This is a genomic window from Stenotrophomonas sp. 2201_Sma, from assembly GCF_056486685.1.
In genome coordinates, this window is sequence record NZ_CM151329.1 from 3,668,697 (window position 1) to 3,726,367 (window position 57,671).

Here is a 57,671-nt window from a genome sequence, read left to right on the forward strand (position 1 = left end):
CCGGGCCGGCGATCAATCCGCTGATCAAGATCATCAACATCGTGGCGCTGCTGCTGGTGCCGCTGCTGTAGCGGATCGGTGGAGCCGGGCGTGGGCCCGGCTCCATCCCCTCACGCGGACTCAGCGATTCCAGCGACGCCCACAGCGGCGCGGATCGCCGACATCGCCACGTTCGACACTCTGGGGCGGCTCCAACCGTGGCGCCGGCCGGCTGAGCACATAGCCGGCGCTGACCGCGAAGAACAGGCCCACGCCCAGCAGCAGCCGCCAGGAAGGGTGTGCGCCCCAGCAGAGCAAGGCGAACCCCACCGCCATGCCAGCGCTGGCCAATGCCTTGCCCCGGCGCGACACGGCGCCCTGTTCCCGCCACAGTCGCAGCGGCGGGCCGTAGCGCGGATGTGCCAGCAGCCGTTGCTCGAACCGTGGCGAACTGCGCGCGAAGCAGCCCAGCGCCAGGATCAGGAAAATGGTGGTGGGCATCACCGGCAGCAACGCGCCGATCACCCCCAGCCCGACCATCATCCAGCCCAGCGCGAACCACAGCCAGCGCATCAGCGCATCGCCCGCAGGCAGAGTCCGGGCATCAGCCGAACTCGATTTCAACGTGGCCATGCACGCTGCGGAACGCGGCATCGGCGGCATCGATCACCTGCTGTTCCTGCGCGGCGCTCAGGGGCACCGCATCCAACGCGGCGGTGAATTCCCGCCAGTGGCGGGCCGCGCCATCCGGGTGCGCAGCCAGGTGGCGGGCACCGAACCCTTGGTCCAGGCCAAGCCGCGCGGCCATCTTGTACAGCACCGTGCCCCCCAGGTTGGAGCCTTCGGCCACGTACAGCCACCCCAGCGCCACCGGCAACGGCAGGTCACCTGCCAACGGCGCCATGTCCGCGCCAGGGAGATCCTGCCCCAGGTCGTGCAGATCAGCTGCCACCTGCTGCAGACGCCGACGCCCGGCCAGCCCCGGCAGCAATGCCTCCAGCGCCGGGCTGGCGTACAGCCGGTCGATGCTGCGATGGAAGCGGTACTGCACGCGCAGGAAGCGGGCGAAGCTGCCGAGATCGGCAAAGATGTCACCGGCCATGATGCGCTTGTCCAGTGCGCCGTGGCTGTCGCGTGTGGCGGCCTTGAGGCGCAGGCTGCGGCTGTCTTCAGGAGCGATATGTGCGTTCATGGAGGGTACCTGGGAGAGAGGTCCTGCTGTAGACGTGCGGCGCAGGGCTTTCCCCAAGCCCGCTTGCGTCGATAATGCCCCTCCCTCTTTCCCGCCGGGAACCGATGATGATCACCACCGAACCGCGCATGACCAACCTGTTCCTGCAGCTGGGCCTGGATGCCAGCGCCGAGGGCATCGCCCGCTTCATCCGCGACCACCAGCTGGCTACCGGCGTGGCGGTGGCCGACGCGCCCTACTGGAACGATGGCCAGCGGCAGTTCCTGGCCGAATCGCTGCAGGCCGATGCGGCCTGGAGCACGGTGGTCGATGAACTGAACGAGTCGCTGCACGAAGATGCGGTGAAGGCAGCGACCGGGCTGTAAGCCCGCGGTCGCGGCAAGGCGGTGCGGACCAAGGTCCGCACCCACCGAAGGCGCTCTGCGCAGGTAATCAGTACCTCCAGGTGAACGCAAGGCGCGCGGTACGGCCCGGGGCGGGCATCACGCCCAGGGCGAGCGGATCGAGATAGTAACGATCCGTCACGTTGTCCACGTTCGCCTCCACCGACAGCTGGTCGCTGAAGCGCCAGCTGGCGAACAGATCCACCAGGGTGGTGGGCCGGTACAGCTGCTGGATCGCCGACAGGCCGACATTCCAGTCCTTGTCCAGTCTGCTGATCGGGCCGGCGTTGTGGATCACCCGGGTGCCGAAGGTCAGGCGCTCGTCGAACAGGCGCGATCCAGCCGTCAGGTTCACCATGTAGCGAGGCGGGTTCTGCGTATTGGTGTAGGAACCCTCGAAGCCACCGTCCACGCAGTTGGGCGTACTGGCCAGTTCATCGTTGTTGCGCTGTGCACCGTACGCCCGGCGCTCGGCGGCGATGTCCGGGGCGCAGGTCTTGGCCTTGAAGTAGTAATGCGCGGACAGGTCGGCAAATACCTTGCCGCTGTCATAGCTGGACTGGAACTCCATGCCTGATACCTTGAACTGGTCGACGTTGCGGATCAGGCCAGCCGACAGCGTGCGGTAGTCACGCGTGATCAGGTCATCAATGCGCGTATCGAAGTACGCCAGCTTCAGCGCCAGGCGATCGCCGGCGGTGAACAGGTCATGGTGGACGGTGCTGGCACCGATTTCCCAACTGCGCGCGCGCTCCGGCTTCAGCTCTCCGACGGGTTTGGCGGCGGTGAACAGGCCCAGTGTCGTCTCGAACAGGCTCGGAAGCTTGGTGCCCTCGGCGTACTTCACGTAGACCATCGTGTCCTCGCTGAAGCGATAGGCCACGCTGGCGGTGGGTGAGAAGGCACTGTCGCGGCGACGGATCGGCTGCGACCAGGTCCAGCTGACCGGCACCTCCAGGTCTTCCGGTGCGTCAGCGTCGTAGAAGTTCCAGCCACCGATGTCAGCCACTGTGCCTTTCTTGTACGGCGAGGCCAACAGCGAGGCCTGGGTGAACGCACCCTCGGCGTCCGGATACCAGTTCAGCAGCGCGATGCGCTTGGCGCGCCAGGAGGGCAGTGCCGGGTTGCCATCCAGCAGCTCGGTGTAGCGGTACTGTCCCTGCACTTCATAGGCATCGGGTGTGGCCAGACGATTGCGGTCATGCACGTCCACCCGGTTCCAGCGGCCACCGGCCATCAACTCCCAGTGTTCGTCGGGCTGCCACTTCAGCGACGCCACCGCACTGTATTCCTTGCGTTCAGCGTTGCGCAGGAAACGGTTGTTGACCAGATCATCCTGCTTGATCGGTGCGGAGCTGCCCGGTGCGATGTCCTCGTCGCTGTAGGACAGGCCGTAGTCGAGGGTGAACACGCCTGCACGGGTGTCGAAGATCGAGGTGTTGCTGGCATCCAGGCCGAAGCGCTTCTGTCGCAGCGGATTGCGGTAGGCATCCTTGTAGCCCGGATCGCCGCTGAAACTCGGCGCGTCGTACCACTCGGTACGGCGGTCGAAGTACCACGGCGTGATGCCGGTCAGGCTGTTGTACATCACGCTGTCAGCATCGGTGTACCAGGCGTTGACGCGCAGATCGATCCGTTCGCTGTCTGGATCGAAGCGATAGCGCAGGCTGTAGCTGTCCATGTCGACGTGGCCGGGATCCCACTGTGGGATGCGATCCCGCTCAACGCGGATGATCTGCGAGGCCATGATCTCGCCGGCGCGGCCTTCATAGCGGCGATAGCCGGCTTCGAGGGTCTGCGCATCGTCGATGCGCCAGGTGCCTTTGAGCAGGGCCGACGTCGAGCGCGAGGAGGTGTTGAACACTTCGGTACGCGGCGGATTCAACGGTGCCAGCGTGCGCCGCGTCTGCGGAAAGTCATCGTATCCGTGTCTGCCGGAAAAATAGTTGCCGTTGTCGCGGTGGGCGTACGCCGCGACCAGGTCGAAGCGGTCCCACTGCCCAGCGGCGGCAACGTTGAAGAACTGGCTTCCGGTAGCACTGCGGTCCGTGCGGGGTACGGCGCTGTATGCCGGCACGTTGTTGGCACTGGCGTTGGCCAGACCACCGCGTACGCGGACACCGACGTCGCGGCCCTCGCGCAGGATGTCGCCGACGGTCAGCGTCTCCATCTCCACCACACCGCCGATGCCGCCGGACGCGTTGGCCTGCAGGCTGGGGCCCTTGGTGATGGTCAGGCGTGAGATCAGGTCCGGATCAAGATAGCTGCGCTGTGACTGGCCGGCGTAGCCTCGGTAGGTGTCCATGCTGGACTGCCCGCCATCGATGATGACGGGCACGCGGCTCTGGCCCTGGATGCCGCGGATGTTCACGTCGAAACCGTTGCCCACGCGCGGATCACCGGCGGTGACCCCGGCCACGCCCTTGACGATGTCGCCGTTGGATGTGCCACGGAAGCGCTCCAGCGTTGTGCGATCCAGCGTGGTGGTCGAGCCGACGCTGCGATAGGTGTCGAGCAGGCGCGCCTCGTCGCTGCCGATGCCTTCAGCGACGCGATCGCCGGCCACACGCAGCGGGCCGGTGATGGTCGGCGATTGCGCCTGCAGGGCGCCGGCCGCTGCCAGTGTCACTGCACCGTCGCCGACACGGCGCACGCCCATGCCACTGCCCTGCAACAGCCGCGCCAGCGCCTCGTCTGCGGTGAGCGGGCCGCTGACCGCCTGCGACGTGACGCCGCTGGCCAACGCAGCCGGATAGACCACCTGTACGCCGGACTGCCGCATGTAGCTGCGCAACGCGCTGTCGAGCGGCTGCGCGGGAATGTCGAAGCGCTGCGCGGCTGCCTGCGGGTTGGCAGTATCCTGGGCCAGCGCGGGCGGTACTGCGCCGGCAATACCGGCGGCGAGCAGTGCGACACACAGGCGGGACGGGCGCGGAGTGCGGCCCGGACGTGGGGAATCGAACATGGAGAAACCTGTCAGGAAAGCGGAGCCGCAGGCGCGGCGTCATCCACGGCACGCGTGGACACGGCGACGTACGTGGCGGCTGCGGGTACGTTCGTGGAGTAAGACGAACGGCAGCGCCACAGCCCCAAGGGGGATCACTGCAGACCACGTCTCCACGCGTGACGCGGCGTCATCTGTGAACGATGACCACACCCATCGGCAGGCGGGTGATCCTCAGCCCCGTCGTCTCCGCGAGTGCATCCAGGGCCTGTTCGGGGCGGTCGATACGCAGCGCGGCGCTCACGGCCGGCAAGGTCGAAAGGTCGCCCTGCACGAAGGTCAGACCAGCACGATAGCGGCCGAGCAGATGCACTGCATCGGCGACACTGGCCTGCTCAAGCAGCAGTTCGCCCTGGCGCCACGCACCCACGCTGTCGGCAGCGACATCGCTAAGGCGGACGACGCCGGACGCGGAACCGTACTGCGCACGCTGCCCCGCCTGCAGATAGGTCCAGCCACTGTCGGCCGGGGCGGCCACGCGCACCCTGCCCTGCCCGACCTGGGTTTCAACCGCTTCCTCGACCCGCGACACGGAGAATGCCGTGGAGATGTCTTGAACCACGCCGGTGCCTGCGGCCACGCTGAAGCGCCGCTGCGGATCGGCGACCACCTCGAACCAGGCGCGGCCACGCAGCAGATCGACGCGCCGAGTGCCCGCATCGAAGTGCACGGCGATCGCGCTGTCCGCGTCGAGCACCGCACGGCTGCCGTCGGGCAACTGCACATGCTGGACGCTCTGGCGGCTGCGGTGGTCCGCCTGCAGGCGCAGGGACGCCTCGGGCCAGACCATCAGCATCGCCAGGGCGGCAGCGGCAGCCGTCATCCAGCGCAGCCGCTGACGCCGGCGCCGCACCGCAGACGCGACAGCCGGCCGGGGGCCGAGGCTGCGCCACAGCGTGCGCTGCTGCTCGAAGGCGTGGCGATGGCCCGGTTGCGCCAGCCACTCTTCGAATTCGCACATGCCAGCATCGGTGATGTCGCCCGATGCCAGCCATGCGATCCAGCGCATGGCCTGTTCGGCCACGACGTCTTCGCAGGCGGCGGGAGAAGAAGTGTTCGGCGGGCTCATTGGCTGGCGGACAGGAATATTCACGCGCGGGGAGAGGGAACTGGACCGCAGGTACAGTCCAGCCATCAAGACGTTTGAGCCAGCCCCATCCCCAAGCGCGTCCGCTCAGCGGCCGCTGCGGGCCCAGGCCAGGCGCTGCAACGCGGCGCGGATGTGGTTCTCCACGGTGGTGACCGACACGCCAAGGCGACGCGCGATCTCGGCCTGGGTCAGGCCCTGCAGCCGATTGAGCCGGAAGATGGCGCGGGTCGGCTCCGGCAGGTGGCTGGCCGCATCGAGGACACGCTGCAACTCATCCTGCGCCATCACCTGCTCTTCGGTGGACGTGGACGTAGCCTCGTCCGGTCCCCACAGGTAGTGATCGGCCAACAGGCGGTTGCGGCGCGTCGACTCGCGCCCGTGATCGGTCGCCAGGTTGGCTGCCAGGCGGTACAGATAGGCCCTGGGATTGTCGATCAACGGGGCGTTGCCCACCCCGCGGGCCTTGAACCAGACAGCCTGGATCACGTCCTCCGCACCCGGGTCGCCCCCCAGGATGCGCTGCACCCGGCGCAGCAGCGCCGGCCGCTCTCGGATCAGCAGTTCGGTGAGGGTGGCGGCATTGGATGGCATGCGCGGAGCCGGTACGACGGGAGGGCGCCGCGCATGCTACACCGTCAATGCGAATCAGTCACGTTCTCATTTGAGAGGATCACAGGCAACCGATCAGCCCCTCGTGAATCGAAATGCGGCTGCCTGGCGGCGTGACATGGATCGCACGGACGGGCGCGGCCTGCTCCAGCGCACGGAGGAAGTCCTCAAGCCGTGTTCCCGTCGCCACGGGCAGTGGACAGGCGAAACTGCGCAGGTCGACATCGATCCGTCCATCATCAGCCACCGCGGTGGCGCTGCCGGCGAAGGTCCAGATGCAGCTCTGGATGGCGCCGCTCGCCGCATGCACCGAGCAGCGCAACCGCATCGGCAGCAGATTGCTGTATTCGCCTTCGCAGAAGGTGTCACCGCAGACGTGGTCAAAGCTCTGCCGCAGCGACCGTTCGACCGCCAGGAAGCGTTGCCACCCAGCCGCCTGGTTGGGGAACAGGCGTGCATGCATCCACATAGGCCGGCGCAGCGTGTGCCGCGCCGGCCAGGCCCATCAGGCCTGCAAGAACAACCCTCCTCAGCGCGCGCATCAGGCGGCCCTCCCGGCATTGCCCGGCCGCCCCAGGCAGGTCGGCAGTGTGTCGAAGAGCGTCACATCGGTTCCGGGGAAGGGCTCGAACGCGCCCTCCTCCTGCTCCAGCGTCGCGTGGAACACCTCCACCGGAATCCCCTCCCCAAGGGTGACGGGGCAGATCCAGCGCGCATTGTCCACCTGCACTTCGCCGCGGACCGGTTCGACCTGCAGCTCGCTGGCCACGATGCCCCAGGCGCAGTGGCGTACGGTGCCGGCGTCGACCTGCACGGCACAGCGGAACGTCAGTACCCGGTAGTTGCTGTACTCACCTTCGCAGAAGGTGTCGGCGCAGATGCCGTCGAACTCGCGCACCAGCGACGCCTGCAACCGGTGGAAGCGGTGCCAATTGGCCTGGGGCGAGGGGTAGTCGACAAGGTCGACATGGCTGGCATGTGCCAGCGCCGGCAGGGTTGCGAACAACAGGAACGTGCCGCAGCAGCGGGTTGTCCAGGACATGGCGGATATCTCCCAGGGAACGAGCCAGCAGCCTGCGCCGGCCGGCCTTCCGGGCCCATCGGGCAAGGCGGGCGCCGCAGGTCGTCCGCCTGCGCAGCGGCCTGTAGGGGTCGCCCCACCTGCACAGCGGCCTGCAAAGGCATAAAATGGAGGGCTATCCGCCTACATCCCCACCTGGAGCACGACCATGGGTCTGGAACTCGTCTCGCCCGGCAAGAACCCGCCGGAAGAAATCAACGTCATCATCGAGATCCCGAAGGACTCGGAGCCGGTGAAGTACGAAGTGGACAAGGAAACCGGCGCGATCTTCGTCGACCGCATCCTGTCGACCCCGATGCGCTACCCGTGCAACTACGGCTACGTGCCCAGCACCCTGTGCGGCGACGGTGATCCGGCCGACGTGCTGGTGGTGCTGCCGCTGCCGCTGGTGCCGGGCTCGGTGGTGCGCTGCCGCCCGGTCGGCGTGCTGAAGATGAGCGATGAGGCCGGCAGCGACGAGAAGATCCTGGCCGTGCCGGTCGCCAAGATCTTCAGCGGCTATGCCCACGTGGAGGACATCGAGCAGGTCTCCAGCCACTGGCTGGAGCGCATCGGCCACTTCTTCGAGCACTACAAGGACCTCGAAAAGGGCAAGTGGGTCAAGCTCGACGGCTGGGGCGGTGCGGCGGAAGCCAAGCAGATCCTGGTCGAAGCGCACGCGCGCTACCTGGAAGGCAGCAAGGCCTGATCCTGAACCGCGTCGCTCCGGTGTGTCCTGCCGGAGCGATGCGGGTCACGTTTCAACACCACGGCACAGCACTCCGGGTGCTGTATTAGGTAAATTGCGTCACTTCACACGTCGTCGACATCCAGCGTCGAGACAGCCAGGGGATTGTGTCGTGCGTATTCTGCTTGTTGGAGATGCAGCCAGCCTGCCGGCCGAGCTGACCGAATTCATTGCCGATCTTGGGGAAGACTGGCAGCCGTTGACCGCCGCCGACGGCCACACCGCGATGACGGCAGTGGCGACGCAGGGCGTGGACGCGGTGATCGTCTGCCCGCAGCTGCCGGACCTCAATGCCACCACCTTGCTGGGGCAGATCCGGACACTGCGCCCGGAAACCATCCGTATCGCCCTGGTCGATGCCCAGCACGGCAACCGGCCACCACCGGCGCGCCTGATCGGCGTTGCCCACCGCTTCCTGCCGCTGCCACTGGCGCCGGAAGTGCTGCTGGAGGCCTTGACCAGCCTGGAAGAGCTGCGCGAGGTGCTGGACAGCCCGCGCCTGCGTGATGCCATCGGCCGCATCGAGAAGCTGCCTTCGCCGCCGCACCTGTACCTGAGCCTGACCCAGGCCCTGGAACACGATGACGATACCGACAGCGCCGATGTGGCCAAACTGGTCGCCGCCGATCCTGCCATCGCCGCGAAAGTCCTGCAGCTGTCCAACTCGGCCTTCTTCAGCCAGGGCCGCACCATCGCCGATCTGCGCACGGCGGTCACCCGACTGGGCCTGTCCACCCTGCGCGACCTGGTCCTGGCAAGCGAGGTGTTCTCGGCACCGACGCTGTCTGCGGCCGAACGCAACTCGCTGCAGCAGCGCGCCCTGCTCGCCTCGCGCCTGGCCGCCCGCCTGCTGCCCGATTCCAGTGCGGAACTGGGTGCCACCGCGGCGCTGCTGGCTGACATCGGCCTGCTGCTGCCGGGCGTCCGCAACGAGCGCAGCGAGCCTGCGCTGGCCGGCGACCTCCGTCCCGGGCACGCCGAAGCCGGCGCCTACCTGCTGGGGCTGTGGGGCCTGCCGATGCCGATCATCGAAGCGGTGGCGTTCCACCTGCAGCCGCAACGTGCCACGACCCGCAGCTTCTGGGTGACCGGGGCGGTGCACGTGGCACTGGCGCTGGTCAACGGCGATCCCGTTGACGAGGACTACCTGCAGCGCGCGGGCGTGCTCAATCGACTGCCGCAGTGGCGTGAGCATGCCAATGCACTGATGGGGCTGACACCCACTGACGCCTGAGCAGCACGCAGGCGACTGCCGTCACCTCGCATGAGGGCGCGTCCAACGGACGCGCCCTTTTTTCTCTCTCAGCGCTGCGGACAGGCGTCCAGCACGCACAGACGCCATTGACGCTCGCACAGGGCCGGGGCGTTGCCCTTGGCCAGGCACTCCAGCCGGAGTTGCTCGCAGTACACACCGCCGCCGCAGACGATGATGTTCTGTGCGGACAGCGAGCCCACCAGCGTTGCATAGATCAGGACGGCGGCCGATACCTGGCGGAAAAGCGTGCGCTTCATATCCATCTCCCAGTGTCCGGTATTGGACGCACCTACTGTGCTGAATGCGACAAGAGCAGACAGTGACCGCACTCACTTTCCCGACCTGATCAGAATTCCCTTACAGAAACGAAAAGGGCGGACCTTGCGGTCCGCCCTCCTCGTTCTGCTATCGCACTTCGATGGATCAGAAGCGCTGGGTGTACTTCATGTACAGGAAGCGACCCACGTCGAAGCCGCCGTAGTAGGCGAAGCTCGAGTTCGGCTGGGTGAACATGATCGGACCCTTGTGGTCGAACACGTTGTTGGCGCCCAGCGCGATGGTGGCATCCCACGGTGCCTTCCAGCTGACCTGCAGGTCGTGGAAGGTGTTGGAGCCGGTCTTGCGCAGCGGCGACTTCTCACCGTTCTGGTAGCGGTCGGCGTCGTCGCACGGACGGTTGGCCACGCAGGCTTCGTTCATGCCCGAGTAGTAACGCGCGGTGTACGCCACGCCGAAGTCACCCTTCGACCAGGTCAGGCCCAGGTTCGAACGCACGCGGAACAGGCCCGGCTCACCGACACGGCCGATGGTGATGTTGTCACCGTCAGCGTTCTGGCCCTGCTCGTCGTACTTGGCCAGGTAGCTCGTCTGCCAGTCGATCGCGAACTGGCCGATGGCCAGCTCCGGCAGGCGGTACTTGATGCCCAGGTCGTAGCCCTGGGTTTCCATCTGGCCGAGGTTGGCCAGGCCGTAGGTCATGCCGTTGATGTGGCCATCGCCTGCACGGGTGTGCGCGGCGCAACGCGAAGCATCGCCCAGCACGTAGCAGTCACGCAGGATGCGGTCGACGCTGTCAGCGATGATCATGTCGCTGATTTCGTACTTGTACCAGTCCAGCGAGATGTCCAGGCCCTGCACCCAGCGCGGGCTCCAGACCAGGCCAACGGTGGTGCTCTTGGAGGTTTCCGGGGTCAGGTTCGGGTTGGCACCCGAGATGAACTGGTCCGGCGTCGCACACGGGGTCGAGGTGCACGGAATCAGGCCCTGGCCCAGCTGGGTGTAACCGACCGGGACGCCCGCCGCCGAGCAGGCCGCGTTGCCGTTGACCGAACCCGGCGCGGTGATGCCGCACGGATCGGTGTACGACTCGAAGCTGCTGCTCAGGCCACCGTACAGGTTGTCGATGGTCGGAGCACGGAAGCCCTCAGCCCAGGTACCACGAACCAGCAGCTCGTCCAGCGGACGCCAGGTGAAGCCGAACTTCGAGTTCAGGGTGTCGCCGAAGTTGCTGTAATCCGAGTAACGGGTCGCAGCATTCAGGGTCAGTTCCTTGGCAAACGGCATGTCCGCCAGGACCGGCACGTTCAGTTCCAGGTAGACCTCGTCCAGCGAGTACTCACCCTGGGTGGTCTGCGCGCCCAGGCCGGTGGACTGGCCCGACTGTGCGAAGGCGTCCGGCGAGAAGCGGCCTTCTTCCTTGCGGTGCTCGACGCCCACGGCGAAGCCCAGGTCACCGGCCGGCAGGGTCACGATCGAACCCGACAGGTTGGCGGTGAAGCTGGTGGTCTTGGTCAGACCGGTATCGGTGAAGTACGGGAACAGGAAGTCCTGGGTGGCCTGGTCGGCCAGCGAACCGGCACCGGCAACGCCGAACGGCAGCAGCGGGTTCCACGGACGGCAGCCGCTGGTGGCGAGCGGATCGGACATGCTGGTGCCGCAGCGGGCGACGCCATCAGCACCGATGAACGAAGCGCCCAGCGCCTGTTCCGATGCGATCAGGCTCATGTCGCCGTGACCACGCTTGGTGGTTTCGTTGCGGTTCCACAGCGCGCCGACGTCCCAGTCGAAGGTCTTGCCGGCGAAGTCGAAGAAGCCGCTGATGCTCGGGGCGAAGCGCAGGGTCTTGACCTGGCTTTCGGTGGTGCGCGGCACTTCCCACAGACGGCGGCGGAAGGTCAGGTCTTCACCGGTCGGGTTGAACGCGCTGTCGGCCGACAGCGGGGTGTCGAAGGATGCCGACTGGTACGGATAGCCTGCGATCTGCTGGGTGGTGTTGCGCTCGTTGTAGAGCACGTCAGCGTTGAACGAGATCGCGTCGGTGAAGTCGTAGTTGCCGTTGACGTACAGCGACTTACGCTCGATACCGGTCTGCACCATCATCTGCTGGTTGGCATTGACGGCGTCAGCGGAGGTTTCCAGACGGTAGTCGGCGCGGTTGGCCGGGTTGCCGCCATCACGCAGGGTGTACCAGCGCTGGTCGCTCGGGCCGACATAGCCCGGCTCGCCCTGCTTCAGGTTCGGGGTGACGCACGGGTCGCAGAAGCCACCCTTCTGGTTGATCGGGCTTGCACCCGAACCCGGGTAGTTCGGGCCGGCGTTGCCGTCACGGCTGAACCAACGGTCCTTCGCCCACACCGGATCCTGCTTGGAGTACTCGGCGGACATGGTGACACCGCCGCGCTCGCCCATGCTGCCGAGGGTGAACGAATAGGTTTCGGTGTCGCCGTCGCCCTTGCCGTACTGACCGACATAGACGCTGGCTTCAGCGCCGTCGAAGCGCTTGCGGGTGATCACGTTGACCACGGCCGCGATGGCGTCCGAACCGTAGATGGCCGAGGCGCCGTCCTTCAGGATCTCGATGCGCTCGATGGCGGCCATCGGGATCTGGCTCAGATCCTGGTAGCCGGCGGTGGTCGCGCCCAGGCGCTTGCCGTTCATCAGCACCAGGGTGCGCTGCGCGCCCAGGTTGCGGATGTCGACGTAGTAGCCACCGACGTTTTCGCCCGAAGCCAGCGACTCCGAACGGGAGATGGCCGGGGAGCCGGCCGAGGTCAGGTTCTGCAGGACGTCGGCAACCGAGGTGTAGCCCTGCTTTTCCAGGTTCTCACGGCTCAGGGTGACGATCGGCTGCTGGGTTTCAACGGCAGCGCCGCGGATGCGCGAGCCGGTGACCGAAATGCGGTCCAGGTCGGTGGTGCCCTTTGCTTCCGGTGCTTCCTGTGCGGAAGCGAAGGCGGGCGCCAGCGCCAGCGCAATGCCGGCCGGCAGCAGGCCGAACCGCACTGCGGGGTTACGAACGTTCATCAATCTCTCCAAGGTACGTGTTAGCAGCGTGTTAAAACACCCCAGCACGTTACGATTGCGTTGCAGCGCTGTATTTGCGCGAACCAACCAGAGACTTTGCGGATTGTGGCGGGAGCAAGCCGCCGTTTTCCCTGAAGCGCGAAGCGGACTGCCCGTAGCGGGCGCGGAACGCCCGGGCGAAGCTGCAGCAGTTGTCGAAACCACTGGCCGCGGCGACCTCTCCCACCATCATGTCGGTGTCGCGCAGCAGGTCGGCGGCGCGCTCCAGGCGCAGCCGTGCCGAAAGCGACTGCGGGCTTTCTTCATACAGGCTCTGGAACGTCTTGGAGAGATACCAGCTGGAGAAGTTGGTCAGCTCGGCCAGTTCGCCGATGCGTACGACGCGGTGGCTGTTGCCTTCCAGATAGAGGCGGGCGCGCTGCATGCGACCGAACACCTGGCGCTTGCGGCTGCGCGAACGGCCAGGGCAGCGCTGCACGTTGTCGGCCAATCCACGCTGCAGGCCGGCCAGATGCAGCAGCAGCGGGCGCAGGTGCTGCGCCGGGTGGCCACTGGCCAAGGCATCACGCCACAGGCGCAGCGCGACACGAGCGTCACTGCGGCCCATCCGGCCGCGGCCCGCGTACAGGCCGCAGTCGGCCATCTCCGCCAGCACACGCAGCGCTTCCACGTTCAGGTTCAGGCCGATGCACAGCCCGTTGCGCCCTGCCTGCACCAGCGGGCGCGATTCCTTCTCGAACGCGATCCATTCGCCGTGGCGCAGGCGGAAGCGCCCCTCCTTGGCCTCCACCCAGGAGCTGCCGCGCACCTGCATCCACACGGTGAAGCTGCTGCCCGCGGTCTGCAGGCTGCCGAGCCGGGCCACGCCCAGACAGGTCGGCACGACGTCATCGAGTGCCTTGTCCAGGGAGACGGATTGGCCACGATCGGCCAGTGAGAGTTGACGCATGGTGCACCACGGATTTGCCAAGTACAGGCCTCCGTTTTGCCCAATCAGGCGGCACCGCGTCAGGAAAGACCGACGAGATCGCCACGAATTCGCGGCGAGATCCCGACGAAAAATTTACGAAGGCCCATTTCCCTTGAACATCAACAGCTTGGAGAAGGCCGGGAACAGTGTGGGCGCCTTTTCGGGCAGCCGCATCACGCCGATGTCGGCGCCATCACTGACTGCCAGAGCGACAAACAGGGCCGTCCCGTCTGCGCTGGCACTGAGTCCGTTGCTCGCGCTCAAGCGCTGCGCGTCCAGGCAGCGCCCGGCATCCTCCTGCCCGGCGGCGATGCGGACGAGGATGGTGCTGCAGCGGGTGGAACTGCCGAGATAGCCGATGCTGTCGTGGCCGGCAACCGTCCACGAGCGGTAGCGCCAGCGGCTGGGCTTGTCCTCGCTGATCTGCCGCACGCTGTCCGGGGACAGCACCACGTCCGCCGACCACAACCCCTCCGCCGCCAGGCGGGTGAACAGCACCCGGCGGCCTGCGCGGTCGAAGCGGACCTGCGAGACGCCGTCGATGCTCGCCAGCCGCCGCCAGGGTTGGGTGCTGCGATCGAACAGACTGAGCCGCGTACGCTGGTCGGCATCACGTTCGACCACCAGCAGCTGCTCGGGCGTGGCGCCATACAGCGCCTGCAGCGGCTGTTCGGCGGGCACGGGCAACGGTTGCAGACGCTCGTCGCGGGGTGCGATCTCGTAGACCACCGCGCGACCGTGTGCATCGCGCCCAACCACCAGAAGTTGCCGGCTGTCGGCCGACCAATCGGGGGCCTGCCGTGCTTCCGGGCGCAGGCCCTCGATCGGCCGCAGCGAATCGGGGCGTTGCATGTCCGCCCACCAGAGAGCGAAGCTGCCCGAGCGGTCAGAGGTGAATACCAGCTGGCGACCGTCCGGTGCTGCCATCGGTTGACCGTCGCGGCCGCTGGACGCAAACAGGCGCTCCGGTTCACCGCCCTGCATCGGCACCTTGAACACGCCGAACTGTGCACGGCGATGGACGAAGGCCAGCATGCCGCCATGCCGCGATACCGCCGGCCACTGCGCGTCGTCCAGTCCGGCATCACGCAGCGTGCGCCGCTCGATGTCGAGGTAATAGAGCCGCACCTCGCTGTCGACCCGGCGGCCGAACACGATGGTGCGGCCGTCGCCAAGCCAGGCCCATCCGCGCAGCTCGGCCGACTCGCTGGTCAGCTGCTCCGGCGTGCCACCCGCGGCAGGAACCCGCCACAGGTCGCCCATCTGCGGGTTGCGCACGAACACCAGCCATTTGCCGTCCGGCGAATAGCGCGGCGCGTAATCGAAATCGTCCTGATCGACGGCGTACTGCAGCGGCTGCCACTGTCCGCTGGCCAGATCGAGTACTCGGATACCGCGGTGGGCATAGCGGCCCACCATGCTGCCGAATACCAGGCCGCGCCCGTCGGGTGTCCAGTCGAAGCTGAGCAGCTCGGTGCCATCGCAGCGCGTGGCCTGGCGCAACGCGCCGCCGGTCGCACTGGCGATCAGCACCTGACAACCCCCATCGGCGGAGAAGCGGGCAAAGGCGATGTCGCGTCCATCCGGCGACCAGTTCGGGAAGCGATCAACCGCACCCTCAGGAGGAACAAGCAGCTGCCGCGCCGGCGCGTTGCCGGACGTCTGTACCTTGATCGCACCGCCACCCAGGCCATCCTCGCTGGCACCTTCGTAGGCCACCTGCGAACCATCCGGCGACAGCGTGGGATAGGTTTCGAAGCCTGCGGTGGCGGTGATCAGCCGATAGGGCCGCTGCGGGCTGCCGATCACCCGCGTGCCGTTCTCCACCGCCGCCTCCACCGGAGAGCTGGCCGGCGCACGGCGCAGCAGCAGGACCGTCATCACCAGCAGTGCGGCCAGCATCAACAGGCCCAGCACCAGCAACAATCGACGTCGCAGGTAGCGCCAGCGACGGCGTCGCATGTCCTCCGGGGCTGGCGTGTGCACTTCCACGACCGCGTTGGAATCGCCAGCCGCGCCTTCGGCCTCGACCGCCAGTTCCGCTTCGGGCTCGGGCATGGCCTGCACCGGCACGCGCAGGCGGTAGCCGGTCTTGGCGATCGTCTCGATATACGCCTGGCCGTTGTCATCGTCGTTGGCGAAGGCTTTGCGCAGCTGGGTGACCGCCTGCGTCAGCACATCGTTGGTGGGCAGCGTATCGGGCCACACCTCGGCGAACAGTTCTTCGCGGGTGACCACGCGCCCGGGTTGCCGCAGCAGCACACGCAGCACGCCCAGCGCCTTCGGCGTCAGCCGGCGCGGGCGACGCGCGCCGGCAACTTCGACCTCTCGCGAGGACAAAGTGACGACACATTCGCCAATCCGGATCCGATCAGAATCGGTGGGCTGGATTTCGCTGCGGTTCATTTTTTGCTAAACAGTAGAGACAGTTTCCGGGCAGTGTTCGCCTTCGATACCGTCCCCAACGGGGAACAGCGAAAAGCCAGACTCCGCACAAAGCATCGGCGCATACCGCAAAAACAATGGAGCGCGCGAATACTAGCCTATGCCGGTTACCTCGCCTATCGCGTGGTCGACATCAGGCTCTCTCTCGCCGACGCATTCACATAACTTCGCACCATCATTCGCGCCCTTTCGGGCGCGAAATTTTTATCTGCCATTCATTTTCAGAAACGCCGCAGCATGGTCAATCCGACCAGCCGCGAAACCACCAAAGCCACGTACATCACGCCTGAGAACTGCTCCAGCATGACCAGTGCGCGTGCCTGCGGATGCAGCGGCACGACATCGCTCAGGCCGACCCCGGACAGCAAGCTGAAGCTCAGATAAAGCAGCTCCATCCAGCTTCGCTGAGGTCCCTCGCTGCTGCCCTGGAAGCTGCCCGGATACCACTGCTGGCACACCCCAAATGCGAAGGCGAATGCCCACGCGAGCAAGGTGAAGGTGGCGCCGGCCGCGAACAGCTCGTCGCGGGTGACTTTGTGGTCCTGCAGCATGTAGGCGATCAGGGCGCCGGCCGTATAGAAGTAGAGCAGGCTCTCCAGCAGCTGCGCGGTGGTCACCAGCGCGGCGCGGTCCAGCAGCGCGCCGGCGATGGAGAACACCACCGCCGGAATCGCCAGCAGCAGTGCCAGCCATGTACCCAACGGGCTGCGCTGGACCACCCACAACGCCAGGCCCAGCACCGCCATTCCAAACATGCCCAATGCGGCGCGGCCGGCGGCCGTGTCGTCCAGCGCGGGATACAGCATCACCGCCAGCAGCTGCGCGCCCAGCAGCCACGCGGACGGATGGCGGCGGGCGATGGCCAGCCAGCGGGTGGTCACGGCAACAGGCATGGCGTCCCTTCCCCGGAAAGATGGGCGGAGGATAACGGGATGCGCGTGAGGCGCGCGATGCAGCGCCGCCGGAGCACGCCCGGCGACGCCAGTCCGATCAGCCCTGCTGGTAGACCTCCGCGCCCGCAGCGCGGAACTGCTCGGACTTCTCCTTCATTCCGGCCTCGGCGTACTCGCGCACGTCCTGGGTGATCTTCATCGAGCAGAAGTGCGGCCCGCACATCGAGCAGAAGTGCGCCAGCTTGTGCGCGTCCTTGGGCAGCGTCTCGTCATGGAATTCCTTTGCCTTCTCCGGGTCCAGCCCGAGGTGGAACTGGTCTTCCCAACGGAACTCGAAGCGCGCCTTGCTCAATGCGTTGTCGCGGACCTGCGCGCCCGGATGCCCCTTGGCCAGGTCGGCCGCATGTGCGGCGATGCGATAGGCCATGATGCCGTCGCGCACATCCTGGCGGTTGGGCAGGCCAAGGTGTTCCTTCGGCGTCACGTAGCAGAGCATCGCGGTGCCGAACCAACCGATCATCGCTGCGCCGATGGCACTGGTGATGTGGTCATAGCCGGGCGCGATGTCCGTGGTCAGCGGCCCCAGCGTATAGAACGGAGCCTCACCACATTCGCGCAGCTGCTTGTCCATGTTTTCCTTGATCAGCTGCATCGGCACGTGCCCGGGACCTTCGATCATCGTCTGCACGTCATGCTTCCATGCGATCTTCGTCAGCTCGCCCAGCGTTTCCAGCTCGCCGAACTGCGCCGCGTCGTTGGCGTCTGCGATGCAGCCCGGGCGCAGCCCATCGCCCAGCGAGAAGGTCACGTCGTAGGCCTTCATGATTTCGCAGATGTCTTCGAAGTGCGTGTAGAGGAAATTCTCCTTGTGGTGGGCCAGGCACCACTTGGCCATGATCGAGCCGCCGCGACTGACGATGCCGGTCACCCGCTTGGCGGTCAGCGGCACGTAGCGCAGCAGCACGCCGGCATGGATGGTGAAGTAGTCCACGCCCTGTTCGGCCTGTTCGATCAACGTGTCGCGGAAGATCTCCCAGGTCAGTGCCTCGGCACGGCCATCGACCTTCTCCAGGGCCTGATAGATCGGCACCGTGCCGATCGCCACCGGCGAGTTGCGGATGATCCACTCGCGGGTCTCGTGGATGTGCTTGCCGGTGGACAGGTCCATCACCGTATCGCCCCCCCAGCGGATCGCCCACACCAGCTTCTCCACTTCCTCGGCAATGCCGGATGACACCGCGCTGTTGCCGATGTTGGCGTTGATCTTGGTCAGGAAGTTGCGGCCGATGATCATCGGCTCGCTTTCCGGGTGGTTGATGTTGTTGGGCAGCACCGCCCGGCCACGGGCGATTTCGTCGCGGACGAACTCCGGGGTGATGATCTTCTGGATGGATGCGCCGAAGGCTTCGCCCGGATGCTGCTGCAGCAGGCCTGCATCGCGGATCGCGTCCAGCCGCTGGTTCTCGCGGATGGCGACGAATTCCATCTCCGGCGTGATGATGCCGCGGCGCGCATAGTGCATCTGGGTGACATTGCCACCCGCACGGGCGCGGCGCGGCAGGCTGCGGGCCGGGAAGCGCACCGCATCGAGCTTCGGGTCGTGCTCGCGATCGCGGCCGAAGGAAGAGCTCAGGCCATCAAGCTGTTCGGTGTCACCCCGCGCTTCGACCCAGGCACGGCGCAGGGCCGGCAAGCCCGCGGACAGGTCGATGCGCACGTCAGGATCGGTGTAGGGGCCGGAGGTGTCATACACCGTGACCGGCGCGTTCTCTTCGCCGCCGAACAGGGTCGGCGTGCGGCTCAGTGCGATCTCGCGCATCGGCACGCGCAGGTCCGGGCGCGAGCCGGTGACATGGATCTTGCGCGAGCCGGGAATCGGCCGGGTCACGGATTCGGAGAGTTGCTGGGCCTGTTGCTGCAGGGCGGAGAGCTGTGCGTTCATCGGGCATCGTCCAGGAGGGTCAGGGACGAAGCGGCGGCGCACTGCCCCCGCACGCGGACGGCCCTTGGGCCGCGTCCGGGTTCGGTTGCATTGCAAAGCTTCCCTACGCCGGTATGAGCCGGATCAGGTTCCAAGGGACTGTCTCAACCGTGGCCGATGGCCGCGGTACCCCCGCTTCTTGCCGGCATTAGACCATAGAAGTCCTGCAACAGGGCGAGCCTACAGGGCGGCTGCGCGTCACGCGACATTGATGAATTAACGCAACCATGACGTCGCGTTCAGTAACGTGCACGCGCATCGTGTCGCTGCGACCGATGACGCATCGCCGCCATCGCGGCCCCTGCCCGGCTAGCGCTCGAGTGCCGCCGGCCCCTCGCTGCAAGCATTTGCTCGCTCCCTCAATCCCTTTGATCGGAGAAGCTCCTTCATGGTGTTTCGTGTTTCCATCGCACTGGTCCTGTTGCTGGTGCTGCTTGCCGGCGTAGCACCCGGTCCCTTCAACGCCGTGGTGCAGAGCATCCTCGGCGAACTCATCCGCGGCATCGGCTGGCTGTACCTGCTGGTGGTGTTCCTGGCGCTGGTGTTCCTGATGTACCTGGCGTTCGGCCGCTTCGGCAACCTGCGCATCGGTGGCGAAGACGCCGAACCCGAATTCTCGCGGGCCAGCTGGATGTCGATGCTGTTCGCCGCCGGCATGGGCATCGGCCTGGTGTTCTGGGGGGCGGCCGAACCGATCTCCCATTTCAGCAAGCCGCCGGAAGGACTGGCACCGGAAAGCATGGACGCCGCACGTGCAGCGATGCGCTATGCGTTCTTCCACTGGGGCCTGCATCCGTGGGCGATCTACGCGCTGATCGGTCTGGCAATGGCGTGGTTCCAGTTCAACCGCAACGGCCGCGGGCTGGTCAGCGACATGCTGCAGCCGATCATCGGTCATCATCATCGGGGCTGGATCGGACGGATTGTCAACATTGCCGCGGTGGTGGCCACGGCAATCGGTGTGGCCACCACGTTGGGCTTCGGCACCATCCAGATCGCAGCCGGCATGCAGCGCGTGTTCGGCGTGCATGCCGGTGTGCCGCTGCAGCTGACCATCATCGCCGTCGCCTTCGTGCTGTACATGGCCTCCACCCTCAGCGGCGTGGAGCGCGGCGTGAAATGGCTGTCGAACTTCAACCTGGCGCTGGCCGCCCTGCTGCTGGCACTGGTCCTGGTGCTCGGGCCGACCGGCGCGATCTTCAATACCTTCACCACGACGCTGGGGTCCTACCTGAACCAGCTGGTGACGATGAGCCTGCGCATGTCACCGTTCTCCTCCAGTACGTGGGTCGCCGACTGGACGATCTTCTACTGGGCCTGGTGGATTTCCTGGGCACCGTTCGTGGGTTCGTTCATCGCGCGCATCTCGCGTGGCCGCAGCGTGCGCGAGTTCGTGGTGGGCGTGGTACTGGCGCCGACGCTGCTGGGCTTCTTCTGGTTCTCGGTGTTCGGTGGCACCGCGATCTGGTCGCAGATCTTCGGCCATGCAGACCTGGTGCAGGCGCTGGGCAACGGCTATGAAACCGTATTGTTCACCCTGTTCGACAGCATGCCGCTGCCATTGCTGCTGTCGTGCATCGCGCTGGTTCTACTGATGATCTTCTTCGTGACCTCGGCTGACTCGGCGGTGCTGGTGCTGGCCAGCATGTCCACCGACGAGGCAGGCGACCCGCCCGCCAAGCGCAAGCTGGCCTGGGGTGTGGGCATCGCGCTGATCGCAGGTGCGTTGCTGCTGGCCGGCGGCCTCGATGCGCTGCAGGGCATGATCACGATCTCGGCACTGCCATTCGCGCTGCTGATGGTGCTGGTGATGGTCTCGCTGTACCGGGTACTGGACCAGGAGTACACGCGGGAGTGGCGGCAGGCACAGCGCCAGCGGCACATGATCGATGCGTGGATCGCGCGCGAAATGGCGGCACAGGAAGAAACCCAGGCCGAAGCAGCGCGCGCGCAGGATTCGGATTGAGGGTGTTCGGCAGCCTGCGGCTGCACCGCTTTTTCGCAAGCAAGGGCAACGGCAAGAGCGCGTCTGACTTTCCGCTTGCTTGCCGGAGAGGAGCAGATAGCGGGACACGCCGCAAGTACGTCCCTGTAGGCTCGGCCACGGCATCCATGCCGTGGACGGTCCCGCCATCTGCTCCTCCCCGCCTCCGACAGTTTCCTGGTGACGGTTGGTCCATCCACGGCATGCGTGGATGAGGTGTATCGGAAAACACGAAGGGGTCGGATCCGTTTCCTCTGGAAAACGGATCCGACCCCAACCCACAGCGCGCGGCTGTCGCTTCTGCTTTTGAACTTCTTATTTCTCTTCCTGCGGTGGCGGCCACGGAAACTGTCCGTGGCCGGGTGGGTGGGTTGGCTGGGGGCGTGAGCCGCATGGATGCGGCGACCGAGCTTACATGGACGTACTTGCAGCGGCCCCCAGCCAACCCACCCGCCCGGCCAAACCCGGCATTACGGAAACCACCGCAGAGGGGGCTCAGCCCGGTGGCCGGAACCTCAATACCCCGCCGCCTGCCCATCCTTTCGACTCTCCGACGCGCCGTAGTACACCCCCGTGTCCGGATCCCGCATGATCGCCTGATACCCGCCATACGGACCGTCGGCGAACACGATGCGATGCCCCTTGCGCATCAACGCACGCACCGTTTCGTACGGGAAGCCCGTCTCCAGGTTCACCTCCCCCCCATCGGTCATCGCCGAGGCCTGCCCGGTGGGCTCCGTGGAACCTTCATGCTGGATGCGCGGTGCATCTCCGGCCTCCTGCAGGTTCATGCCGAAGTCCACCAGGTTCATCACGATCTGCGCGTGGCCCTGCGGCTGCATCGCACCGCCCATCACGCCGAAACTGGCATAGGGCTTTCCATCCTTGGTGATGAACGCCGGAATGATGGTCTGGAACGGACGCTTGCCCGGTGCGTAGCCGTTCGGATGGTTCTTCTGCAGCACGAACATCTCGCCGCGGTCCTGCAGGATGAAGCCGAGCCCCGGGGGCGCCATGCCGCTGCCCATCCCGCGGTAGTTCGACTGGATCAGCGACACCATCATGCCGTCAGCATCGGCCACGGTCATGTAGATCGTATCGCCCTCCTCCAGCTGCTTCGGCGTGCCCGGCTGCACTTCCTTCAACGCCTTGTCCATGGAAATCAGTGCACGCCGCTGAGCGGCATACTCCTTGGAAATTAGCTTCTGGACCGGTGCGGGCTGGAAGGCCATGTCGGCGTAGAAGCGCGCACGATCGGCGAAGGCCAGCTTCTTGGCCTCCACGAACAGATGCACGTGCTCGGGCGAGCCGAATGGAATCTTCGAGAAGTCGTAGCCTTCAAGTACGTTGAGAATCTGCAGCGCGGCGATGCCCTGGCTGTTCGGCGGCAACTCCCATACGTCGTAACCGCGATAGTTGCTGCTGACCGGCTCGACCCACTCGCCGTGGTGGTCGGCCATGTCCTGGTAGCTCAGGTAGCCACCATTGGCCTTGAAGTAATCGCCGATGGTGTGGGCGATCTCGCCCTTGTAGAAGGCATCCCGGCCGCCGTCGGCCACCTTCTGCAACGTATCGGCCAGGTTCGGGTTCTTCCACATCTCGCCCTTGCGCGGGGCATGCCCGTTGACCGTGAACTGTTCCTTGAAGCCGGGATACTGCGACAGCCGTGGCACGGAACGATCCCAGTAATAGGCGATCACCTCGGCCACCGGGTGGCCTTCGCGCGCGTAGCGGATGGCGGGCGCAAGATTGTCGGCCATGGGCTTGCGGCCAAAGCGGCCATGCAGGGCGAACCAGCCATCGACGGCACCCGGCACGGAGACCGGCAACGGCCCGGTCGCCGGGATCTCCTTCAGGCCGCGGCGCTGGAACTCGGCCAGGGTCAGCGACTTCGGCGAGCGGCCGGACCCGTTGTAGCCGTACAGCTTCTGTGTCTTCGGGTCCCAGACGATGGCGAACAGATCGCCACCGATGCCATTGCCGGTCGGCTCCATCAGGCCCAGCGCAGCATTGGCGGCGATGGCGGCATCGACCGCCGAGCCGCCGGATTTCATCACGTCCAGTGCGATCTGGGTGGCCAGTGGCTGCGAAGTGGCCGCCATGGCGTGAGGCGCGATGACTTCCGAGCGGGTGGCGAAGGTGTGGCCGGTGATGCGGTCGGCAGCGAGGGAAAGCGCGGGCATGGCCGCCAGGACGGCGGCAGCCAGCAGGGAACGGGCAAGGCGTCGGGACACAGTCGGGTTCCGATGGAAGGGTGGTAGCACCGATCATCGCCGCTGCGGCCTTCACGCGGTATCGGGCAGAGGTCATGGGGCGAGGCGGCCGCGGCGACCGCTGCCGGCACCGGGTCATGCCCGGCGGGCAGAACCCCCAAAATCCGCGCAAAAACCTTGGTGAAAGGAGTGAATTCGGGTTCACCGAAACACTTTCAGCGGCAACCATCCTTGCGCCACAAGCGATTCCGCTGGACGCAGCGGAAAGTGCCTGGAATCACCCCGACAAGGGTTGACATCGTCAAAACAGCTGTGTTTCTCTCGATCACATGCTGCAACACAACACACCACCGCGAACCCACATCGAAGCCGCCGACATCGGCGCCGCGTCGCTGCGTTCGATTCTTGTGCTCGTACTTATTACCCAACCAACAGGTGCGGGACGAGCCAGCGTGTAAGCAGATAGAACACACCGGAACTCGATCAAAAACCCGCACCCGCCCAGGTGCGGGTTTTTTCATTTCAAGACCTGGTTTCAGACGCAACCACCATGACCACCGCCTTCTGCAAAACCCGGACCTGCTGCACCATGATGCCTCGTGGCGGCCGTTCCTGTGCGATGCGCGGCCCCTCCTCCACCGCTTTCCCCTGACCGGCCGGTACGTCGCTTCGACGACCGGCCGTTCTTTTTTCTTCCCACCGCAAGGAACCTCCCCCATGAGCACCAACGACCTGCCCCAGACCAAGATCGCCGTCATCGGCTACGGCAGCCAGGGCCGCGCCCACGCACTGAACCTGCGCGAATCCGGCTTCGATGTGGTGGTAGGCCTGCGGCCGGGCGGCCCGACCGAAGCCAAGGCCCAGGCCGATGGCTTCACCGTCGTGGCTCCCGCCGATGCGGTGAAGGATGCCGACCTGGTCGCCGTGCTGACTCCGGACATGGTGCAGAAGAAGCTCTACAACGACGTGCTGGCGCCCAACATGAAGCAGGGCGCGTGCCTGCTGTTCGCTCACGGCCTCAATGTCCACTACGGCATGATCGAGCCGCGCGCCGACCTGGACGTGGTGCTGGTCGCACCGAAGGGCCCGGGCGCGCTGGTGCGTCGCGAGTACGAGATCGGCCGTGGCGTTCCGTGCATCTGGGCGGTCTACCAGGACACCAGCGGCCAGGCCGCGCAGCATGCGCAGGCCTATGCGACCGGTCTCGGTGGCGCCCGCGCCAATCTGATCCAGACCACCTTCAAGGAAGAAACCGAGACCGACCTGTTCGGTGAGCAGGCGGTGCTGTGCGGTGGCGCCTCGGCGCTGGTACAGGCCGGTTTCGAGACCCTGGTGGAAGCCGGCTACCAGCCCGAGATCGCCTATTACGAAGTGCTGCACGAACTGAAGCTGATCGTGGACCTGTTCTACGAAGGCGGCATCTCGCGCATGCTGGAATTCATCTCCGAAACCGCGCAGTACGGCGACTACGTCAGCGGTCCGCGGGTGATCGATGCCGGCACCAAGGAGCGCATGAAGGAAGTACTGAAGGACATCCAGGACGGCACCTTCACCAAGAACTGGGTGGCCGAGTACGAAGCGGGCCTGCCGAACTACAACCGGTTCAAGCAGGCCGACCTGGAGCATCCGATCGAGAAGGTAGGCAAGGAACTGCGCGCCAAGATGGTCTGGTTGCAAGGACAGGCCGCGTAACCACGCGGCCCTCCCCCACCCGCTTGCAAGGTCCCCCATGAACTCTTCCACACACCGCAGCGCGCCACCCAACGGGGCGCGCTGGCTGACCCAGGCACTGGAGGCCGAAGGCGTCCGCACGCTGTTCGGCTATCCCGGCGGCACCATCATGCCGTTCTACGACGCGCTGGTGGATTCGTCGTTGAAGCACATCCTGGTGCGGCACGAGCAGGGCGCGGCGCTGGCCGCCAACGGTTTCGCACGCGCCAGCGGCCAGGTGGGCGTCTGCGTGGCCACCTCCGGCCCCGGCGCATCGAACCTGGTCACCGGTATCGCCGATGCGATGCTGGACTCGGTGCCGATGGTCTGCATCACCGGCCAGGTCGGTACGCCCCTGCTGGGTACCGACGCCTTCCAGGAGCTGGATGTGTTCGGGCTGACGATGCCCATCGTCAAGCACAGCTGGCTGGTACGCAGCGTCGATGACCTGCCCCGCGTGGTCGCCGATGCCTTCCGCATTGCCCGCGAAGGACGTCCCGGCCCGGTGCTGATCGACCTGCCCAAGGACGTGCAGGTGGCCGATGCCAGTCACCTGCCGGTGCATGTGCCGAGCAGCGTCGAACCGCCGCCGGCAGCCACCGACGCCGCCATCGCCGACGCCATCGCAGCGCTGGCGGCGGCGGATAAGCCGGTGGTGTATGCCGGCGGCGGCATCGCACTTGGCGATGCGGTGCAGGATCTGCGCGATTTCGTCGAGGCCAGTGGCATTCCCACGGTGATGACCCTGCGTGGACTGGGCGCTCTGCCGGCACACCATCCGCAGTCGCTGGGCATGCTGGGCATGCACGGCACCCGCGCTGCCAACATGGCGGTGCAGGAAAGCGACCTGCTGCTGGTGCTGGGCGCACGCTTCGATGATCGCGCCACCGGCAAGCTGGCGGAGTTCGCTCCGTTCGCGCGCGTGGTCCATATCGATGCCGATGCGTACGAGATCTCCAAGCTGCGCAGCGCCGACGTCGCCGTGCCCGGCAATGTCGGCCACGCCATCCGTGCCCTGCATGCGGCCTTCCCCTCCCCCAGGGCCCATCAGGACGCATGGCGCAGCCGCTGTGCGCAGCATCGCGACCGCTTCGCCGCCCGCTACGACGCGCCAGGGCAGCACATCTACGCACCGGCGCTGCTGAAGCGCCTGAGCGAACTGGCACCCGCCGACACGGTGATTGCCTGCGACGTCGGCCAGCACCAGATGTGGGTCGCCCAGCATTGCCGTTTCAATCATCCGCGCAACCATCTGACCAGCGGCGCGCTGGGCACGATGGGCTTCGGCCTGCCGGCGGCGATGGGCGCGCAGTTTGCCTGCCCGGAGCGCACCGTGGTGCTGGTGTCCGGCGATGGCAGCTTCATGATGAACGTGCAGGAGCTGGCGACCATCGCCCGGTGCCGGTTGCCGGTGAAGATCGTGCTGCTGGACAACGGCTCACTGGGCATGGTCCGGCAGTGGCAGGAGCTGTTCTTCGCCGAGCGCTACAGCGAGATCGATCTGTCCGACAACCCGGATTTCGTCGCCCTGGCCCAGGTGTTCGGCATCGCCGCCAGCCGCATCGATTCGCGCGATGACGTCGAAGGCGGCCTGGCCGCGCTGCTGGCCGAGCCGGGCCCGGCGTTGCTGCACGTAGCCATCGACGCGCGCGCCAACGTGTGGCCGCTGGTGCCGCCGAACACCGCCAACAGCACCATGCTGGAAAGCAATCCAGCCCATGCCCGCCAGGAGATTCCCAATGCAATACCGGCTTGACCTGGTGCTGCAGCCGGCCGAAGGCGCGCTGCTGCGCGTGATCGGCATGGCCGAGCGCCGTGGCTTCGCGCCGCGTTCGATCAGCGGTGCTCCGGACGCCGCCGATGACGGACGCTGGCACCTGCAGCTGGTCGTGGACGGCCAGCGACCGGCGGAGACGCTGTGCCGGCAGATCGAAAAGATCTACGACTGCGTATCGGTGGAGCTGACGCCGGTAGACAGCAGCATCGAAGGAGTATCGCAATGAACACCCGTACCGTTGTGACCACGGTGCCGGTACGGAGGCGTCTTCTTCGCCGCCCGTACCCGCATGCGGTGGTCGCGCACACCGCGCCGGTGGCCCATGCCGGCCGCTGATACCAGCAAGGAAAGTGATGTCGGCGACGTAAGCGTCGCCGATGTCCTGGCCGCGCAGGCGCGCCTGCGCCGCTTCCTGCCGCCCACGCCACTGCATCATGCCGAACGCTTCGGTACCTGGCTGAAGCTGGAGAATCTGCAACGGACCGGCTCCTACAAGGTGCGCGGGGCGTTGAATGCCCTGCTGGCCGGCCGCGAGCGCGGTGACAGCCGCCCGGTGATCTGCGCCTCGGCAGGCAATCACGCCCAGGGCGTTGCCTGGGCCGCCTACCGGCTGGATGTCCCCGCGATCACCGTGATGCCGCACGGTGCACCGGCAACCAAGATCGCCGGTGTCGCCCATTGGGGTGCCACCGTACGCCAGCACGGCAACAGTTATGACGAGGCCTGCGCCTTCGCCGTCGAACTGGCGCAGCGTCATGGCTATCGCTTCCTGTCCGCCTTCGACGACGCCGACGTGATCGCTGGCCAGGGGACGGTCGGCATCGAGCTGGCCGCGCACGCGCCGGACGTGGTGATCGTACCGATCGGCGGTGGCGGCCTGGCCGCCGGCGTCGCCCTGGCGCTCAAGTCGCAGGGTGTGCGCGTGATTGGTGCACAGGTGGAAGGCGTGGACTCGATGGCCCGTGCGATCCAAGGCGATGTCCGCGAGGTCGCCCCGGTGGCATCGCTGGCCGATGGCGTGCGGGTGAAGATCCCCGGCTTCCTGACCCGTCGCCTGTGCAGTTCGCTGCTGGACGACGTGGTGATCGTGCGCGAGGCCGAACTGCGTGAAACGCTGGTGCGGCTGGCACTGGAAGAACACATCATCGCCGAAGGCGCGGGCGCGCTGGCACTGGCTGCTGGTCGACGCATCGCCGGGCGCCGCAAGTGCGCCGTGGTCTCCGGCGGCAACATCGATGCCGGCGTGCTGGCCGGCCTGCTGACCGACATCCGCCCACGCCCGCCGCGCAAGCCGCGCCGGCGTCGCGCCGAGACGCCCCGCCCGCCGGCACGGACCGGCGTCACGCCCACCACCGCTGCCCCCCCTTCCCCCCTGCACGCCGTTGCACCTGTTGTCGAGGAGATCTCCCTGTGACCACCATCGAACGAATTACCACCCCGCGCATCCGCATCTTCGACACCACCCTGCGTGACGGCGAGCAGTCCCCCGGCTGCAGCATGAGCCCACCGCAGAAGCTGGTGATGGCGCGTGCGCTGGACGAACTGGGCGTGGACATCATCGAGACCGGCTTCCCGGCCAGCTCGCAGTCCGACCGCGAAGCGATGGCCCTGATCGGCCGCGAACTGCGCCGTCCGGGCCTGAGCCTGGCCGTGCTGTCGCGCTGCCTGCAGGCCGATATCGAGACCTCGGCACGTGCCCTGGAAGCTGCGGCCAACCCGCGCCTGCACGTGTTCCTGTCGACCAGCCCGCTGCACCGCGAGCACAAGCTGCGGATGACCCGCGAGCAGGTGCTGGAGTCGGTACGCAAGCATGTATCGCTGGCCCGTTCCTACATCGACGATGTCGAATTCTCGGCCGAAGATGCCACCCGCACCGAGCTGGACTACCTGATCGAGGTCTCGCGCGTGGCCATCGCCGCCGGCGCCACCACCATCAACCTGCCCGACACCGTCGGCTTCACCACGCCGGAGGAAATCCGCGCGATGTTCCAGCAGGTCATTGCCGGCGTGGCCGACGTGCCCAATGCCGCCAACGTGATCTTCAGCGCGCACTGCCACAACGACCTGGGACTGGCTGTGGCCAACTCCCTGGCCGCCATCGAGGGCGGCGCCCGCCAGGTCGAGTGCACCGTCAACGGCATCGGTGAACGCGCCGGCAACTGCTCACTGGAAGAAATCGCGATGGCGCTGAAGGTGCGCCAGGCCTTCTACGAGCAGGACACCGCGATCAACACCCCGCGCATCGTCGGCACCTCGCAGCTGCTGCAGCGCCTGGTCGGCATGCCGGTGCAGCGCAACAAGGCCATCGTCGGCGCCAATGCCTTCGCCCATGAATCGGGCATCCACCAGCATGGCATGCTGCGCCATCGCGGCACCTACGAAATCATGCGCCCGGAAGACGTGGGCTGGGAGGATTCGCAGATGGTGCTGGGCCGCCACAGTGGCCGCGCCGCCGTCGAAGCGCGCCTGCGTGCACTGGGCTTCTGGCTGGACGAAGAAGAGCTGAAGCTGGTGTTCGAACAGTTCAAGGGCCTGTGCGAGCAGCAGCGGGTAGTCACCGATGCCGACCTGCAGACCTTGATGCAGGGCGGCGCCAATGCACAGGGCTATCGCCTGGCCTCGATGACCATCAGCGATGTCGGCAGTCGCGCCAATGCACTGGTCGAGCTGTCCGACCCGGACGGCAACCGCGTGGCCGAGACCGCGCAGGGCGATGGCCCGGTGGATGCGCTGTTCGGCGCGTTGTCGGCCGCCACCGGCGTGCAGCTGATGCTCGACAGCTATCACGTGCACAGCGTCGGCATCGGTGCCGATGCACGCGGCGAGGCCAACCTGAGCGTGCGCCACGACGGCATCGAATACGACGGCACCGGCACCAGCAAGGACATCATCGAAGCCTCCGCGCTGGCCTGGCTGGACGTTGCCAACCGGCTGCTGCGCCAACGCCAGGCTGCTGCCAGCAGCGTCAGCGAAACCGCCACCCCTGCCACCGCCTGAGAAACCTGACATGAGCGCCTTCGACACGACCACGTCCGCTACGGCGGGCCAGCAGTGGAACGCCCAGGACTATGCGATCGATGCCGGCTTCGTGCCGCTGCTCGGCGGCGCGGTGTCGCGCCTGCTCGACCCGCGCGCCGGTGAGCACATCCTCGATCTGGGCTGTGGCGATGGGGTGCTCAGCAGTGAACTGGCGTTGAGCGGTGCACGCATCCACGGCGTGGACGCGTCGCCGGAACTGGTGATCGCCGCGCGCGCGCGCGGCGTCGATGCGCAGGTGATGGACGGCCATGCCCTGTCCTTCGACAGCGCGTTCGACGCGGTGTTCAGCAACGCCGCGCTGCATTGGATGCGCCACCCCGACGCCGTGCTGGAAGGCGTGCGCCGTGCACTGCGTCCCGGCGGCCGCTTCGTGGCCGAGTTCGGTGGCCATGGCAACGTGGCGACCATCATCGCCGCGGTGCAGGCCGCACGTGCTGCGCATGGCCATGGCGCCAGCGGTTTCCAGTGGTATTTCCCGACCGCCGACGCCTATGCCGACCGCCTGCGCCAGCACGGCTTCCAGGTGCAGCTGATCGAATGCCTGCCGCGCCCCACCGCACTGCCGACCGGCGTGGCAGGATGGCTGCGGGTGTTCGCCGCACCGCTGCTGGACGACCTGCCGGTCGAGGCCCGTGCCACCGTTCGCGAGGCCGCCGCGGCCCTGCTGGCCGACCTGCCCCGCAACGCGGCGGGCCAGCCGCTGGCTGACTACGTGCGCCTGCGCGTACTCGCGCGCCGCCGTTGACTTGACCCTTTCCCGTTATTTCCCGATGTTCGTTCAATCGTACTTCTGCCAGGCAACCGCATGACCTCCGCACCCCGCACCCTGTACGACAAACTGTGGGACGCCCACGTGGTCGTTCCCGAATCCGACAGCGCCCCTGCGGTGCTGTACATCGACCTGCACCTGATCCACGAGGTGACCTCGCCGCAGGCGTTCACCGAGCTGCGCGAACGCGGTCTCCGCCCACGCCGGCCGGACCGCACCAAGGCGACGATGGATCATTCCACGCCGACCCTGCCTGCCACCGCCGACGGCCGGCTGCCGTACGCCAGCGCCGCCTCCGAGGCGCAGGTCGCCACGCTTGCGCGCAACTGCAGCGAGCACGGCATCGAACTGTTCGACATGAGCTCGGACAACCGGGGCATCGTCCATGTCATCGCGCCCGAGCAGGGTTTCACCCAGCCCGGCATGACCATCGTCTGCGGCGACAGCCATACCTCCACCCATGGTGCGTTCGGCTCGCTGGCCTTCGGCATCGGCACCAGCGAAGTGGGTCATGTGCTGGCAACACAGTGCCTGCTGCAGCGGAAGGCGAAGACGCTGGCAATCACGGTCGACGGCCCCCTGGCGCCGGGCGTCGGCGCGAAGGACGTGGTCCTGCACATCATCGGTGTGATCGGCGTCAACGGCGGCACAGGCCATGTGATCGAGTTCCGTGGCAGCACCATCGAAGCGATGGACATGGAGCAGCGCATGACCCTGTGCAACATGTCCATCGAGGCCGGCGCGCGCGCGGGCATGGTGGCACCGGACCAGGTCACCTTCGATTTCGTCGCCAACACGCCACGCGGCCCCAAGGGCGCCGATTTCGAGGCGGCCGTGGCCCGTTGGCAGGAACTGCGCAGCGATGAAGGCGCGCGCTTCGACAGCGAAGTCCACATCGATGCAGCCGACATCCGTCCGACCTTGACCTGGGGCACGCATCCCGGCACCGCCATCGCGGTCGATGTGCCGATTCCTGCGGCCAACGACGCCGCCGCGCAGAAGGGCCTGGACTACATGCACTTCCAGGCCGGCCAAGCACTGGCCGGCACGCCGGTCGATGTCGTGTTCGTCGGTTCGTGCACCAACGGCCGCCTCAGCGACATGCGCGAAGTTGCACAGGTGCTGCGCGGCCGCCGCGTCGCCGAGCGCGTGCGCATGCTGGTGGTACCGGGCTCGGAGATCGTCAAGCGCCAGGCCGAAGCGGAGGGCATCGATGAGATCGTGCGTGCAGCCGGTGCCGAATGGCGCGAGCCGGGCTGCTCGATGTGCATCGCCATGAATGGTGATCTGGTCGCCCCCGGCCAACTGGCAGTGAGTACCAGCAACCGCAATTTCGAGGGCCGCCAGGGGCCGGGCTCGCGCACACTGCTGGCCTCGCCGATGAGCGCCGCCTGGGCGGCGGTGAAGGGCCACGTGGCCGATACCCGCGAACTGTTCGCGCAGGAGGTGGCGTAATGGCCGGTTTCCGCACCTTGACCTCGTCCAGCGTCGTGCTGCGCCAGACCAACATCGACACCGACCAGATCATTCCGGCCCGGTTCCTGTCCACCACCGAGCGTGCCGGCCTGGGCCGCAACGCGTTCAATGACTGGCGCTGGCAGTCCGACGGTTCGCCGGTGGCCGATTTCGCCTTCAACCAGCCGCACAATGCCGGCCGCAGCATCCTGCTGGCGGGCCGCAACTTCGGCTGCGGTTCCTCGCGCGAGCACGCGCCGTGGGCACTGACCGACCTGGGCCTGCGCGCCATCGTCAGCAGCGAGATCGCCGACATCTTCCGTGGCAACTCACTGAAGAACGGCCTGCTGCCGATCGTCCTGGACGAGGCCGACGTTCAGGCGCTGATGCAGCGCCCCGACGACGAACTGACCATCGACGTGGCGGCACGCGAGCTGCGTACGCCGGATGGCCGGGTCTACTCCTTCCCGCTGGATGGCTTCTCGCAGACCTGTCTGCTGGAAGGCGTCGATCAACTGGGTTATCTGCTGGGCCGCGTCCCTGACATCGAACGTTACGAGAGTGAGCATGCACGCTGAGATCGTTGTACTCCCCGGTGATGGCATCGGCCCGGAAGTGGCCGCCGCTGCGGTTGCGGTCCTGAAAGCCATCGGCGAACGCTTCAACCACACCTTCACGTTCAGCGAGCACGATATCGGTGGCATCGCCATCGATCGCCATGGCGAGCCCCTGCCCGCCGCCACCCTCGCCGCATGCCAGGCCGCGAATGCCGTGCTGCTGGGTGCAGTGGGTGGACCGAAGTGGTCCGACCCGAACGCCAGGGTGCGCCCCGAGCAGGGCCTGCTGGCGATCCGCAAGGCGCTGGGCCTGTACGCCAACCTGCGGCCGGTGCGTACCCATGATGCCGCCCTGGGGGCATCGCCGATCAAGGCCGAGCTGCTGCAGGGCGTGGACTTCGTAGTGGTACGCGAACTGACCGGCGGCATCTACTTCGGCGACAAGACCCGCGATGCCGACAGCGCCAGCGACCTCTGCCGCTACACCGTGGCCGAAATCGAGCGCGTGCTGCGCAGCGCGTTCCGCCTGGCGCAGCAGCGCCGAGGCAAGGTGACCTCGGTGGACAAGGCCAACGTGCTGGAGACATCGCGCCTGTGGCGCGACGTCGCCGCCCGCATCGGCCGCGAGGAGTTCCCGGACGTCGCGCTGGAACACCAGCTGGTCGATTCGATGGCGATGCACCTGCTGGCCAAGCCACGCGAATACGACGTGATCGTGACCGAAAACATGTTCGGCGACATCCTCACCGACGAGGCCTCGATGCTGGCCGGCTCACTGGGCCTGCTGCCGTCGGCGTCGCTGGGAGAACCGGGTGCGGTCGGCATCTACGAGCCGATCCACGGTTCGGCACCGGACATCGCCGGCAAGGGCATCGCCAACCCCTACGCGACGATCCTCAGCGCGGCCATGCTGCTGCGCCACTCGCTGGGCCTGGATGCCGAAGCGGCGGCTGTGGAGGCGGCCGTGCACGCGGTGCTGGATGATGGCGTGTTCACTGCTGATCTGGCTGCAAAGGGCCAGGCCGTGAGCACGGCGGCGGCGACCGACGCCGTACTGGCGAAGCTGGGCTGACCCGCCGGGCGGCACCTGTAGCGTCGAGCCATGCCCGATGGCTGTTGCATGAGCCGGGCATGGCCCGGCGCCACAGGTGCAGTGCGGTGGAGCCGCGCCCAGCGTGGCCCGGTTACTTGGTGGTGTAGCCACCGTTGACCAGCACCGTCTGCCCGGTCATCCACCAGCCGTCGGTGACCAGGAAACGGATCCACGGCACGATGTCGGCAATGTCGGTCAGACCGGTGCGGGTGAACGCGGACAGCGCCGCCGCGGTCTTGTGATACGCCTGCGCATCGGCACTCTCGGCAGGATAGAAGAACGGCGTGTCCATCGGCCCGGGACCGATCGCGGTCACCGAGATGCCCCGCTCGCCGAACTCCTTCGATGCCGCGCGGGTGAAGTGCTCCACCGGCGCCTTGGTGCCTGCATAGCTGGAGTAGAACGGCGTGTAGGCGCCCAGCAGCGACGTTACCAGGGTGCAGATGCGGCCACCATCATTGACGTGACGGCCGGCCTCCTTGAGGAAGAAGAACGCCGCCTTGGCATTCACCGCGCTCATCTCGTCGTACTCCGCTTCGCTGATCTCCAGCAGCGGCTTCTTCAGGACCTTGCCGACGGTATTGATGGCGACATCGGGACGACCGACGGCTGCGACAGCGTCGGCGAACAGGCGCTCCATGGCGGCAGCGGAGGTCAGGTCACCCTGCAGGGCCACGGCCTTGCTGCCCGCAGCCTGGACCGCCGCGACGGTCGCTTCGGCGTCGGCTTGGCTGGCGTCGCTGTTGTAATGGATGACGATGGCTCCGGCGCCGTGGGCGGCGAAATCGCGGGCGAGCAGGCCACCGAGGTTCTTGGCACCGCCTGCGATCAGCACGGTCTTGCCCTTGAGGGAGTGGTCGGTCATGGCTTCGGTCTCGGAGTGGGGCTGTCCGGGATGGCAACCCTGCCCCGATGACGATATCGTGCGGAAAATGCGGATAAAGCCCGCAACATTGACTTAACTTTCCAGAACGAGCGAACAATGGATCGGATCGACCGCTTCCGCATCTTCAGCCGGGTGGTGGAGTGCGCCAGCTTCACCCGCGCCGCCGACCAGCTCGGACTGCCCCGTTCCACGGTATCGGCGGCGGTCGCCGAACTGGAGCAGCGGCTGGGTACGCGCCTGTTGCAACGCTCGACGCGACGCGTCTCCACCACCCACGATGGCGATGTGTTCCACGCCCGCTGCCTGCGCCTGATCGCCGAGGTCGAAGATGCCGAATCGCTGTTCCGCCAGGAGGACGCGCAGCCGGTCGGCCTGCTGAGGATCGACGTACCCAGCCGTATCGGCAGGCGCATCGTGGCGCCGGCGCTGCCTGGCTTCTTCGCCCGTTACCCGCAGGTGGAGGTGGATCTGGGCATGACCGACCGCGCAGTGAACCTGATCGAGGAAGGCTGCGATGCGGTGTTGAGGGTCGGCCAGCTGGGCGATTCCAGCCTGGTTTCGCGCACGCTGGGCACGCTGGACTTCGTCAACGTGGCTGCGCCGTCCTACCTGCGCGCGTACGGCGTCCCGCAGCAACCGGCGGACCTGCAGCAGCACCGGGCGGTGAACTACGCCTCGCCGACGACCGCGCGGGTGGAACCGTGGGAATGGCAGGACGGAACCCAGCTGCGCACGCTGCCCATGCAGGGTTGGGTGCGGGTGAACAGCGCCGAAGCCTCGATCGCCTGCTGCGTGGCCGGACTGGGACTGCTGCAGATTCCGCGCTATGACGTGCAGGACGAGCTGCAGTCCGGCACGTTGGTGGAAGTGATGCCACGACACGTCGCACAACCGTTGCCGGTGACCCTGCTGCAACCGCATCGGCAGCATCGGGCACAGCGCGTGCACGTATTCCTGGAGTGGCTGGTGCCACTGCTGCGGAGCGGCCTGCAACTGCAGTAGATCCACGCCATGCGTGGATGCTTCTGTAGAGTCGAGCCATGCTCGACTCATCCCATCATCGCGCAAAGAGCAGCCGAGCATGGCTCGGCTCTACAGAAAGCAGATCCCGCGAGCAGAGCCGTGCCAACCAGGGTTGGCACCTGCCAGAGGCGGCGGCCCTGGAACCCGGGGCATTACGCCCCGGATTCATCCGGCTTCACCCGGAACCACGCCGCATACAGCGCCGGCAGGAACACCAGGGTCAGCACGGTACCCACGATCAACCCGCCCATGATCGAAATCGCCATCGAGCCATAGAACGCGCTGCGCGACAGCGGAATCATCGCCAGCACCGCCGCCAGGGCGGTCAGCACGATCGGGCGGAAACGCCGTACCGTCGCGTCGATGATCGCATGCCAGCGATCATGCCCGGCATCGATGTCCTGCTGGATCTGGTCGATCAGGATCACCGAGTTGCGCATGATCATGCCGGCCAGCGCGATCGTGCCCAGCAGCGCCACGAACCCGAACGGTGCACGGAACAGCAGCAGGAACAAGGTCGCGCCGATGATGCCCAGCGGTGCCGTCACCAGCACCATCGCGGCACGCGAGAAGCTGCGCAGCTGCAGCATCAGCAGCGTTGCGACCACGATCAGGAACAACGGCATGCCTGCCTTGATCGAGTCCTGGCCACGTGCCGAATCCTCCACCGTTCCGCCGGTTTCCAGCAGGTAACCGCTCGGCAGTGCAGCGCGGATGCCATCCAGCGTCGGCAGGATCTGCTGCACCACGTCCAGCGCCTGGCTGCCGTCACTGATATCGGCACGCACGGTCACGGTCGGCAGGCGGTTGCGATGCCAGATGATGCCGTCCTCGAACACGTACTCCAGGCGCGCCACCTGCGAGAGCGTCACCGACGTGCCATTGGCGGTGGGAATGGCCAGGCTGCCCAGCATGGCCAGCTGCACGCGCTCGTTCTCCGGCCCCCGCAGCAGCATCTCGATCAGGCGATTGCCCTCGCGATAGGTGCTCACGCTCATGCCCGACAGCGAAGTGCCCAGCAGCTGGCTCACCTGCGCACTGCTCACGCCCAGCGCGCGCGCACGGTCCTGGTCAAGCACCAGCCGCACGACCTTGCTCGGCTCGCTCCAGTCCAGGTTCACGTTCATCACATGCGGGTTCTCCCGCACCTTGTCCTGTACCTGGCGTGCGATCGCCTGCACCTGCTCGATGTGCTCGCCGGAGATCCGCAGCTGCACCGGGTAGCCCACCGGCGGACCGTTCTCCAGCCGCGTCACGCGCATCTGCACATCCGGGAACTGCGGGATCACGTCCTTCAGCAGCCAGTCGCGCGTGGCCTCGCGCGCCTTGGCGTCTTCGGTGAGCACCACGAACTGCGAGAAGTTGGTCGCCGGCAGCTGCTGGTCCAGCGGCAGGTAGAAGCGCGGCGAACCGGTACCCACATAGGCCACGTAGTTGGCGATGCCCTCACGGCCCTTCAGCAGCTTTTCCAGCTTGCTGGCCTGCGCCTGCGTGGCCTGCAGAGACGCGCCTTCAGCCAGTTCGATATCCACCATCAGTTCCGGGCGGGTCGAATCCGGGAAGAACTGCTGCGGCACGAAGCGGAACATCAGCAACGAGAACACGAACAGGGCCACCGTTGCTGCGATCACCCACCAGCGGTGGCGCAGGCACATGTCCAGGAAACGGCGGAAACGCGTGTAGAACGGCCGCTGGTACGGATCGTGGTCGTGTGCATGCTCCTTCGGTGCGACCCAGCGCAGCAGCGCCGGATGGCGATCGGCCCAGGCCAGGCGCTTCGCACGCCAGCGACCGGCCAGGCTGTCCGGCTTGGGCAGCTGCGGATTGAACAGATCCGGCAGCATCTTGTCACCCAGGTAAGGAATGAACAGCACCGCCGCAATCCATGACACTACCAGTGCGATGGTCACCACCTGGAACAACGAACGGGTGTACTCACCGGTGCTTGACGCCGCCGTGGCGATCGGCAGGAAACCTGCCGCCGTGATCAGCGTACCGGTCAGCATCGGGAACGCCGTGGATTCCCAGGCGAAGCTGGCCGCGCGCAGGCGGTCGTAGCCCTGTTCCATCTTGGTGGCCATCATCTCCACCGCGATGATCGCATCGTCCACCAGCAGGCCCAGCGCCAGCACCAGCGCGCCCAGCGAGATCTTGTGCAGGCCGATATCGAAGTAATGCATGACGAAGAAGGTCATCGCCAGCACCAGCGGAATGGTCACGCCCACCACCAGGCCCGTACGCAGGCCCAGCGAGAAGAAGCTCACCAGCAGCACGATCACCACCGCTTCGGTCAGCACCTGCACGAACTCACCCACCGACTCTTCCACCGCATGCGGCTGGTCGGAGACCTTGCGCAGGTGCATGCCCGCCGGCAGCGTCTTCTGCAGGCGCTCGAACTCGGCATCCAGCGTGGAGCCCAGCTTCAGGATGTCGCCACCGTCTTTCATCGCGACCGCAATGCCGATCGCATCCTCACCCATGAAGCGCATCTTCGGCGACGCCGGATCGGCGAAGCCGCGCTTGATCTCGGCGATATCGCCCAGGTGCACCGTGCGGTCGCCGGCCTGGATCGGGAAGCGACGGATGTCATCGATGCTCTGGAACTGACCGGTCACGCGCAGCTGCACGCGATCGGTCGGGGTCTCGAAGAAGCTGGTGGCGCTGATCGCGTTCTGGTCGGCCAGCGCCTGCTGCACCTGCTGCAGCGACACGCCCAGCGTGGCCAGCTTGGTGTTGGACAGCTCGATCCAGACCTTCTCGTCCTGCAGGCCCTGCAGCTCGATCTTGCCCACGTCCGGCACCCGCTGCAGTTCCAGCTGGATGCGATCGGCGTAGTCACGCATCACGGCGTAGTCGAAGCCCTGCCCGGTCAGCGCGTAGATGTTGCCGAAGGTGTCGCCGAACTCATCGTTGAAGAACGGACCGACGATTTCGCGCGGCAGGTTCGGCTTGATGTCGCCCACGCGTTTGCGCACCTGGTACCACAGGTCCGGAATGGCCTTGGAGCGCAGGCTGTCCTTGGCCGCGAAGATCACCTGCGACTCGCCCGGGCGCGAGTAGGAGCGGATGAACTCGTACTGCCCGGTGTTGAGCAGCGCCTTCTCGATCGGCTCGGTCACCTGGCGCGAGACCTGCTCGGCGGTCGCGCCCGGCCACATCGTGCGTACCACCATCACCTTGAAGGTGAACGGCGGATCCTCGGACTGGCCCAGATGCTTGTACGACCAGGCGCCGATGAGGGCGAAGGCGAGCATGGCGAACAGCACCAGCGCGCGGTTGCCCAGCGCCCATTCGGATAGATTGAAACGGCGCACAGGCTTACTCCTTCGCCTTCGGTGCGGCAGCCGGCGCTGCGGGCTTCAGCACCGGGCGATTCTGCCGGTCCACCGCGACGACCTGCTGGCCGGATCGCAGCAGATGGCCGCCCGCAGCCACCACCCAGTCGTCGGCGTCCACGCCGGACAGCACCGGCACGGCGTCGATGCCATAGGCGCCCGTGCTGACGGTGACCGATTTCAACGTGCTGCTGGCCGGGTCCACCACCCACACACTGGTTGCGCCACCTGCACCGCGCTGGAGAGCGGCCATCGGCAGCTGCAGGGTGCCGTGGCGGCCGGCGCTGCTGAACACGCGCGCGCTCTGCCCCAGCTCGACATCGGCCAGTGCATCGGCGGGCAGGCTGACCCGGGTTGCGTAGGTCCGCGCCTGCGGATCGGCGGCGGCGGCGATCTCGCGGATCGTGCCGGGCAGGCGCTGCCCCGGGCGGTTCCACAACTCCACTTCCACCGGCTGGCCTACCGCGTAGTCGCGGATGGTGGCTTCCGGCAGGTCGATCAGCACTTCGCGGCCACCGTCTGCGGCCAGGTTGAAGATGGTCTGGCCCGCGGCCACCACCTGCCCGGCTTCCGCCTCACGGCTGGCGATCACACCATCGGCCGGCGCACGCAGCTGGGCGTAGCCGGCCTGGTTGCGCAGCACGTCCAGGTTGGCCCGGGCCGCGTTGGCCTGGCCCTGCGCGGCCTTGAACGCGGCAGACTGCTGATCCAGCTGCGAGCGGCTGACCAGCTGCTGGTCGGCCAGCACCTGGTAGCGCTTGAGATCGTCGCGGGCGCGTACCAGATCGGCTTCGGCCGCGGCCAGCTGCGCCTGCGAGGCGCGCGCCTGCAGGGCGAAGTCAGCGACATCCAGCTCGGCCAGCACCTCCCCCTTCTTCACCCGTTGGCCGGCGTCCACATGGCGCTTGACCAGGTTGCCGCCGACGCGGAACGACAGCGGGCTCTCCTGGCGTGCCCGGACCGTACCGGGAAACGCCGCCGGCGCCTGCCCGACCTGCTCGCCGGGATGCACCACCAGCACCGGCACGGCCGCCGGTGGCGCCTGCTCCTGTCCCGAACAGGCTGCCAACGCAGCCACCCACACGATACCGCCCATCCAGCGCACGATCTTCATCGGTCAACGTCCTGACAACACTGAGTTCAGCAGGGGAGCCGCAACGTCCGGCCCAATTTAGTAAACTGGCCGGTATAGTATAAATATCGAACCGCTTGGTCTAGTATTACCGCAATGAGTTCTTCCACTTCCCGCAAGCCGTCGGCCAAGCCTGCTGCCAAGGCCGCCGGACCCGGGCGTCCCAAGGATCTTGGCAAGCGCGCGGCGATCCTCGAGGCGGCCAAGGCCCTGTTCATCGAACAGGGCTATACCGGTGTGAGCATGGACAGCATCGCTGCCCAGGCGGGCGTGTCGAAGCTGACGGTGTACAGCCATTTCGGCGACAAGGAGACCCTGTTCTCCGAGGCCGTGCAGTCCAAATGCATCGAGATGCTGCCGGATGCGCTGTTCGTGGCCGACGCCGAAGGGCCACTGCGAGACCAGCTGATCGGGATCGGCCTGGCCTTCTTCAAGCTGATCACCTCCGACGCGGCGATCTCGATCCAACGGGTGATGATGGCCCCGGAGACCGACGAACGCCTGCGTGAGCTGTTCTGGCAGGCCGGGCCCGAGCGCACCTGCGAGGCGCTGGCCGACTTCCTGCGCTCGCGCAGCGAGCGGGGCGAGCTGCAGATTCCCGACCATCACCTGGCCGGGCAGCAGTTCCTGACCCTGGTCAAGGGTGAAGTGCACATGCATATGATGTGCGGCATGCCACTGTCATCGGTGGAGATCGATCCTGTCACCCATGTGGCGGCCAGCGTCGACTTCTTCCTGCGCGCCTATGCGCCCGGAGGAGCCGGAACCGGCTGAAACGGCAAAGCTGAACGAACCGGTGGTCGCGATGACTTCCGGCACTGCGACCCCGGCCCCCCGGCAGCGGATGCTCTGGGCGCGCCGCCGGCCTCCGGCACCGGTAAAATGGCCGGCCCACTGCGCTGGATTTGAACCTCATGACGATTGATTACGCCCACGCCCGCGAACTGATGGTGGAACAGCAGATCCGTCCCTGGGACGTGCTGGACATCAAGGTGCTCGACGTCCTGGCCCGCCTGCCGCGCGAGGCCTTTGTCGCCGACGCGCACCGGGCACTGGCCTACGCCGATGTTGAACTGCCGATCGGCAATGGCCAGAAGATGATGAAGCCCGTCATCGAGGGCCGTACCCTGCAGGCGCTGGACCTGCAACCGGGTGACGAAGTGCTGGAGATCGGCACGGGCAGCGGCTTCCTGGCCGCCTGCATCGGCGCGCTGGCGCGCGACGTGCTGAGCCTGGAGATCGACCCGGAACTGGCGACCGCCGCGCGTGCTCGGCTGGATGCCTCCGGCCTCGGTACCAACGTCCGGGTGGAAGTGGCTGACGCGCTGGCGTGGCAGACCGAACGTCGCTTTGACGTGATTTGTGTCACTGGTGCCGTCAACGTGGTGCCGTCACAGTTCGCCTCGTGGCTGCGTCCGGGTGGTCGCCTGTTCGTGATCCAGGGCCGTTCGCCGGCGATGGAAGCGCTTCTGATCAAGGCCGATGGCAGCACCGAATCCCTGTTCGAGACCGATATCGATTACCTGCGCGGTGCCGCCCCGGCACCCCAGTTCCACCTCTGAGTCCAAGGAAGCCGCAATGATCCGCCGATCCCTCGCTGTTGCGCTGGCCACTGCCCTGCTGCCGTTGTCTGCCCATGCCGCTGACCTGTTGCAGGTCTACGAGATGGCGCGCAACGGCGATCCGCAGCTGTCGGCCGCCGAATCCACCCGGCTGTACGACAAGGAAGGCGCCGTGCAGGCGCGCGCTGCCCTGCTTCCGCAGATCAACGGCCAGGCCACGCTGAACCGCACACGCAGCGAGGCCAACGCCGATGCCAATACCGGCACGGTCAGCAGCAAGCGCCGCAATTACACGATCGACGGTTCGCAGACCCTGTTCAACTGGACGCAGATCAACAACCTGCGCTCGCAGCGCGAACTGAGCAAGGCGGCTGACTTCACCCTGGATTCGGCCAACGACAGCCTGATCGTCCGCACCTCGGCGGCCTACTTCAACGTGCTGGTGGCGATCGAATCGCTGAATGCCGCACAGACCAACGAAGCGGCCGCGAAGAAGCAGTTCGACTTCGCCGACAAGCGCCTGGAAGTGGGCCTGGCGCCGATCACCGACGTGCACGAAGCGCGCGCGCAGTATGACCAGGCGCGCGCCAACACCATCGTCGCGCAGAACACCCTGGCCGATAACTACCAGGCGCTGACCGAACTTACCGGCCAGCCGGTGCTGAACCTCAAGGGGCTGCCGGCCGACTTCCGTCCCGAAGTGCCGGCCAACCGCGGCAACATCGATGAACTGGTGCAGCAGGCGACCAGCCAGAACCCGTCGCTGAAGGCGCAGGAGCTGAAGGTCAGCGCGGCCGAGGCCGGCGTGCAGGCCGCCCGCGGCGCCCACTACCCGACGCTGTCGCTGGGCGGCAGCTGGGGCAAGACCGCGACCTGGGGCGACAGCACCGGTTCGGGTTCGCTGTCCCCGGATGCGCGCACCAACAGCATCGGCCTGACCCTTAGCGTGCCGATCTTCGCCGGCGGCGCCACCCAGTCCGGCGTGCGCCAGGCGCTGGCCCAGCGTGACATCGCCCAGGATGGCTACGAGCAGCAGAAGCGCGCGCTGGATCGCAACACCCGTAATGCCTACCAGACCCTGGTGCAGGGCATCAGCGAGGTGGAAGCACGCCGCCTGGCCGTCGTCTCGGCACAGAGCGCGTACGACGCCTCGCAGGTCGGCCTGGAAGTGGGTACCCGTACGGTGCTGGACGTGATCCAGAACCAGCGCATCCTGTTCTCGGCACAGCTGGACTACGCGCAGGCCCGCTACACCTTCCTGCAGAACCGCCTGCTGCTGAGCCAATCGCTGGGCGCGCTGGACGTGGCCGAACTGCAGGACATCAATCGCCTGCTGACCCAGGACGCTGGCAATCCCGCCACGACCACGCAGTAAGTCGTCACCCGCGTTGACGGAAAGCCACCCGACCGGGTGGCTTTTCTGATTGTGCCGCGGCGATGTGATCTAGCGCAGGAGCGGCAGCAGGCACAACGCTGCTGCCGCCATGCCCAGCACGGCGTCGGCAGGCGAGCGCGTCACCTCGCTGCGCCGCTGAAGTCCTCCCAGGCACAAGGCGGCCACCACCAGCAGTCCCACCGGCCCCGGCATCGCCGGCAAGACGCCGGCCGGCAGCCACAGCGCCAGCAGGGTCGCCAACAGGATGATCGCCACGGTCGCCACGCACGCCGCTGGTGGGTCGCCCTCGTTTCCAAGCGGCCACAGCGGCAGCGCCAGCCGCGTCGCCAGCATCAGCAGCACCAGCTGCAGCGCCGCCAACCCTGCATAGCCTGCCAGCGGCAGCCACGGCAACATCCAGGACAACTGGGGATGGCTTCGCAGCGCAACCGTCAAGGGCCGGCTGCTGGCCAGCGCTGGATAGTCGACCAGGCCCGCCTGCAGTGCGGCCAGTGCGATCAGCATCAGCGTCGCCGCGACGAGCACCATGAGCATCGTCAGTGGGCGTCGCGCCAGCCCGCCAACAGGCAACCCGGGAACACCCAGTGCCAGGCCGGCGCTGGCAAAGATGCCCAGCAGCGGCACAGCCGCAGCGAGCACGCCTCCCAGGCCGAAGCGATACGGTGCAGTGGCGGGGGGAACCCATGGGATCCAGTGCGCGTAGTGCACATACCGGGCCGCCAGCGCCAGCAGCAGCACGCCGATGCCGATCTTCACGGTCAACAGCGCGCACACCAGCAGCACCGTCCGCGCCGGTCGCATCAGCGTGGTGGCTCCCAACAGCAGCAGGCCTGCAGCTGCCGTCACCTGCACCGGCAGCGTACCGGCGCTGGATGCGCCCGCCGCCGCCAGTGCCGCATGCAGATGGCCAGCCCCGGACTGCGCCGCACCCGCCAGCGTCGCCGTGCACTCCAGCAACAACGCCAGGCACAGCACGCGGGCCATCGACCGCCCCCAGCCGGCCACCAGCAGGCCATACAGGCCATCGGCCATATCCGCCTGCGTCACCACCCTGTACAGGCGTGCCAGCACCAGCGCCGCACCGAGGGCTGCGAGCAGCAGACTGAGCACGACGGCCGGCCCCGCCTGCGCCGCCGTGTACTGACCGACCCGTGCGATGACACTGCCACCGAGCAGCAACGTCATCAGGATCACGCCCAGATGATCCATTCCAAGCCGATGGCCATCGCTGCCGCTCATCTCAAGCTCCCTTGATGCCGTCCAAGCACGGTCGACATCAGGCTGGCAGCCTGTGCGGGCAATCGATATCAGATTTGCATCTGCATGCCGCGAGGTGTGATCCGAGGCACGTTGCGGCGTCGGCAATCGGTCCTGCGGCGACAGAACGATGGCCGTCAAGCAGGCTTAATCCAGTTGATCGCGACAGTACGGCGGCGAGCGCGCCGCGTGCGGCTCAGCCGCGGGGCGGTGGCAGGTGCGGGGCCACCAGCGCCAGCGTCCGCTGCAGCGCGCCGCGCCCATTGCTGACCAGCGTGCATCCGGCGTGCGCCATGTCCTCGCGGGCCTGCGGATCCTCCAGCAGGTGCTGCAGCAGACCGCCGACCGCCTGCACGTCTTCGCCGATCAACAGCGCACCGGCCTCGCGCATGCGCCGCGAGATCTCCGAGAAATTGTGCAGGTGCGGACCGGTCACCGCGGCAGTGCCCATCGCCGCCGGCTCCAGCAGGTTGTGGCCACCGATCGGCTGCAGGCTGCCGCCGACGAAGGCGACCTGCGCACAGCCATAGAACGGCATCAGTTCGCCGAGGGTGTCGATGATGAAGGCGTCGGTATCGGCGGACGGCCACTGCTGCGCACGGCGGGTCGCCACGTTCCAGCCCTGCTCGCGCGCCAGCGCCTCCACCTTCGGGAAGCGCTCGGGATGCCGGGGTGCCCACAGCAGCAGCAGGTCCGGATGGTGCTGGCGCAGGCGCCGGTGCAGATCGATCACCGCCTGCTCTTCGCCATCATGGGTACTGGCCGCGATCCACACCGGCCGCGTGGCCGGCACCCGTGCGTGGAACTGTTCGATGAAGGCCTGCACGTCCGGCGTGGCGATGTCGAATTTGAGGTTGCCCAGTGCCTGCACCTGGTCAGGCGCCGCCCCCAGCTGCACGAAGCGCTCTGCGTCGTCCTGCGACTGGGCTGCCACGCACGTCACCGTGCGCAGCGCGCGGCGGATCAGCGCGGCCAGCAGCCGGTAGCCACGCAGCGAACGGGCCGACAGGCGGGCATTGAGGATGTAGACCGGAATGTCGCGGTCACGGCAGCCGAACAGCATGTTCGGCCACAGTTCGGTTTCCAGGATCAGCGCCAGGCTGGGCTGGAAGTGGCCGAGGAAACGGTTGACGCTGCCGGGCACGTCATACGGCAGGTAGACGTGGTCCAGCGCATCGCCCCACAGCGCGCGCACGCGCTCGGAGCCGGTGGGGGTGATGGTGGTGATGACCCAGCGGATATCCGGGCGCTGCTGGCGCAGGGCGTTGACCAGCGGCGCGGCGGCGTTGACCTCGCCCACCGAGACCGCATGCAGCCAGACCCGTGGCTGGCCGCTGGGCTGGGGATAGGAGGCGTAGCGCTCGTCCCAGCGGCGGAAATACTCACGGACCCGGAAGCCGCGCCAGACCAGGTGGTACACGGTGATCGGCAGCAGGATGTAGAGCACGACCGAATACAGGCCGCGCAGGATCCATTCGACAGGGTCTTTGCGCATGCGGCAAGGATACGGGACACCCCCGGGAAAGACACGCAGCCGGATTGCTAGAATGGCGCCATGTCCGATGCCTCCACTGCCGTCCGCCCGTCACTGCGCGATCCCCGCAACTGGCCGATGTTCGCCGCCATGTACGGCGCTTTCGCCATCGCCCGCCTGCCGTGGATGCTGCAGCGCGCCCTCGGTCGCGGGGTGGGGTCGATCGCCTGGCGCCTGGCCGGCAGCCGTCGCCGTGCAGCCGAGGTCAATCTCGCGCTGTGTTTCCCGGAAAAGGACGATGCCTGGCGCAAGCGGTTGGTTCGCGACAGCTTCGATGCCCTGGGCGTGGGCGTGTTCGAGTGCATCCGTGCCTGGTGGGGCAGCATCGACAGCATCCGCCCGCAGGTGCAGATCGAAGGGCTGGAGCACCTGCGGCAGATGCAGGCCGAGGGTCGCGGCGTGCTGCTGGTGTCCGGGCACTTCATGACCCTGGAGATGTGCGGCCGCCTGCTGTGCGACTACGTCGACCTGTCCGGCATGTACCGCAAACACAAGAATCCGGTGTACGAGTGGGCGGTGAAGTTCGGCCGCCTGCGCTACGCCAAGGCGATGTTCGCCAACGAGGACATCCGCGCCACCGTGCGCCACCTGAAGAAGGGCGGTTTCCTCTGGTACGCCCCCGACCAGGACATGCGTGGCAAGGACACCGTGTTCGTTCCGTTCTTCGGCCACACCGCCGCCACCATCACCGCCACCCACCAGCTGGCGCGGATGACCGGTTGCGCGGTCATTCCGTACTTCCACCGCCGCGAAGGCGGGAAGTACTTCCTGAAGATCGGCGCGCCGCTGGAGAACTTCCCGAGCGAGGATGTGGAAGCCGATACCGCGCGCGTCAACCAGGCGATCGAAGAGATGGTGCGCGAAGCCCCTGACCAGTACCTGTGGATCCATCGCCGCTTCAAGCGCCAGCCCGGCGGGCGCAGCGACTTCTACAAATAGATCCAGGCACGCCTGGATCCGCCCGGATTACCTGCCCGTTTCCATCGCGCGTGGTGAGTCATCCGCGTCACGCGCCAGCAGGCTGCCGGCGAACAGCGCCGCCAGCAGCACGGTCAGCCCACCCCAGAACGCAGAGTAGAACGCCAGGTGGGTGTTGAGCGGGAACACGGTGACCGCCAGCGCCAGCATGGCCGGCCGCACCCGCTCGCGGGCCGCGGTCGGTGCGAAGCGCCACGCCCGCCAGGCCTGTGCCACGGCGGCCAGCCACAACAGCAGGCCCAGCACGCCGGTCTCGGCCAGGATCTCCAGCACGATCTGGTGCGCGTGCAGGGCCGGTTCCGCGCCCCACACCGCGGTTCCCTCCCCTGCGACACAGGCGGGATACGCATCGCGGAAGCCACGCGCGCCGACACCGTTGATCGGATGTGCTTCGATCATGCAGGCCGCTGCGCTCCAGATCCGCGCACGCCCGGACAACGCCTGGTCGACGCCCGTCTCGTCCCCCTCCCAGGCCATCGTCGTGCGCAGCACGCGCTCGCGCAGCTGCGGCACGCTGGCAACCAGGACCCCGGCCCCCAGGACCCCGACCATCGCCAACAGCGCCAGCCGCTTCCAGCCGAACTGGCGCATGCCGCTGTAGGCCAGCACGAGCGCGAAGGTGATCCACGAGGCGCGTGAGCCGGCCAGCAGCAACACACTGCCGAGGGCCGCAGCGGCCAGCAGCCAGCCGGCAGCACCGAAGCGGCGCGCCAGCGGCAGCAGCAGGAACGGCGACAGGCTGGCCAGCACCTGGCCGAATTTCAGGTTGCACGGGCCCAGTACGCCACTGAGCCGGTCGGCCAACGCCGCTTCATCGGCCGGGCACAGCGCACGCCCGCTGATTGCCAGTTTGAGCTGCTCCAGCGACCAGAACCATGGGCTGGTGCCGGCCACCGCCTGTACCAGCGCATCCAGCGTCCAGGCGCCGGTGATCACCGCCAGTCCACCCAGGGTGAGTCTGCGCCGCTCCGGCGTGGCCACTGCGATCGCTACCAGCCACATGAAGGGCAGGTAGCGCAGGCCTGCTGCCGCCTTGGTCCACGAGGCCGACGGGTCGATCGCATCGAATGCGGAAAATGCCTGCGGCAACCAGTAGCCGAGGAACAGGATCGAGGTCAGCGCCCAGGCCGCCGGGCTCAGCAGATGCGGCCGGCGCTGCAGGCGGCGGATGACCATGCGCACTGCGGCATAGATTGCACCCAGGCCCAGGACGGTCTCGGCGATGCCTGGCAGCGGCCACAACGCCACGTAGGCAAGCACCCACCAGGGCGCCCAGCGCCCGGCGCGTTCATCGCGCAGGACGGCTGCGGTGTCAGCCTGCGAGGTCGGCATAGAGACGGAGGGTATCGCGCTGCATGGCCTGCAGGGTAAACGGGATACGGCCCGGCAACGATGGCGGCTGCGCCAGAAGGGCCAGCGCACGTTCACCCAGTGCCTGCGCATCTCCCAGCGGCACCGCACCGGTGGGCTGGAGCTGCTGCAGCAGTTCGCCCACCCCACCGTGGTTCCAGCCGAGCACCGGTCGGCCCACCGACAGTGCTTCCACCACGGTACGGCCGAAGGCTTCGGGCTTGTCGGACAGCTGCAGCACCAGATCGCTGGCGGCATAGGCCTGGGCGATGCGGGCGGTCGGCGTGCTGATGTGGACCGCGTCTGCGATGCCGAGCGTGGCGGCCTGGCGGCGCAGGTCGGCCACATAGGCTTCGCGCCCCGGCTCGTCGGTGCCCAGCATCCACAGCTGCGCCGGCACGCCGGCAGCGCGGACGTCGGCCAGCAGCTGCAGCGCGTGCGCGTGCCCCTTCAGGCGCGTGCCACGGCCCGGCAGCAGCAGCAGCGGCCCGTCCACCCCGGCCAGCCACGGGTAGTCCGCCACCAGCGACAGGCGCGGCCGGCGATCACCGCGCGCCACCCGCGGGAACTGACTGACATCAACACCACGCGGGATCACCCGCAGGTGGTCCTCCGGCACGGTCGGATAGTGGCGCTGCACGTATTCGCGCACGCTGTTGGAGACACAGATCACCCGCTCGCCGCTGGTCATCACCGCGCTGTAGCGGCTGGGCGAGTTCAGCCCGTGCACGGTGGTTACCCAGTGCGGCCGCTGCGCCTGCGGCATCGCCCGGATCGCATACAGCCCCAGCCACGCGGGCAGGCGCGAGCGGGCGTGCACGATATCGGCGCCGACCTCGGCGAACAGGCGACGCAGGGTCGGCAGATGACGCAGGGTCAGCAGCGACTTGCGGCCGATATCGAGGGTGAGATGCTCGGCACCGCTGGCCAGCAGCGGTTCAACGAGGCGGCCACCGGCAGACACCACCAGCGCGCGATGGCCGGCTGCCACCAGTGCCGACGCGATTTCCAGGGTCGAGCGCTCGACGCCGCCGGAGTGCAGCGCCGGCAGCAACTGCACCACGGTCAGTCGACGCATCGGTGAAGGCCGTTCAGTCAGCCAGTACGAACACGGAACCGCAGTACGGGCACTGCGCTTCACCGTTGGGTTCGTCTTCGATCGCCAGGTAGACCCGCGGATGCGAGTTCCACAGCGCCATCTCCGGGGTCGGGCAGCTCAGCGGCAGGTCGCTGCGGTGCACGGTGTAGCGCTTCTCGGCGTTGGCGGGCGCGGTGGCGGTATGGCTCATGGCGGATGTCGATGAACGGATTGCGAGGCCTGCGATTCTAGCACCTGGGGCGGCGACCCGGCCGCCCCTGTCCTTTCCTGGCCCCCGCCCCCTGACAGCCGGGACCTGCCAGCGCCCGGCCTACTGGAAGTCCAGCGACAGCTCCAGGAAGGCCGAGCGGCCATAGGCGTTGTAGATGCCCTGATCGTAGTACGGCCAGTTGCCGTTGCTGCGGTCGATCGGCGGCATCTCGTCGGTCAGGTTGTTGACCGTCAGCAGCAGGCTGGCCAGGTCATTGATGCGGTAGCCGACCGTGGCGTTCCAGGTGGTCCACGGGCCGATGTTGCGCTGCTCGCCACGGCTGTCCCAGGTGGGCGCGTTGCGCACGCCGAACGCACTGGCGCTGAACGGCCCGCGCTTCCAGTTCACGCCCAGCGTGGCCCGGTACTGCAGTTCATTGGAATTGCCGCAGCACAACTGGTCGTAGACCGGATCGCCTTCCTTGTCCTGGGTGGTGTGCTTGAGCGGGCGGTAGTAGCCCGCGTTGACCGTGAAATCTCCCACCGAGGAGGTACCCCAGCGATAGTCCAGCGCTGCCTGCACACCGGTCTGGCGTTGGCTGGCGATGTTGATCGGGTAGGAGAACACCTTGTCCACACCGTTGGGGTTGAGCGGATCGGTGGCCGGCTTGCGCTGCACCTGGCCCAGGACCTGCTGGCAGGTGGGCGAGGTGATGTCGAAGCGGGTCTGCCCGTTCTCCGATACGCCCAGCCGGCAGTTGGCCTCGGTGTCGAGGATGCTGTCGGTACCGAGGATGCGTACTTCGTTCTCGATCACCACCGAGTTGTAGTCCACCGACAACGTCAGCGCGTTGTCCAGTGTCGACCACACCGCACCATAGGTGAACGTGCGTGCAGTGATGTCCTTCAGATCGCGGTTGCCGGTACTGGAAGACAGCACCGCCAACCCGGACTGCTCGCAGTCATCGAAGTTGTCGGAGGTGTAACCGGCCTGCCGGCACTGGTAGAGGTCGGTGTTGGTGGTATAGCCGCTGCTCTCGCGCGAAAACAGGTAGAACATGTCCGGCGAACGGAACGCAGTGGCGTAGCTGCCACGCAGCAGCAGCGATTCGATCGGCCGGTACTCCAGGCCAAGCTTCCAGGTCGCCTTGCCGTTGCCGCCACCGCCCTGCAGGGCGTACTTGTCGTAGCGGCCGGACAGGTTGGCGCTGAAGGTATCGATGATCGGCACCTGCAGTTCCGCACCCAGCGCGTACAGATCCCGCTGGCCCTGCGCCGAGGTGCCGGCGGTCTGCCCGCGGAACAGCACACCGGCATCGGGATCGGCCGACTGGTTGAAGAACTTCTCGCGCTGGCCCTGGGCGATCAGCGCGAAACCGACGTCGCCGGCCGGCAGGGTGAACAGCGAACGATGGGTCAGCAGTGCCGTCACTGCTGTGCGCGACGCGCTGGATGCAGCACGGTTGAGGCCGCTGAAGCTGTCGTACTGGTCGCGGGTGATCGGCTGGTACAGGCGCGACAGGTCCGGGGCGTAGACCTCGTAGCCATCCTGCATGCCCAGCATCGGCCCCAGGTAGTAATCGTCCACGCCGTTCCGGGCGAGGAAGTCGGTGGATTTGCGGGTGACATCGGTGCTGGAACGGTTGACGTAGACGTCGTAGTCGAAGCTGCCCAGCACGCCACGCACGCCGGCGGTGACGTTCAGCGATCGCGTGTAGACGCGCTGGTCCTTGGCATCCAGGCCGACTTCCTCGGGCGCGTAGATGCGCTGCCACTGCTCGTACTGGCCGCTGGTGCGGTTGTAGAAGGTCTTGTTCCAGAACGGGCTGCCACCGCTGTAGGTCGGCCGGCTGAAGCCGAACAGGATGTCCGAGTACAGCTCGGTATCCGGGCTGAGGTGATAGCGCAGGAAGGTGGTCGCGTTGACGTCCTGGCTGGCGTTGTACAGCGACGCGGTGCCGACGTTGTCGGGGGTGCCGCAGTAGTAGCCACCGCCGGAAATGTCGCGGTGCGCGTACACGGTGCTGCCACCGAACAGATTCGACAGCGGCGCGCAGGTGGCCGCGCCCGGGTCGATGTAGGCGTTGGGCCCCTGACGCATGCGCAGGAAGCTGCGCGACGGATCCTGCGGCCCGGTCGGGTTGTCGTTGACGCTGTCGATGCGGCTGCGGTCGAAGGCGTAGATCGCCTTCTGGTTGATGTATTCCAGCCCGTAGCTGATATCGAGGTTGCCGAAGGTCTGTCCACTGCTGGCGCTGAAGCGCTGGCTGGAACCGCCGCCCTGGCTGTAACCACCGACGCGGTAGCGCAGATGGGTGCCTTCCACGCGGTCTTTCAGCACGATGTTGACTACGCCGGCCACGGCCGACGAGCCATACACCGAGGACTGTCCACCGGTGAGCACATCGATGCGTTCGACCATGCCCAGCGGGATGTTGGCAATGTCGGCGATGCTGGTGTTGCCGTTGTAGGCCAGCGGATAGCTGTTGATCGGCCGCCCGTTGATGAGGGTAAGGGTGTAGCTGGGGTCCAGACCGAACAGGCTGATGGTCTTGGCGCCCGGAGTGTAGAAGCCGGTTCCCTGGGAATCCTGCACCGACCCATTGGAGACCGGCAGCGAGCGCAGCGCATCGAACACCGTGGTGAAACCCTGCGCCTGGATCTGCTCGGCGGTGATGGTCGTCACCGGTGAGGGGCCCTCCACCTGCGCGCGCGGAATGAGCGACCCGGTCACCGTGACCGCATCCAGGTCGCGCGTACGCGGCGGATCGGCGCCCTCCCCTGCGTTGGAGGACTGGGCCTGCACGGCCAGCGGCGACAGCAGCAGCGAAGACATCAACAACGACAGCAACCTCGGTTTCATCAAGCGCTCTCCAGAGACGGATGACGGTCCTGCCGGTGGGGGACGGACGGGAGGGTCGTGGATGGACGGTGGTGACGGGCAGCAGCAGCAAGCGCAGGCCGCCCGCCCGGTTCAGGGCATGCAGGGTGTTCCGGGACAGATGGAAGGGTTGGGATCGGGACGGGAAGGACGCCGCCTTCCCCGGGCCTGGACCCCGGCCACTTTTAAATCGATCCAATCCCCTCTGTCAATAATTTGAAATGAAACGTTTTTCCCGGATTTGGATCGAACTAATTGCACTTGTCAGGGGGCAACGCACTGAGGCAGGATCGGGACCACTCCGACGACCCGATCGCATGGCCCGCCCCCACCGGACCGGCATCGCTCCTTTCCACCGCCCTTGGGCGGCGGGCGCGATGCTGGCCGTGGTACGTGCCGATGCGGGTCCTGCCTGCCGCCTGCCCTTCCGGGAGACCCTGCATGACCCTGTCCGATCCGCGCCGCGCCCTGCTTCCGCTCGCCCTGGCCCTGGCCTGCGCCACGCCCGCCCTGCCCGCAGTGGCACAGGGCCTGCAGACCTCGTTCGAAGCAGGTGAGCCCGCACCGGCCAAGGCCGGCGGCGCGCTGCAGGTGCAGATCGGCACCGGTCCGGCGGCGCCGTATGCGGCCAAGCGCAACGCCGGCTACAGCGGCCTGCGCGCGCTGCACTACCAGGCCGACGGCGGCGCGGCGCGGCGCGACCTGTTCAGCACGGACCTGACCATCGACGCCGACACCACCCTGTCCTGGCTGGTGCTGCCGGAGATCGTCGACAAGGACACGGTGGCCTCCACCTACGTCTCGCTGGACCTGCGCCTGGACGATGGCAGCCGCGTATCGGCCAGCTCGGCGCGTGATCAGCACGGCATCGCCGTGGGCGCGCGTGCGCAGGGCGATTCGAAAACGCTGTACCCGCAGCAGTGGGCGCGCAAGGCCGTACGCCTGGGCGATGTGCCTGCGCTGCGCGGCCGCCGGGTGGTCGCCATCGAGCTGGAAGTGGCCAGCGCCGACGGTGCGTCGGTGTCCGGCTGGATCGATGACGTGCGCCTGGATGCACAGCCGCGGCATGTGCCGCAGCGGGTCTCGGACTGGGTGCTGACCACCCGCGGTACGCAGGCCAACGGCACGTTCTCGCGCGGCAACAATTTCCCGGCCACGGCGGTGCCGCACGGCTTCAACTTCTGGACCCCGGTGACCGATGCCGGTGCACTGAACTGGCTGTACCGCTGGAACGAGCAGAACGATGCGAACAACCGCCCGCAGCTGCAGGCGCTCGCGCTGAGTCACCAGCCCAGTCCCTGGATGGGCGACCGCCAGACCTTCCAGGTGATGCCGTCGGCCAGCCGCGGTGTGCCCGAGGCCGACCGCAGCAAGCGGGCGCTGTCCTTCGACCGCTCGCACGAGAACGCGCGCCCCTACCGCTACGACGTGCGCTTCGACAACGGCATCGCCGCCTCCATCGCGCCGACGGACCACGCCGCGGTCTTCCGCTTCGATTTCCCTGCGGAAGGTGATGCCAACCTGCTGTTCGACAATGTGGACGCACGCGGCGGGCTGACACTGGATGCGGCCACGCAGACACTGTCCGGCTACACCGATACACGCAGCGGCCTGTCCAACGGTGCCGGCCGCATGTTCGTGGTGGCCCGCTTCGACCGGCCCTGGCGCAGCAGCGGGCGCATCGACAGCGGCCGACCGACCGGCTACATCAAGTTCGATGCCGGCAGCGATCGCCGCGTCACCATGCGCATTGCCACCTCGCTGATCTCGCTCGAACAGGCGCGGCACAACCTTGCTCTGGAGATTTCCGCCACGGATACGCTGGAAAGCGTGGCCGGCCGCGCCCAGGATGCCTGGGATGCGCGCCTGGCCCGCTTCGATATCGGCGATGCCACGGACGACCAGAAAACCACGCTGTACTCCAGCCTCTACCGGTTGTACCTGTATCCCAACTCCGGCCACGAAAACGTCGGCAGCGCTGCCGCCCCCGAGTGGCGTTACGCCAACCAGGCCAGCGCCAGCGAGAACAACACCGATGGCAGTGACAGCCGCACCTTCAGTGGCGTGCGCGATGGCCGGGTATTCGTCAACAATGGCTTCTGGGATACGTTCCGCACGACGTGGCCGGCGTACGCACTGTTCACGCCGGAGGACGCCGGCCAGCTCGTGCAGGGTTTCATCGAGCAGTACCGCGCGGGCGGCTGGATCGCCCGCTGGTCATCGCCGGGCTACGCGGACCTGATGGTCGGCACCAGTTCCGACGTGGCCTTCGCCGACGCATGGCTGAAGGGCGTCGGCGGTTTCGATCCCGCCGAGGCCTATGCCGCGGCGCTGAAGAATGCCACCGTGGTACCGCCCGATCGCCATGTAGGGCGCAAGGGCATGGACCGCTCGACGTTCCGCGGCTATGCCAGTGCCGACGTGCATGAAGGCATGTCATGGACGATGGAAGGCGCCCTGAACGACTTTGGCATCGCCAACATGGCGGAGGCACTGGCCAAGCGCGCGACCACCGCCGCGCAGCGCGAGCGCTACAGCACCGAAGCCGACTACTTCCGCTACCGCGCTGCCGGCTACGCGACCCTGTTCGACCCTGCCGCCGGCTTCTTCCAGGGCCGCAAGGCCGATGGCAGCTGGCGCGTGGACGCCAAGGACTACGATCCGCGCGTGTGGGGCCACGACTACACCGAATCCAACGGCTGGACGTTTGCCTTCACCGCCGCGCACGATGGCGAGGGCCTGGCCGCGCTGTACGGTGGCCGCGACAGGCTGGCCGCCAAGCTCGATGCCTTCTTTGCCACGCCGGAGACCGCCGATGCCGCGTTTGCAGGCTCCTACGGCGGCATCATCCATGAGATGACCGAAGCGCGCGACGTGCGCATGGGCATGTACGCGCACAGCAACCAGCCGGCGCACCATATCCCGTGGATGTATCTGTACGCCGGGCAGCCCTGGAAGACCCAGCAGCACGTGCGCGAGATCCTGTCGCGGCTGTACGTGGGCAGCGAGATCGGCCAGGGCTATCCGGGCGATGAGGACAATGGCGAGACCTCCGCATGGTACGTGCTGGCTTCGCTGGGCCTGTATCCACTGCGGATGGGCGCGCCGGAATACGTGATCGGCTCCCCGGCATTCAGGCACGCCCGGGTGGAACTGCAGGATGGCGCGGTGCTGACCATCAACGCGCCGCAGAACTCCGCGGAGAACGTCTACGTCCAGTCGCTGAAGATCAACGGCACGCCATGGACCCGGACCTGGGTACCGCACGAGGTGATCGCCAAGGGCGCGACGCTGGACTTCGAGATGGGCCCGCAGCCTTCGCGCTGGGGCACAGGCGCCGACGACGTGCCCCGTTCGCTGACCGCACCGGGCCAGCGACCGCAGATGCTGCACGATCTGCTGGGCAGCGGCGCGCGCGCTGCGCTGGCCGATGGCCGCGCCGTGCCCGCGCTGTTGGACGACGATGCGACCACGGCCGTTCCGCTGGGCGCGGGTGCCACCCTCAAGCTGAGCGCCGTGGGTGATGGCGCGCCGACGATGTATACGCTGACCAGCGGCGAAGGGCCGATCCGGGGGGCCGGATGGACGCTGGAAGCCCGTAACGGCGATGGCCGCTGGACCACGCTGGACCAGCGGCGTGGCGAAGACTTCAGTGCTGCGCGGCAGACCCGTCCGTTCCGCATCGCCTCGCCCTCACGCTATGCCGAGTACCGCCTGCGCGTAACTGCGCCGGGACGCCTGCAGCTGGCTGAGATCGAACTGTTGTCCCCCTCCACTGTACGGTGACCCCATGCGCATTCGCCTGCTGCCCCTTGCACTTGCTGCATTCACCCTGCCCGGCATTGCGCTGGCCCAGCCGTCGCAGAGCCGGGCCTTGGATGGCCAGTTCACCCGCGAAGGCGTCACGTTGCACTACCAGGATGCGACCGGTGCGCTGGCCGCACCGGCACGCCAGCGCATCGTCGATACGTTCTATTCCGCCTACCTGCGCGAACGGGCGGACTTCCACCCGGCGGCACCGGCCGAGGTGCACATCGTGATCGATCCGGCCTACGACGGCGTCGCCTACGTGGGCGAGAAGGACAAGGCGAGCACCATCACCATCAACCCGGGCTGGCTGGTGAAGCACCCCGATGACATCGACCTGGTGACCCACGAGGCGATGCACATCGTGCAGGGCTACCCGAGCTACGGCGACACGCGGGTACCGGGCTGGCTGGTGGAAGGCATCGCCGACTACGCCCGCGACCGCTACGGCACGGACAATGCCGCAGCGGGCTGGGCGCTGCCGGAAAAAGTGGGCAAGGGCCAGAGCGTGGAAAGCGGCTACCGGGTAACCGGGGCCTTCCTGAAATGGGCCGAAGCTGGACACCCCGGCTTGGTACTCGCGCTGGACAAGGCCCTGCGCAACGGCCAGTACACCCTGGCGCTGTGGCAGCAGCACACCGGCAAGGGCCTGCCGGCGCTATGGGCCGAGTACGCCAAGCCGCGTTCGGATGCCCCGCCGCCGGCACCGGCACGACGCGGCAAGCGCTGACCGGTAGCGCCGGGCCATGCCCGGCGGAATGCCTGATTTGCCGCGCTGCGCGCTCGCCGGGCATGGCCCGGCGCTACCGATCGCGGTGACGAAGGATTACGCCTTCTTTTCCGCTTCCAGCTGTTTGCGGATCTGCGCATCGACCGCAGCGATGGCGGTCATGTTCAGGATGCGGCGCGAGGTCGCGCTGGTGGTCAGGATGTGCACCGGCTTGTTCACGCCCATCAGGATCGGGCCGATCGCCACGCCATCGGTGAACACACGCACCAGGTTGTAGGCGATGTTGGCCGCTTCCAGATTGGGCAGCACGAACAGGTTGGCGCGACCCTGCAGGGTCGAACCCGGCAGCAGTTTCTGGCGCAGCGCCTCGTCCCAGGCGGTATCGCCCTGCATCTCGCCGTCCACGTTCAGGCGCGGATTGCGCTTGAGCAGCAGCTCGCGGACCTGGCGCATCTTCAGCGCGTCCTTGGAATCGTGGCTGCCGAAATTGGAGTGCGACAGCAGCGCCACCTTCGGTTCGATGCCGAACAGCTTCATGCGGTACGCGGCCTGCAGGGTCGCCTCGCAGATCTGCTCGGCACTGGGATCTTCCTGCACGTGCGTGTCGACGAAGAAGAACACGCCCTGCTGGTTGATGACGCCGGTCATCGCCGAGGTCGAGGTGACCTTCGGCTCCAGCGGCAGCACGCTACGGACATAACCCAGCTTCTTGTGGAAACGGCCGACGATGCCGGTCAGCATTGCATCGGCTTCGCCACGCGCGACCATCACCGCGGCAATCAGGGTCGGCCGCGAACGCATCAGGTTCTTCGCCGCCGCCACGGTGACGCCGCGACGACCGGTCAGCCCGTGGTAGTACTGCCAGTATTCGTTGAAGCGCGGATCATCATTGATGTTGGTGATCTCGAAGTGCTCACCGGCCTTCAGGCGCAGGCCCAGGCGCTCGATGCGCGCTTCGATCACGTCCGGCCGGCCGATCAGGATCGGATGTGCGAGCCCTTCA

General features: G+C 67.0%; 45 protein-coding genes and 1 riboswitch (2 of these 46 cut by a window edge). Of the genes, 21 read left to right on the forward strand and 24 right to left on the reverse strand.

Annotated features, from left to right (window positions below):
- On the forward strand, positions 1–71 hold the 3' portion of the coding sequence (locus ACZLIF_RS16945) for a sodium-translocating pyrophosphatase (protein WP_128990704.1). Its footprint begins 1,957 nt before the window's first position; the window shows 71 of its 2,028 coding nt (coding positions 1,958–2,028); its start codon lies beyond the left edge, outside the window; its stop codon occupies positions 69–71.
- Between the two features lie 49 nt (positions 72–120).
- Here ACZLIF_RS16945 and ACZLIF_RS16950 read toward each other — a convergent pair whose 3' ends face one another.
- Both ACZLIF_RS16950 and ACZLIF_RS16955 read right to left on the reverse strand, forming a co-directional pair.
- Positions 121–552, reverse strand: coding sequence for a YbaN family protein (locus ACZLIF_RS16950; RefSeq protein WP_343132746.1), 432 nt, complete (start codon positions 550–552; stop codon positions 121–123).
- 31 nt (positions 553–583) lie between these two features.
- Positions 584–1,171 carry a biliverdin-producing heme oxygenase gene (locus ACZLIF_RS16955; protein ID WP_053519197.1) on the reverse strand — a complete coding sequence of 196 codons (588 nt, stop codon included), beginning with the start codon at positions 1,169–1,171 and terminating at the stop codon, positions 584–586.
- 107 nt (positions 1,172–1,278) lie between these two features.
- Between ACZLIF_RS16955 and ACZLIF_RS16960 the strand changes: the two genes are divergently transcribed.
- On the forward strand, positions 1,279–1,536 hold the full coding sequence (locus ACZLIF_RS16960; RefSeq protein ID WP_053519195.1) for a DUF2789 domain-containing protein: 258 nt from the start codon (positions 1,279–1,281) through the stop codon (positions 1,534–1,536).
- 67 nt (positions 1,537–1,603) lie between these two features.
- Here the strand turns inward: ACZLIF_RS16960 and ACZLIF_RS16965 are convergent, their stop codons facing one another.
- The 5 genes from ACZLIF_RS16965 to ACZLIF_RS16985 all read right to left on the reverse strand — a co-directional run bounded on the left by ACZLIF_RS16965 (position 1,604) and on the right by ACZLIF_RS16985 (position 7,299).
- Positions 1,604–4,519 carry a TonB-dependent receptor gene (locus tag ACZLIF_RS16965; protein ID WP_478462126.1) on the reverse strand — a complete coding sequence of 972 codons (2,916 nt, stop codon included), beginning with the start codon at positions 4,517–4,519 and terminating at the stop codon, positions 1,604–1,606.
- A 169-nt stretch (positions 4,520–4,688) separates the two neighbouring features.
- Positions 4,689–5,627 (reverse strand): FecR family protein, encoded by a 939-nt coding sequence (locus ACZLIF_RS16970; protein ID WP_478462127.1) that lies wholly within the window; start codon positions 5,625–5,627, stop codon positions 4,689–4,691.
- Positions 5,628–5,732: 105 nt separating this feature from the next.
- Positions 5,733–6,239: an RNA polymerase sigma factor gene (locus ACZLIF_RS16975; RefSeq protein ID WP_053519189.1), complete on the reverse strand. Its 507-nt coding sequence runs from the start codon at positions 6,237–6,239 to the stop codon at positions 5,733–5,735.
- A 79-nt stretch (positions 6,240–6,318) separates the two neighbouring features.
- Complete coding sequence (locus tag ACZLIF_RS16980; protein WP_478462129.1) at positions 6,319–6,720, reverse strand: hypothetical protein; 402 nt, start codon at positions 6,718–6,720, stop codon at positions 6,319–6,321.
- A 78-nt stretch (positions 6,721–6,798) separates the two neighbouring features.
- Positions 6,799–7,299 carry a hypothetical protein gene (locus tag ACZLIF_RS16985; protein ID WP_478462130.1) on the reverse strand — a complete coding sequence of 167 codons (501 nt, stop codon included), beginning with the start codon at positions 7,297–7,299 and terminating at the stop codon, positions 6,799–6,801.
- A gap of 187 nt (positions 7,300–7,486) precedes the next feature.
- Here ACZLIF_RS16985 and ppa point away from each other — a divergent pair, with 187 nt between their 5' ends.
- Together ppa and ACZLIF_RS16995 are read left to right on the forward strand one after the other, a co-directional pair.
- Positions 7,487–8,026 (forward strand): inorganic diphosphatase, encoded by a 540-nt coding sequence (ppa, locus tag ACZLIF_RS16990; protein WP_053519183.1) that lies wholly within the window; start codon positions 7,487–7,489, stop codon positions 8,024–8,026.
- A 151-nt stretch (positions 8,027–8,177) separates the two neighbouring features.
- Entirely contained in the window at positions 8,178–9,299 is a 1,122-nt protein-coding gene (locus ACZLIF_RS16995; RefSeq protein ID WP_053519181.1) for an HDOD domain-containing protein, read from the forward strand.
- A gap of 68 nt (positions 9,300–9,367) precedes the next feature.
- Here ACZLIF_RS16995 and ACZLIF_RS17000 read toward each other — a convergent pair whose 3' ends face one another.
- From ACZLIF_RS17000 to thiC, 6 genes are all read right to left on the reverse strand, one after another.
- A complete protein-coding gene (locus tag ACZLIF_RS17000; RefSeq protein ID WP_053519179.1) occupies positions 9,368–9,577 on the reverse strand; it encodes a hypothetical protein in 210 nt (69 codons plus the stop codon).
- Positions 9,578–9,743: 166 nt separating this feature from the next.
- The gene (locus ACZLIF_RS17005; RefSeq protein WP_053519177.1) at positions 9,744–12,623 is read right to left on the reverse strand and encodes a TonB-dependent receptor plug domain-containing protein; all 2,880 of its coding nucleotides are present in this window, start codon (positions 12,621–12,623) and stop codon (positions 9,744–9,746) included.
- Between the two features lie 49 nt (positions 12,624–12,672).
- A complete protein-coding gene (locus ACZLIF_RS17010; RefSeq protein ID WP_053519175.1) occupies positions 12,673–13,572 on the reverse strand; it encodes a helix-turn-helix transcriptional regulator in 900 nt (299 codons plus the stop codon).
- A gap of 114 nt (positions 13,573–13,686) precedes the next feature.
- Complete coding sequence (locus ACZLIF_RS17015) at positions 13,687–15,999, reverse strand: winged helix-turn-helix domain-containing protein (protein WP_128990695.1); 2,313 nt, start codon at positions 15,997–15,999, stop codon at positions 13,687–13,689.
- Between the two features lie 260 nt (positions 16,000–16,259).
- Positions 16,260–16,931 (reverse strand): ion channel, encoded by a 672-nt coding sequence (locus tag ACZLIF_RS17020; protein ID WP_053519170.1) that lies wholly within the window; start codon positions 16,929–16,931, stop codon positions 16,260–16,262.
- A gap of 97 nt (positions 16,932–17,028) precedes the next feature.
- Positions 17,029–18,873, reverse strand: a complete 1,845-nt coding sequence (gene thiC, locus ACZLIF_RS17025) for a phosphomethylpyrimidine synthase ThiC (protein WP_128990693.1) — start codon at positions 18,871–18,873, stop codon at positions 17,029–17,031.
- An 82-nt stretch (positions 18,874–18,955) separates the two neighbouring features.
- Positions 18,956–19,056: riboswitch (TPP riboswitch) on the reverse strand.
- A gap of 244 nt (positions 19,057–19,300) precedes the next feature.
- On the opposite strand from thiC, the gene ACZLIF_RS17030 reads away from it, so the two are divergent.
- Positions 19,301–20,878, forward strand: a complete 1,578-nt coding sequence (locus tag ACZLIF_RS17030; protein WP_128990691.1) for a BCCT family transporter — start codon at positions 19,301–19,303, stop codon at positions 20,876–20,878.
- A gap of 533 nt (positions 20,879–21,411) precedes the next feature.
- On the opposite strand, the gene ggt is transcribed toward ACZLIF_RS17030, so the two are convergent.
- Positions 21,412–23,130: a gamma-glutamyltransferase gene (gene ggt, locus ACZLIF_RS17035; RefSeq protein WP_164972416.1), complete on the reverse strand. Its 1,719-nt coding sequence runs from the start codon at positions 23,128–23,130 to the stop codon at positions 21,412–21,414.
- Positions 23,131–23,826: 696 nt separating this feature from the next.
- On the opposite strand from ggt, the gene ilvC reads away from it, so the two are divergent.
- The 9 genes from ilvC to leuB all read left to right on the forward strand — a co-directional run bounded on the left by ilvC (position 23,827) and on the right by leuB (position 33,488).
- On the forward strand, positions 23,827–24,801 hold the full coding sequence (gene ilvC, locus ACZLIF_RS17040) for a ketol-acid reductoisomerase (protein ID WP_053520296.1): 975 nt from the start codon (positions 23,827–23,829) through the stop codon (positions 24,799–24,801).
- A 37-nt stretch (positions 24,802–24,838) separates the two neighbouring features.
- Entirely contained in the window at positions 24,839–26,575 is a 1,737-nt protein-coding gene (gene ilvG / locus ACZLIF_RS17045) for an acetolactate synthase 2 catalytic subunit (protein WP_065175100.1), read from the forward strand.
- Entirely contained in the window at positions 26,559–26,822 is a 264-nt protein-coding gene (locus ACZLIF_RS17050) for an ACT domain-containing protein (RefSeq protein ID WP_053520294.1), read from the forward strand. Before ilvG ends, ACZLIF_RS17050 begins: the two co-directional genes overlap by 17 nt.
- Before the next feature lie 96 nt (positions 26,823–26,918).
- Entirely contained in the window at positions 26,919–28,010 is a 1,092-nt protein-coding gene (locus tag ACZLIF_RS17055; protein WP_065175101.1) for a threonine dehydratase, read from the forward strand.
- Complete coding sequence (locus ACZLIF_RS17060; RefSeq protein WP_065181712.1) at positions 28,007–29,593, forward strand: 2-isopropylmalate synthase; 1,587 nt, start codon at positions 28,007–28,009, stop codon at positions 29,591–29,593. Before ACZLIF_RS17055 ends, ACZLIF_RS17060 begins: the two co-directional genes overlap by 4 nt.
- 10 nt (positions 29,594–29,603) lie before the next feature.
- Complete coding sequence (locus tag ACZLIF_RS17065; protein WP_111186152.1) at positions 29,604–30,380, forward strand: class I SAM-dependent methyltransferase; 777 nt, start codon at positions 29,604–29,606, stop codon at positions 30,378–30,380.
- 60 nt (positions 30,381–30,440) lie between these two features.
- Positions 30,441–31,859 (forward strand): 3-isopropylmalate dehydratase large subunit, encoded by a 1,419-nt coding sequence (gene leuC / locus ACZLIF_RS17070; protein WP_065181714.1) that lies wholly within the window; start codon positions 30,441–30,443, stop codon positions 31,857–31,859.
- Positions 31,859–32,437 (forward strand): 3-isopropylmalate dehydratase small subunit, encoded by a 579-nt coding sequence (leuD, locus tag ACZLIF_RS17075; RefSeq protein ID WP_053520097.1) that lies wholly within the window; start codon positions 31,859–31,861, stop codon positions 32,435–32,437. Before leuC ends, leuD begins: the two co-directional genes overlap by 1 nt.
- Positions 32,427–33,488 (forward strand): 3-isopropylmalate dehydrogenase, encoded by a 1,062-nt coding sequence (gene leuB / locus ACZLIF_RS17080; RefSeq protein WP_128990249.1) that lies wholly within the window; start codon positions 32,427–32,429, stop codon positions 33,486–33,488. The genes leuD and leuB overlap by 11 nt, the downstream gene beginning before the upstream one ends.
- A 112-nt stretch (positions 33,489–33,600) precedes the next feature.
- Here leuB and ACZLIF_RS17085 read toward each other — a convergent pair whose 3' ends face one another.
- Entirely contained in the window at positions 33,601–34,374 is a 774-nt protein-coding gene (locus tag ACZLIF_RS17085; RefSeq protein ID WP_053520099.1) for an SDR family oxidoreductase, read from the reverse strand.
- Between the two features lie 117 nt (positions 34,375–34,491).
- Between ACZLIF_RS17085 and ACZLIF_RS17090 the strand changes: the two genes are divergently transcribed.
- Positions 34,492–35,397 carry a LysR family transcriptional regulator gene (locus ACZLIF_RS17090; RefSeq protein WP_128990251.1) on the forward strand — a complete coding sequence of 302 codons (906 nt, stop codon included), beginning with the start codon at positions 34,492–34,494 and terminating at the stop codon, positions 35,395–35,397.
- A gap of 173 nt (positions 35,398–35,570) precedes the next feature.
- On the opposite strand, the gene ACZLIF_RS17095 is transcribed toward ACZLIF_RS17090, so the two are convergent.
- Positions 35,571–38,732, reverse strand: a complete 3,162-nt coding sequence (locus ACZLIF_RS17095) for an efflux RND transporter permease subunit (RefSeq protein WP_128990253.1) — start codon at positions 38,730–38,732, stop codon at positions 35,571–35,573.
- Positions 38,733–38,736: 4 nt separating this feature from the next.
- Positions 38,737–39,867: an efflux RND transporter periplasmic adaptor subunit gene (locus tag ACZLIF_RS17100; RefSeq protein WP_065181718.1), complete on the reverse strand. Its 1,131-nt coding sequence runs from the start codon at positions 39,865–39,867 to the stop codon at positions 38,737–38,739.
- A gap of 114 nt (positions 39,868–39,981) precedes the next feature.
- Here ACZLIF_RS17100 and ACZLIF_RS17105 point away from each other — a divergent pair, with 114 nt between their 5' ends.
- The 3 genes from ACZLIF_RS17105 to ACZLIF_RS17115 all read left to right on the forward strand — a co-directional run bounded on the left by ACZLIF_RS17105 (position 39,982) and on the right by ACZLIF_RS17115 (position 42,822).
- On the forward strand, positions 39,982–40,659 hold the full coding sequence (locus tag ACZLIF_RS17105; RefSeq protein ID WP_478462132.1) for a TetR/AcrR family transcriptional regulator: 678 nt from the start codon (positions 39,982–39,984) through the stop codon (positions 40,657–40,659).
- A gap of 140 nt (positions 40,660–40,799) precedes the next feature.
- Entirely contained in the window at positions 40,800–41,447 is a 648-nt protein-coding gene (locus ACZLIF_RS17110) for a protein-L-isoaspartate O-methyltransferase family protein (protein ID WP_053520104.1), read from the forward strand.
- A gap of 16 nt (positions 41,448–41,463) precedes the next feature.
- Entirely contained in the window at positions 41,464–42,822 is a 1,359-nt protein-coding gene (locus ACZLIF_RS17115; RefSeq protein ID WP_065175111.1) for a TolC family outer membrane protein, read from the forward strand.
- A 69-nt stretch (positions 42,823–42,891) separates the two neighbouring features.
- On the opposite strand, the gene ACZLIF_RS17120 is transcribed toward ACZLIF_RS17115, so the two are convergent.
- A complete protein-coding gene (locus ACZLIF_RS17120) occupies positions 42,892–44,082 on the reverse strand; it encodes an amino acid transporter (protein ID WP_241686010.1) in 1,191 nt (396 codons plus the stop codon).
- 214 nt (positions 44,083–44,296) lie between these two features.
- The gene (gene waaA, locus ACZLIF_RS17125; RefSeq protein ID WP_065175113.1) at positions 44,297–45,595 is read right to left on the reverse strand and encodes a lipid IV(A) 3-deoxy-D-manno-octulosonic acid transferase; all 1,299 of its coding nucleotides are present in this window, start codon (positions 45,593–45,595) and stop codon (positions 44,297–44,299) included.
- Between the two features lie 60 nt (positions 45,596–45,655).
- Between waaA and ACZLIF_RS17130 the strand changes: the two genes are divergently transcribed.
- Positions 45,656–46,573, forward strand: a complete 918-nt coding sequence (locus ACZLIF_RS17130) for an LpxL/LpxP family Kdo(2)-lipid IV(A) lauroyl/palmitoleoyl acyltransferase (protein WP_053517401.1) — start codon at positions 45,656–45,658, stop codon at positions 46,571–46,573.
- 27 nt (positions 46,574–46,600) lie between these two features.
- Here the strand turns inward: ACZLIF_RS17130 and ACZLIF_RS17135 are convergent, their stop codons facing one another.
- The 4 genes from ACZLIF_RS17135 to ACZLIF_RS17150 all read right to left on the reverse strand — a co-directional run bounded on the left by ACZLIF_RS17135 (position 46,601) and on the right by ACZLIF_RS17150 (position 52,113).
- Complete coding sequence (locus ACZLIF_RS17135; protein ID WP_128990257.1) at positions 46,601–47,944, reverse strand: O-antigen ligase family protein; 1,344 nt, start codon at positions 47,942–47,944, stop codon at positions 46,601–46,603.
- Entirely contained in the window at positions 47,925–49,040 is a 1,116-nt protein-coding gene (locus tag ACZLIF_RS17140) for a glycosyltransferase (RefSeq protein ID WP_065181722.1), read from the reverse strand. The genes ACZLIF_RS17135 and ACZLIF_RS17140 overlap by 20 nt, the downstream gene beginning before the upstream one ends.
- 13 nt (positions 49,041–49,053) lie before the next feature.
- Positions 49,054–49,251 carry a zinc-finger domain-containing protein gene (locus ACZLIF_RS17145; protein ID WP_053517405.1) on the reverse strand — a complete coding sequence of 66 codons (198 nt, stop codon included), beginning with the start codon at positions 49,249–49,251 and terminating at the stop codon, positions 49,054–49,056.
- Positions 49,252–49,371: 120 nt separating this feature from the next.
- The gene (locus ACZLIF_RS17150; protein ID WP_081284377.1) at positions 49,372–52,113 is read right to left on the reverse strand and encodes a TonB-dependent receptor plug domain-containing protein; all 2,742 of its coding nucleotides are present in this window, start codon (positions 52,111–52,113) and stop codon (positions 49,372–49,374) included.
- Between the two features lie 459 nt (positions 52,114–52,572).
- Between ACZLIF_RS17150 and ACZLIF_RS17155 the strand changes: the two genes are divergently transcribed.
- Positions 52,573–55,917, forward strand: a complete 3,345-nt coding sequence (locus ACZLIF_RS17155) for a GH92 family glycosyl hydrolase (protein ID WP_128990259.1) — start codon at positions 52,573–52,575, stop codon at positions 55,915–55,917.
- Positions 55,918–55,921: 4 nt separating this feature from the next.
- Positions 55,922–56,668, forward strand: coding sequence for a basic secretory protein-like protein (locus ACZLIF_RS17160; RefSeq protein ID WP_478462134.1), 747 nt, complete (start codon positions 55,922–55,924; stop codon positions 56,666–56,668).
- A 96-nt stretch (positions 56,669–56,764) separates the two neighbouring features.
- Here ACZLIF_RS17160 and ACZLIF_RS17165 read toward each other — a convergent pair whose 3' ends face one another.
- On the reverse strand, positions 56,765–57,671 hold the 3' end of the coding sequence (locus tag ACZLIF_RS17165; protein WP_065175119.1) for an NADP-dependent malic enzyme. It continues 1,385 nt past the right edge of the window; 907 of the gene's 2,292 nt are visible here — the last part of the coding sequence; its start codon lies beyond the right edge, outside the window — the gene reads right to left on this strand; its stop codon occupies positions 56,765–56,767.

Coding starts and splice junctions, on each gene's coding strand:
- ACZLIF_RS16950 (WP_343132746.1), bottom strand. CDS start 552: ATGCGCTGGCTGTGGTTCGCGCTGGGCTGGATGATGGTCGGGCTGGGG.
- ACZLIF_RS16955 (WP_053519197.1), bottom strand. CDS start 1,171: ATGAACGCACATATCGCTCCTGAAGACAGCCGCAGCCTGCGCCTCAAG.
- ACZLIF_RS16960 (WP_053519195.1), top strand. CDS start 1,279: ATGATCACCACCGAACCGCGCATGACCAACCTGTTCCTGCAGCTGGGC.
- ACZLIF_RS16965 (WP_478462126.1), bottom strand. CDS start 4,519: ATGTTCGATTCCCCACGTCCGGGCCGCACTCCGCGCCCGTCCCGCCTG.
- ACZLIF_RS16970 (WP_478462127.1), bottom strand. CDS start 5,627: ATGAGCCCGCCGAACACTTCTTCTCCCGCCGCCTGCGAAGACGTCGTG.
- ACZLIF_RS16975 (WP_053519189.1), bottom strand. CDS start 6,239: ATGCCATCCAATGCCGCCACCCTCACCGAACTGCTGATCCGAGAGCGG.
- ACZLIF_RS16980 (WP_478462129.1), bottom strand. CDS start 6,720: ATGCATGCACGCCTGTTCCCCAACCAGGCGGCTGGGTGGCAACGCTTC.
- ACZLIF_RS16985 (WP_478462130.1), bottom strand. CDS start 7,299: ATGTCCTGGACAACCCGCTGCTGCGGCACGTTCCTGTTGTTCGCAACC.
- ppa (WP_053519183.1), top strand. CDS start 7,487: ATGGGTCTGGAACTCGTCTCGCCCGGCAAGAACCCGCCGGAAGAAATC.
- ACZLIF_RS17000 (WP_053519179.1), bottom strand. CDS start 9,577: ATGAAGCGCACGCTTTTCCGCCAGGTATCGGCCGCCGTCCTGATCTAT.
- ACZLIF_RS17005 (WP_053519177.1), bottom strand. CDS start 12,623: ATGAACGTTCGTAACCCCGCAGTGCGGTTCGGCCTGCTGCCGGCCGGC.
- ACZLIF_RS17010 (WP_053519175.1), bottom strand. CDS start 13,572: ATGCGTCAACTCTCACTGGCCGATCGTGGCCAATCCGTCTCCCTGGAC.
- ACZLIF_RS17015 (WP_128990695.1), bottom strand. CDS start 15,999: ATGAACCGCAGCGAAATCCAGCCCACCGATTCTGATCGGATCCGGATT.
- ACZLIF_RS17020 (WP_053519170.1), bottom strand. CDS start 16,931: ATGCCTGTTGCCGTGACCACCCGCTGGCTGGCCATCGCCCGCCGCCAT.
- thiC (WP_128990693.1), bottom strand. CDS start 18,873: ATGAACGCACAGCTCTCCGCCCTGCAGCAACAGGCCCAGCAACTCTCC.
- ACZLIF_RS17030 (WP_128990691.1), top strand. CDS start 19,301: ATGGTGTTTCGTGTTTCCATCGCACTGGTCCTGTTGCTGGTGCTGCTT.
- ilvC (WP_053520296.1), top strand. CDS start 23,827: ATGAGCACCAACGACCTGCCCCAGACCAAGATCGCCGTCATCGGCTAC.
- ilvG (WP_065175100.1), top strand. CDS start 24,839: ATGAACTCTTCCACACACCGCAGCGCGCCACCCAACGGGGCGCGCTGG.
- ACZLIF_RS17050 (WP_053520294.1), top strand. CDS start 26,559: ATGCAATACCGGCTTGACCTGGTGCTGCAGCCGGCCGAAGGCGCGCTG.
- ACZLIF_RS17055 (WP_065175101.1), top strand. CDS start 26,919: ATGCCGGCCGCTGATACCAGCAAGGAAAGTGATGTCGGCGACGTAAGC.
- ACZLIF_RS17065 (WP_111186152.1), top strand. CDS start 29,604: ATGAGCGCCTTCGACACGACCACGTCCGCTACGGCGGGCCAGCAGTGG.
- leuC (WP_065181714.1), top strand. CDS start 30,441: ATGACCTCCGCACCCCGCACCCTGTACGACAAACTGTGGGACGCCCAC.
- leuD (WP_053520097.1), top strand. CDS start 31,859: ATGGCCGGTTTCCGCACCTTGACCTCGTCCAGCGTCGTGCTGCGCCAG.
- leuB (WP_128990249.1), top strand. CDS start 32,427: ATGCACGCTGAGATCGTTGTACTCCCCGGTGATGGCATCGGCCCGGAA.
- ACZLIF_RS17085 (WP_053520099.1), bottom strand. CDS start 34,374: ATGACCGACCACTCCCTCAAGGGCAAGACCGTGCTGATCGCAGGCGGT.
- ACZLIF_RS17090 (WP_128990251.1), top strand. CDS start 34,492: ATGGATCGGATCGACCGCTTCCGCATCTTCAGCCGGGTGGTGGAGTGC.
- ACZLIF_RS17100 (WP_065181718.1), bottom strand. CDS start 39,867: ATGAAGATCGTGCGCTGGATGGGCGGTATCGTGTGGGTGGCTGCGTTG.
- ACZLIF_RS17105 (WP_478462132.1), top strand. CDS start 39,982: ATGAGTTCTTCCACTTCCCGCAAGCCGTCGGCCAAGCCTGCTGCCAAG.
- ACZLIF_RS17110 (WP_053520104.1), top strand. CDS start 40,800: ATGACGATTGATTACGCCCACGCCCGCGAACTGATGGTGGAACAGCAG.
- ACZLIF_RS17115 (WP_065175111.1), top strand. CDS start 41,464: ATGATCCGCCGATCCCTCGCTGTTGCGCTGGCCACTGCCCTGCTGCCG.
- ACZLIF_RS17120 (WP_241686010.1), bottom strand. CDS start 44,082: ATGAGCGGCAGCGATGGCCATCGGCTTGGAATGGATCATCTGGGCGTG.
- waaA (WP_065175113.1), bottom strand. CDS start 45,595: ATGCGCAAAGACCCTGTCGAATGGATCCTGCGCGGCCTGTATTCGGTC.
- ACZLIF_RS17130 (WP_053517401.1), top strand. CDS start 45,656: ATGTCCGATGCCTCCACTGCCGTCCGCCCGTCACTGCGCGATCCCCGC.
- ACZLIF_RS17135 (WP_128990257.1), bottom strand. CDS start 47,944: ATGCCGACCTCGCAGGCTGACACCGCAGCCGTCCTGCGCGATGAACGC.
- ACZLIF_RS17140 (WP_065181722.1), bottom strand. CDS start 49,040: ATGCGTCGACTGACCGTGGTGCAGTTGCTGCCGGCGCTGCACTCCGGC.
- ACZLIF_RS17145 (WP_053517405.1), bottom strand. CDS start 49,251: ATGAGCCATACCGCCACCGCGCCCGCCAACGCCGAGAAGCGCTACACC.
- ACZLIF_RS17150 (WP_081284377.1), bottom strand. CDS start 52,113: ATGAAACCGAGGTTGCTGTCGTTGTTGATGTCTTCGCTGCTGCTGTCG.
- ACZLIF_RS17155 (WP_128990259.1), top strand. CDS start 52,573: ATGACCCTGTCCGATCCGCGCCGCGCCCTGCTTCCGCTCGCCCTGGCC.
- ACZLIF_RS17160 (WP_478462134.1), top strand. CDS start 55,922: ATGCGCATTCGCCTGCTGCCCCTTGCACTTGCTGCATTCACCCTGCCC.